At 35.0% G+C, this 57,671-nt stretch carries 37 protein-coding genes and 2 tRNA genes (1 of these 39 running past the window's edge); 8 read left to right on the forward strand and 31 right to left on the reverse strand.

All coding sequences use genetic code 11. The annotated features are described in order from the left end of the window. The 4 genes from ruvA to NCC77_RS01925 all read right to left on the reverse strand — a co-directional run. On the reverse strand, nt 1-488 hold the 5' portion of the coding sequence (gene ruvA / locus NCC77_RS01910) for a Holliday junction branch migration protein RuvA (protein WP_250834130.1). The gene continues 94 nt to the left of window position 1, outside the view; the window shows 488 of its 582 coding nt (coding positions 1-488); it begins with the start codon at nt 486-488; the stop codon falls past the left edge of the window. A gap of 78 nt (nt 489-566) precedes the next feature. Next, nucleotides 567-2,858 carry an NADP-dependent malic enzyme gene (locus NCC77_RS01915; RefSeq protein WP_250834131.1) on the reverse strand — a complete coding sequence of 764 codons (2,292 nt, stop codon included), beginning with the start codon at nt 2,856-2,858 and terminating at the stop codon, nt 567-569. 153 nt (nt 2,859-3,011) lie between these two features. Next, nucleotides 3,012-3,437, reverse strand: a complete 426-nt coding sequence (locus NCC77_RS01920) for a CBS domain-containing protein (protein ID WP_250834132.1) — start codon at nt 3,435-3,437, stop codon at nt 3,012-3,014. 452 nt (nt 3,438-3,889) lie between these two features. Continuing rightward, on the reverse strand, nt 3,890-4,105 hold the full coding sequence (locus tag NCC77_RS01925; RefSeq protein ID WP_008467378.1) for a helix-turn-helix domain-containing protein: 216 nt from the start codon (nt 4,103-4,105) through the stop codon (nt 3,890-3,892). An 82-nt stretch (nt 4,106-4,187) separates the two neighbouring features. Between NCC77_RS01925 and NCC77_RS01930 the strand changes: the two genes are divergently transcribed. After that, entirely contained in the window at nt 4,188-4,544 is a 357-nt protein-coding gene (locus tag NCC77_RS01930; protein WP_349306032.1) for a hypothetical protein, read from the forward strand. Nucleotides 4,545-4,609: 65 nt separating this feature from the next. On the opposite strand, the gene NCC77_RS01935 is transcribed toward NCC77_RS01930, so the two are convergent. The 14 genes from NCC77_RS01935 to NCC77_RS02000 form a co-directional block, all read right to left on the reverse strand. Beyond that, a complete protein-coding gene (locus tag NCC77_RS01935) occupies nt 4,610-6,622 on the reverse strand; it encodes an OmpA family protein (RefSeq protein WP_250834133.1) in 2,013 nt (670 codons plus the stop codon). Between the two features lie 8 nt (nt 6,623-6,630). Next, nucleotides 6,631-7,542: a PorP/SprF family type IX secretion system membrane protein gene (locus tag NCC77_RS01940; RefSeq protein ID WP_250834134.1), complete on the reverse strand. Its 912-nt coding sequence runs from the start codon at nt 7,540-7,542 to the stop codon at nt 6,631-6,633. Between the two features lie 47 nt (nt 7,543-7,589). Continuing rightward, nucleotides 7,590-19,151 carry an Ig-like domain-containing protein gene (locus NCC77_RS01945; RefSeq protein WP_284705074.1) on the reverse strand — a complete coding sequence of 3,854 codons (11,562 nt, stop codon included), beginning with the start codon at nt 19,149-19,151 and terminating at the stop codon, nt 7,590-7,592. 650 nt (nt 19,152-19,801) lie between these two features. Continuing rightward, the gene (gene queG, locus NCC77_RS01950; RefSeq protein ID WP_250834135.1) at nt 19,802-20,728 is read right to left on the reverse strand and encodes a tRNA epoxyqueuosine(34) reductase QueG; all 927 of its coding nucleotides are present in this window, start codon (nt 20,726-20,728) and stop codon (nt 19,802-19,804) included. Continuing rightward, complete coding sequence (locus NCC77_RS01955; protein ID WP_250834136.1) at nt 20,725-22,071, reverse strand: cytochrome P450; 1,347 nt, start codon at nt 22,069-22,071, stop codon at nt 20,725-20,727. The genes queG and NCC77_RS01955 overlap by 4 nt, the downstream gene beginning before the upstream one ends. Nucleotides 22,072-22,075: 4 nt before the next feature. After that, nucleotides 22,076-23,098, reverse strand: coding sequence for a Holliday junction branch migration DNA helicase RuvB (gene ruvB / locus NCC77_RS01960; protein WP_095927926.1), 1,023 nt, complete (start codon nt 23,096-23,098; stop codon nt 22,076-22,078). Between the two features lie 106 nt (nt 23,099-23,204). Beyond that, entirely contained in the window at nt 23,205-25,007 is a 1,803-nt protein-coding gene (locus NCC77_RS01965; RefSeq protein ID WP_250834137.1) for a cytochrome c oxidase subunit I, read from the reverse strand. Nucleotides 25,008-25,037: 30 nt separating this feature from the next. After that, nucleotides 25,038-26,228, reverse strand: a complete 1,191-nt coding sequence (locus NCC77_RS01970; protein WP_250834138.1) for a cytochrome c oxidase subunit II — start codon at nt 26,226-26,228, stop codon at nt 25,038-25,040. Between the two features lie 19 nt (nt 26,229-26,247). Further along, entirely contained in the window at nt 26,248-27,642 is a 1,395-nt protein-coding gene (locus tag NCC77_RS01975; RefSeq protein WP_250834139.1) for a quinol:cytochrome C oxidoreductase, read from the reverse strand. 27 nt (nt 27,643-27,669) lie between these two features. Then, complete coding sequence (locus NCC77_RS01980; RefSeq protein WP_248729362.1) at nt 27,670-28,215, reverse strand: c-type cytochrome; 546 nt, start codon at nt 28,213-28,215, stop codon at nt 27,670-27,672. An 8-nt stretch (nt 28,216-28,223) separates the two neighbouring features. Further along, nucleotides 28,224-28,748: a DUF3341 domain-containing protein gene (locus NCC77_RS01985; RefSeq protein WP_008466841.1), complete on the reverse strand. Its 525-nt coding sequence runs from the start codon at nt 28,746-28,748 to the stop codon at nt 28,224-28,226. Continuing rightward, a complete protein-coding gene (nrfD, locus tag NCC77_RS01990) occupies nt 28,741-30,144 on the reverse strand; it encodes an NrfD/PsrC family molybdoenzyme membrane anchor subunit (protein ID WP_008466839.1) in 1,404 nt (467 codons plus the stop codon). The genes NCC77_RS01985 and nrfD overlap by 8 nt, the downstream gene beginning before the upstream one ends. Before the next feature lie 34 nt (nt 30,145-30,178). After that, nucleotides 30,179-33,229: a TAT-variant-translocated molybdopterin oxidoreductase gene (locus tag NCC77_RS01995; protein WP_250834140.1), complete on the reverse strand. Its 3,051-nt coding sequence runs from the start codon at nt 33,227-33,229 to the stop codon at nt 30,179-30,181. A 32-nt stretch (nt 33,230-33,261) separates the two neighbouring features. Further along, nucleotides 33,262-34,596 carry a c-type cytochrome gene (locus tag NCC77_RS02000; RefSeq protein WP_250834141.1) on the reverse strand — a complete coding sequence of 445 codons (1,335 nt, stop codon included), beginning with the start codon at nt 34,594-34,596 and terminating at the stop codon, nt 33,262-33,264. 220 nt (nt 34,597-34,816) lie between these two features. On the opposite strand from NCC77_RS02000, the gene NCC77_RS02005 reads away from it, so the two are divergent. Next, the gene (locus tag NCC77_RS02005; protein ID WP_095927933.1) at nt 34,817-35,206 is read left to right on the forward strand and encodes an SPOR domain-containing protein; all 390 of its coding nucleotides are present in this window, start codon (nt 34,817-34,819) and stop codon (nt 35,204-35,206) included. 131 nt (nt 35,207-35,337) lie between these two features. Here NCC77_RS02005 and NCC77_RS02010 read toward each other — a convergent pair whose 3' ends face one another. The 4 genes from NCC77_RS02010 to rimP form a co-directional block, all read right to left on the reverse strand. Beyond that, on the reverse strand, nt 35,338-35,847 hold the full coding sequence (locus tag NCC77_RS02010; RefSeq protein ID WP_250834142.1) for a DUF4920 domain-containing protein: 510 nt from the start codon (nt 35,845-35,847) through the stop codon (nt 35,338-35,340). Nucleotides 35,848-35,996: 149 nt separating this feature from the next. Further along, nucleotides 35,997-38,873 carry a translation initiation factor IF-2 gene (gene infB, locus NCC77_RS02015; RefSeq protein WP_250834143.1) on the reverse strand — a complete coding sequence of 959 codons (2,877 nt, stop codon included), beginning with the start codon at nt 38,871-38,873 and terminating at the stop codon, nt 35,997-35,999. Nucleotides 38,874-38,931: 58 nt separating this feature from the next. Continuing rightward, complete coding sequence (gene nusA, locus NCC77_RS02020; RefSeq protein WP_095927936.1) at nt 38,932-40,185, reverse strand: transcription termination factor NusA; 1,254 nt, start codon at nt 40,183-40,185, stop codon at nt 38,932-38,934. Nucleotides 40,186-40,204: 19 nt separating this feature from the next. Next, on the reverse strand, nt 40,205-40,669 hold the full coding sequence (gene rimP / locus NCC77_RS02025) for a ribosome assembly cofactor RimP (RefSeq protein ID WP_172426838.1): 465 nt from the start codon (nt 40,667-40,669) through the stop codon (nt 40,205-40,207). Between the two features lie 172 nt (nt 40,670-40,841). On the opposite strand from rimP, the gene NCC77_RS02030 reads away from it, so the two are divergent. The 3 genes from NCC77_RS02030 to NCC77_RS02040 all read left to right on the forward strand — a co-directional run bounded on the left by NCC77_RS02030 (nt 40,842) and on the right by NCC77_RS02040 (nt 44,115). After that, complete coding sequence (locus NCC77_RS02030; RefSeq protein ID WP_250834144.1) at nt 40,842-41,666, forward strand: universal stress protein; 825 nt, start codon at nt 40,842-40,844, stop codon at nt 41,664-41,666. A 158-nt stretch (nt 41,667-41,824) separates the two neighbouring features. Next, complete coding sequence (locus NCC77_RS02035; protein WP_250834145.1) at nt 41,825-43,246, forward strand: aldehyde dehydrogenase family protein; 1,422 nt, start codon at nt 41,825-41,827, stop codon at nt 43,244-43,246. Between the two features lie 62 nt (nt 43,247-43,308). Next, a complete protein-coding gene (locus NCC77_RS02040; RefSeq protein ID WP_250834146.1) occupies nt 43,309-44,115 on the forward strand; it encodes a helix-turn-helix domain-containing protein in 807 nt (268 codons plus the stop codon). Nucleotides 44,116-44,214: 99 nt separating this feature from the next. Here the strand turns inward: NCC77_RS02040 and NCC77_RS02045 are convergent. Both NCC77_RS02045 and NCC77_RS02050 read right to left on the reverse strand, forming a co-directional pair. Then, nucleotides 44,215-44,285: transfer RNA gene (locus NCC77_RS02045), tRNA-Gln, on the reverse strand. 109 nt (nt 44,286-44,394) lie between these two features. Beyond that, nucleotides 44,395-44,465, reverse strand: a tRNA-Gln gene (locus NCC77_RS02050). Nucleotides 44,466-44,710: 245 nt separating this feature from the next. Between NCC77_RS02050 and NCC77_RS02055 the strand changes: the two genes are divergently transcribed. Next, nucleotides 44,711-47,992, forward strand: a complete 3,282-nt coding sequence (locus NCC77_RS02055) for a glycosyltransferase family 117 protein (protein WP_250834147.1) — start codon at nt 44,711-44,713, stop codon at nt 47,990-47,992. A gap of 97 nt (nt 47,993-48,089) precedes the next feature. Then, nucleotides 48,090-48,731, forward strand: a complete 642-nt coding sequence (locus NCC77_RS02060; protein WP_250834148.1) for a polysaccharide deacetylase family protein — start codon at nt 48,090-48,092, stop codon at nt 48,729-48,731. A gap of 23 nt (nt 48,732-48,754) precedes the next feature. Here the strand turns inward: NCC77_RS02060 and NCC77_RS02065 are convergent, their stop codons facing one another. The 6 genes from NCC77_RS02065 to NCC77_RS02090 form a co-directional block, all read right to left on the reverse strand. Beyond that, complete coding sequence (locus tag NCC77_RS02065) at nt 48,755-49,057, reverse strand: thioredoxin family protein (RefSeq protein WP_008466807.1); 303 nt, start codon at nt 49,055-49,057, stop codon at nt 48,755-48,757. 73 nt (nt 49,058-49,130) lie between these two features. Further along, nucleotides 49,131-50,366, reverse strand: a complete 1,236-nt coding sequence (locus NCC77_RS02070; RefSeq protein ID WP_250834149.1) for a metallophosphoesterase — start codon at nt 50,364-50,366, stop codon at nt 49,131-49,133. A gap of 160 nt (nt 50,367-50,526) precedes the next feature. Beyond that, nucleotides 50,527-50,727 (reverse strand): hypothetical protein, encoded by a 201-nt coding sequence (locus NCC77_RS02075; protein ID WP_250834150.1) that lies wholly within the window; start codon nt 50,725-50,727, stop codon nt 50,527-50,529. 104 nt (nt 50,728-50,831) lie between these two features. Further along, on the reverse strand, nt 50,832-52,160 hold the full coding sequence (locus NCC77_RS02080; RefSeq protein ID WP_250834151.1) for a sensor histidine kinase: 1,329 nt from the start codon (nt 52,158-52,160) through the stop codon (nt 50,832-50,834). Nucleotides 52,161-52,170: 10 nt separating this feature from the next. Next, on the reverse strand, nt 52,171-52,845 hold the full coding sequence (locus NCC77_RS02085) for a response regulator transcription factor (protein WP_250834152.1): 675 nt from the start codon (nt 52,843-52,845) through the stop codon (nt 52,171-52,173). Between the two features lie 185 nt (nt 52,846-53,030). Further along, entirely contained in the window at nt 53,031-53,258 is a 228-nt protein-coding gene (locus NCC77_RS02090; protein WP_095927947.1) for a hypothetical protein, read from the reverse strand. Between the two features lie 326 nt (nt 53,259-53,584). Between NCC77_RS02090 and polA the strand changes: the two genes are divergently transcribed. Beyond that, nucleotides 53,585-56,425, forward strand: coding sequence for a DNA polymerase I (gene polA, locus NCC77_RS02095; RefSeq protein ID WP_250834153.1), 2,841 nt, complete (start codon nt 53,585-53,587; stop codon nt 56,423-56,425). A gap of 124 nt (nt 56,426-56,549) precedes the next feature. Here polA and NCC77_RS02100 read toward each other — a convergent pair whose 3' ends face one another. Next, nucleotides 56,550-57,575, reverse strand: a complete 1,026-nt coding sequence (locus tag NCC77_RS02100) for a LacI family DNA-binding transcriptional regulator (protein ID WP_250834154.1) — start codon at nt 57,573-57,575, stop codon at nt 56,550-56,552. Nucleotides 57,576-57,671 lie beyond the last annotated feature (96 nt).

The raw sequence follows: 57,671 nt of genomic DNA on the forward strand, positions 1-57,671 counted from the left end.
CGGACAAAACCTAACACTTCTAGAGCAGATAACGCTTCATCTCGATTTCTATTGTTTTGAGCAGCAAAAACTTCGTCAATATCGTACAATTTAACAACTTTTTCCTTTAAATCAAGTATAACTCTTTGTGCTGTTTTGTTTCCAATCCCTTTGATAGACTGGATTACGCCAACATCTCCTGATGCAATAGCGTTTATAATTTGCTTTGGTTCTATAGACGAAAGCATTGTTCTCGCGATTCCAGCACCGATTCCTGAAACAGAAAGCAGCATTCTAAAAATTTCCCGTTCTGATTTTTCGGCAAAACCATATAAAGTATGCGCATCTTCTTTAATTTGAAGATGCGTATACAATTTTATATTTTCAGAATTTGGAATTAAGGAGAAGGTATGTAGCGATATATTTACCTGATAACCAACCCCTCCACAATCAATTACAACCTCTGTAGGATTCTTTTCTACTAATCTTCCCTGCAAATGTGCTATCATAAATGTAATTTATTAGTATCAAATATAACAAAAATGCCATAAAACTACGACAAATTTGTTCAATCCTTGTTAGAACGTTTATTGTGTTATTTTATTCTTTTTACTTTCTTTTTCCTGTGCATCAATAACAGCAATAGCTGCCATATTTACCATTTCTTCAACGCTAGCACCCAATTGGAAAATGTGAACTGGTTTGCCCATACCCATCATAATTGGTCCAATTGAATTCACTTTATACAATTCTTTTAATAATTTGTAAGTGATATTTGCTGACTCTAAGTTAGGGAAAACCAATGTATTCACTTTTTTTCCTGCTAATTTAGAGAATGGGAATTTCTCTTGAAGCATTTCTGGATTTAATGCAAAATCTGCTTGAATTTCTCCATCAACAATTAATTCTGGATGATTTTTATGCAAGTAAGCTACAGCTTCTCTAACTTTTGAAGCGCTTTCGCTAGTTGAAGAACCAAAGTTTGAGAATGAAACCATTGCTATAACTGGCTCAATGCCAAACATTTTTGCAGTTTTTGCAGTCATGATGGCAATATTAATCAAATCTTGTGCAGATGGATTAATGTTTATTGCAGTATCTGATAAGAACATTGGCCCACGAGAAGTAAGCATCATATTTGCAGTTGCTACCAAAGAAGCATTAGGCGCTTTTTCGATTAACTGAAGCATTGGTTTAACTACTGAAGGATAGCTTCTAGAATGCCCTGTTACCACTGCATCTGCCTCTCCTTCATTAACCATCATAGCTGCAAAGTAGTTTCTTTCTCGCATGAATTTTTCAGCATCTAATTTAGAAACACCTCTTCTTCCTCTAGTTTCCCAGAATGATTTTGCAAACTTATTACGTCTTACGGCTTCCTCATCTGTTTTTGGATCGATAATTTCTAAATCGGCATCAAAACCTAATTCTGCTTTTAATTCCAAAATCTGCTCTTTGTTTCCTAATAAGATTGGGAATCCGATTCCGTCTTCGTAAACAATTTGAGCTGCTTTTAAAACGTTTAATTGATCTGCTTCAGCAAAAACAATTTTCTTTGGGTTTAATTTTGCACGGTTTGTAATCAAACGCACCATTTTGTTATCGTTACCCATACGTTCGCGAAGAACATCTTCGTAAGCTGCCCAGTCTGTAATAGGATTTTTTGCCACTCCAGATTCCATTGCTGCTTTTGCAACCGCTGGAGCTACAACTGTAATCAATCTAGGATCGAATGGTTTAGGAATGATATATTCTTGACCAAAACCAAGTTTTGTTGCACCGTATGCTACGTTAACCTGTTCTGGAACTGGTTCTTTTGCCAAAATAGCTAAAGCTTTTACAGCCGCCATTTTCATTTCTTCATTAATTTTTGTCGCTCTTACGTCTAGCGCTCCTCTAAAAATATAAGGGAAACCTAAAACGTTATTTACCTGATTAGGAAAATCTGAACGTCCAGTAGCCATAATAACATCTTTACGAGTTTCTGTAGCTAAATTATAATCGATTTCCGGGTTCGGGTTTGCCATTGCAAAAACGATCGGATTTTTAGACATTGTCAATAACATTTCTGGCGAAAGAATATCTCCAGAAGATAATCCGATGAAAACGTCAGCGCCTTTTACCGCTTCTGCCAAAGGAATCTGAGGTCCGTCAATCGCATATTTTAATTGTAAATCTGAAAGCGCAGGATTGTCTTTGGTTAAAAGTCCTTTACTGTTGTACATTAAAACATTTTCAACTTTTACTCCAAGTAAAACATATAAATCTGTACACGCAATCGCCGCAGATCCTGCTCCAGAAACTACTACTTTTACGTCTTCTGCTTTTTTACCTGCCAATTCAAGTGCATTGATTAAGGCTGCAGAAGAGATAATTGCTGTTCCGTGCTGGTCGTCGTGCATTACCGGAATATCCAATTCTTCGATCAATCTTCTTTCTATTTCAAAAGATTCTGGAGCTTTAATATCTTCCAAATTGATACCTCCAAAAGTTGGAGCAATATTTTTTACAGTTTGAATAAATTCTTCCACATTTTCAGTATCGATTTCGATATCAAAAACGTCTATATCAGAAAATATTTTAAACAATAAACCTTTTCCTTCCATTACAGGTTTTCCTGCTTCTGGACCAATATTTCCAAGACCTAAAACAGCTGTACCGTTTGAGATTACGGCTACTAAATTTCCTTTTGCTGTATATTTATAAACGTCTTCTTTGTTTGCTGCGATTTCTAAACATGGTTCTGCAACTCCTGGCGAATAAGCCAATGATAAGTCTCTCTGGGTTGCATATTTTTTTGTTGGAACTACCTGAATTTTTCCTGGAGTTGGTTCTGCATGGTACAGTAACGCCTCTCTTCTTTTACTCTCTTTGTTCATTTTTTTAGCATTTATTCTAGCTTACAAAGATATAAGTCTTGTTTTAAAATGGCGTCTTTTTAGCGTTTTCTTTTCTTAAAATCTATTCGAATAAATAAAAAAAGTCCAATAGAAATTGGACTCGTTTGAATTTTTATCGTTTTTAGTTACTGTTTATTGAGAAATATAAGAATTCAAATGATTGATTGTATCTTTTTGAATTTCTATAATTGCCTTCACTACATCGCTGATTGAAATTACTCCAACCACTGTTCCTTCTTCTAAAACAGGCAGGTGTCTTATTCTTTTTTCGCTCATAAGTTCCATACAATCTTCAAGATTATCTGAAAGTTTTACTGTAAAAACATGACTTTCCATAATCTCATGAACAAAAGTTTCTTTAGAAGATTTATCCTTCAGAACAATTTTTCTGGCATAATCTCTTTCCGATAATATTCCTTTTAAAATATTATCATCCATAACTAAAATTGCTCCAATGTTTTTTTCTCCCATAACTTTTAACGCATCATAAACCGTTAAATTGGAGAAAATAGAATACACGTTCCTTCCTTTTGCCTTAAGTATTTGATCTACAGTCATAATGAAAAATTTTTAGGATTATAAAGTTAAAACAAAAACCAACACGATCTACAGCGAAATCGATTTTTTAAAAACATAAACAATTCATTTTAAACATAATACATCAAAATTTATATTTTCAAAATTATACTGTAAAGAATGAATTTGTTTAGAATTGTTTTTTGAAGAAAATTAGATTTTTTAACGTTTACCGACCAGAAACTCCTAGCGGAGTTTTTTCATTTTTTTTGACCATTAACAATGCTCCAGCGGAACATAATATTAATTAGGTAAAAATTATAGTAAAGAAAAAGGCTCCAGCGGAGCATAATATTTATAGCCAAAAAATTTATTGTAAAAGAAAAAAGCTCCAGAGGAGCGACATATCACCCCGCTGGGGCTTTTAGGTAGGTGTTTAATATATTTTCTATAAATATTTCGTCCCGCTGGGACTTAGGAAATAATATTTTAGATTAAAAATCAAGCAATTCACTTATTGAAATTTCTAATCCTTTAGCCAGTGCAAGTAAATAAATATAAGTAGGATTAAATTCACCTGCTTCAACTTTATGTATAGATTGCTGATCTTTCAATATCAACAATCCTAGTTTAGCTTGTGATAATCCTTTGGCATTTCTAAGCTCTTTAATTCGAGCTCCTAAACGCTTTAATTCTTCTGACTGCTCCACTTCTTTTAATTTCAGACAATTTGCGTTTTCTATTTATTATTTTTAACATACTATAGTATGTTATTTAAAGTTTTTCGTACATTTGAATTTCATCATAGAAATACTAAACATTATTATGGAAGCGACTGAAATCAAAAATTTAGATCATCTAAAAAAATTAACCTCTTTATATTTTCATACTCTAAAACCAGCAAATGATAAAACCGACTCAAACGTTGCTCAGATTAAATTTCAAAATTATTCTGAAATGGGTTATTTCATTTCCGACATGCTGAAAATGTGCATTTTGGCTTTAGATCAAAACGCTCATGATTTTTTAGAGAATAATAAAAAACAGTCTATAAATGTGAGTTTAATATTAGAAACTATATTGCAATTAATTCCTTTGGATGAATTTGAATTTTTAAGTGAGATTAATGAAATAGTTATGGCAGATTAATTCATAAACAAAAACCCTTTTCTAGAATTCAGAAAAGGGTTTTTAAATTTTATGTGAAGATTCTTTTACATCGATACAATAATAAACTCGCTTCGTCTATTTTGCATGTGCTGTTTTTCTGTACATTTTACTCCGTCTGCACATTTGTTTACTAATTGCGTTTCGCCATAACCTTTTGCAGTTAATCGATCTTCGCTGATTCCTTTTTGAATTAACCAGTTTTTTGTCGATTGCGCTCTTTTTTCTGAAAGAATCTGATTGCTTTCTGAAGAAGAACGGCTGTCGGTATGCGAACGAATATCTAGTCTCATGTTTGGATAATCATTTAAAAGATTTACCACTTTCATTAATTGTGGTTCTGATGTCTTTTTAATAGTTGCTTTACCCAAATCAAAGAAGTTCATAGGAAGGTTTAACAGTTTTGCAATGTCTACACCTACACGCATAGAACTCAATTTTACTGGACTAATTGCCACTTTTTTTATCGCTACTGTTTTTGCTGCAAGTGGTTTAAAGACTTTATTTAATGCAATCATTTCTGTAGTTTCTCCTTTTTCTTTAAGGATTGTTACTACAACTTCTTTGGCATTATAATCGTTTTTAGCAGTTCTAATGGTATATTTTTTACCACATCTTAGATCAGGAAAGATGTAATTTCCTTTTTCGTCTGTGGTGATTGTTCCAACTGGATCAAATTTTTCATTAAACAAAGTCAGAGAAGTATTGGACAATATTTCGTTTGTTTCTGCATCTGTTACTGTTCCTGATAAGTTTTGTTCGCAGATTAATCTTCTTGTTTCTGTAAATCTGTAAATATCATCCATCCCTAGTCCGTTTTCTCTGTTTGAAGAAAAGTAACCGCTTCTGCTTTTGCTGTCAATACTGAAGGCAAAATCGTCTTGTTTACTATTTACAGGTTCTCCAACATTTAGGACGTCATCATAAGTTCCGTTTGCTTTAATACGAGAAGCAAAAATGTCTAATCCTCCTAAACCTGGACGTCCGTCTGTAGCAAAATACAATTCGTTTTCTCCAGAAATAAAAGGAAAAGTTTCTCTTCCTTCTGTATTAATAGTTGGACCTAAGTTTTCGGGTGTACCAAAAGTTCCATCATTATTAATTGCAACTTTATAAATATCAGATTGTCCTAATGTTCCCGGCATATCTGATGCAAAATAAAGTGTTTTTTCGTCTACGCTTAAAGCGGGATGCGCCGTACTGTATTGATCACTATTGAACGGAAGTTCTGCAACATTTTTCCATTCGTTATCTATAAATTCTGCTTTGTACAATTTTAATAGCGTTACGTTTTTGTCATTGCTGCGTCTTTTACCATCTGTAAAATTATTTCGAGTAAAATACATTGTTCGTCCATCTTTTGTAAAAATCGGACTTGACTCATTGAAATTATCTTTTTTTCTTTTTACTAAAAGTTCTGGTTTTCCAACGCTTCCGTCTGGAAGTAGATCAGCTGTATATAATCTAGAGAAAGATCTGTTTGTCCATTGAAAATTAGCTTTAACAACTCCGCCAGTATCTCGTGCAGAAGTAAAGACTATTTTATTATTGTAAACAACGCTTCCGTAATCCGAATATCTAGAATTAACGCCAGCATCGGCAATTTGGAATCGCCCTGAGTTTTCTTTTATATCTTCTAAATAATTTTTGTCACTTCTAATAAGATCTGCTCTCTTTTCTGCAGTTGCTTTTTGATTGAATTTCTGCAAAATCTCATCAGATCTACGATAGTCTCCTCCCGATTTTAATGATTGTGCGTATCGATACAAATATTCAGCCTCTTGGTTTTCGTTTATCACAAATAACTGTTCGTACCATTTTAAGGCTTTCTTTAATTCACCATTAAAATAGTATGAATTTGCCAAACGCTGAATTACACCTTCGTTGGCAGTTTCAGCATTTACTAAAGTCTCGTATACTTTTATGGCATCCGCGTAAGCATACTCTTCGTATTTTTTATCTGCATATTTTATATTCATCGTAGTAAATGGATTTTGTGCATTTACATTTGAAAAAAAACAAAACAGTAAAATAATCAATATTAAATTTCTAGCTTTCATAGGTTGTATTAAAAGAATCTTGGGGATATCATTTTATTGTAATTATTAAAGAATTCGAATCTTAGGAAAACCTCATGAGATCCAGAATTGTATTTTCTTAATCGTGTCGTTTCATGATCGTAACCATAACCTATGTACATTCCTTTTGTAACTTGAAATCCTGCCATTGCACTAACAGATGCGCTCCAGCGATAAGCAAGTCCTAGAACAAATTTGTCATTAAACATAAAGTTTCCTGAAACATCAACCTGCAAAGGAGCTCCTTCTACCATTTTGGTCATTAATGCTGGTTTGAATTTTATATACTCTAAACGATCTAGATTAAATACATAACCTGCTATTAAATAATAATTGATTTTTTCTTTGAAAATAGCTACATCATCTGAGTCATAACGATTTGTTTCTATAAAATTAGGAACCGATAACCCGATATATGCTCTGTCTGAATGAAAATAAAGTCCCGCTCCAACATTGGGCGAAAATTTATTCTTCAGGTTCTGAAACTGCGGATCATCTTGATCTTCATAACTCAATTTATTGATATCGATGTTAAAAAGATTAGCTGTACCTTTTATTCCGAAAGACAAATTCCATGTATCTGAAGTTGGAATTGTATAAGACAAATCTGCCGATAAAGTGTTCTCTACCGTTGGTCCGATTTTATCATTTACCAAAGAAACTCCAAGTCCTAAATCAGTATTATTCAAAGGTGCATTAACAGAAAATGTACTCGTTTCTGGCGCTCCATCTAATCCAATCCATTGTGTACGATATAAACCAAAAACGCTTAATGCTCCACGTGAGCCTGCATAGGCTGGATTGACTTCGATTGTGTTATACATGTATTGTGTATATTGCGCATCTTGCTGCGCATTTGACACAATCGAAAAAAACATAAAAACTAAAATTAATTTTTTCATTTATTAAGTTTTAGAACGGCCTAGGGTTAACTAAGCCGTAATCCATTTTATTTATTAAGGTATAAGTAACCAGATTCTTGGTGAGATTTCTGAGCACTGTCTTTGTATTTTAAGATATAGAAATACGTTCCAACCGGAAGACCGTCTGTTTGTTTAATTGTAGAACGTCCGTTAGAATATCCTTCAAAAACTCGATCGTTATTATTGTACTGATCTATACTGAAAACCAAAACTCCCCAACGGTTATAAATTTCAACCGTGTTATCCGGATAACATTCAATTCCTCTAATGTAGAATCTTGCATTCTTACTGTCTCCGTTTGGAGAGAAAGCATTCATTACTTTAATAGAACATCCGTTTAGGTCTAAGACTGTTGGACTATCTCCGCTATTGCTTGCATCGTCTGACTGATCTTCAACTACAACTCCTCTTACACTGCTTCCTTTAACTGTTGCCTGATTACTCACACTGCCACGGTTAATATCTTCTTGAGTGATTTTGTAAACCGCTGTAAAATTAGTTTCGTTAGATTCGTTGACACCCAAATTAATTGCTGGCCCAGAAACTACTACTCCTGGCAACGGATCGTTAATAGTGATTCCAACAAGTGGTACATTTCCTGTATTAGTTACAGTAAATTTGTACGTAATTGTTTCTCCTGCATTTGCAAAACCGCTCTTGTTTTCGTCATTGAAAACTGCTGTTTTGATCACAGAAATAGCTGGCACTTCTACAAAAACATTTAATGTCGCAGTAGAACAATTTGACGAATTTGCTTTTTCGCAAACCTGATAAGTCAACGGATAATTTCCTCCTGGCGTGTTTGGCTTAACATTTACCGTTCCGTCAGCATTCCATTCAAAATATGGACTTTCTGTTAAAGGCTTAATTGTAACATCTGCAGGATTTATTGGTTTTCCGTTTATTAAATCATTTTCTAAAACATTTACAAATTCTAATGAACCATTAATTCCATCTGCACTAACATCATTATCATTATTTAAAGTAATTTGATTTTCTGTTGGCGGAGCTGGATCTGCAACATTATCAACTGTAATTTTAATAACCGCTTGACTGCAATTTGATGTATTCGCAACTTCACAGATCTGATAAGTCAATTCGTAAATTCCATCTGGCGTATTTGCAGCAATATTGACCGAACCATTTTCATTTAATGAGAAGTTTGGATTTACTACAGGTATTGATAAAATAACATCTGAAGGCTTAATTTGCGCTCCATTCAATAAGTCATTTAGAAAAATATTAACCGTAGCGTTTGCTCCTTTTTTCACATTTACAGGTCCCGTTTCATCATTATTTGCTTTTATTGAGAATGTTGGACGTGCATTACAATCTGGCGTAGCTGGCGGATAAGCAACAGAAACTGTAACCGTTGGATTTAATGAAAATTCAATTTTCACTCCATTTCTGGTAGCTTCAAATCCGTCGGCACCTTCTGACCATATTCCGTTATTTAAAATCCATCCTGGCCAATCTGTTCCATTTTTGTTGTTGTCAACCTCTGCTCCAGGCCATAAAATATTTCCGCTTAATGGCAGATTGGTTTGAGTTGCCACTACATTATTATTACTATCAATCCATTTTACTGTTAATAGATTATTTGTCGTGAAATTTTCTGGTGAAACCGAATAGTTAACATAAGGAACATTGTTTGAACAATAACTATTTGCAGTTACTGCCATTTTTGGTTCTGTTACCGTAACTTTTACAACATTTGAATCACAGTTATTCGGATTTAATTTCTCACATATTGTGTATGTCAATTCATATTCTCCCGCAGGTGCATTAGGAGCTAGTATAACATTTCCGTCTGCATCCACCGTTAAATATCCTTTTGGATCCCCTTGCGTTACTTTAAGATCTACCTCTGATGGCACTAATTTATTTCCATCTTTAGTATCGTTCTCAAAAATGTTGATTACTTTCTGCGGAATGTTTACTCCAACTGCTGACGGCATAACATCTTCATTTGCTACAAGATTTCCTCCTGTAACTTTTACTACTGTAATTACCGAATCACAATTTAATGGATTTGTATTTTCACAGATTTTATATTCGACATTATAATCTGCGGCCGGCGTGTTTGGCGCAACTGTAATCGTATAGTCTGAATTTAATGTAAGTCCTGATGGAAGCGTTCCGATAATTTCAAACTTAACTTCTCCTGCTGCTGTTCCAACTGTAATTGGATTTCCGTTCAATTTATCATTTGCTGTTAATGAAATGGTTGTTCCGCCGATATTTCCATTTATTGGACTTACCGTATCTTCAACTGCATCAATTACTGGCAGTCCAACTGTTACCTTCACAGTGTTTGAACTGCAGTTGTCTTGATTTAATTTCTCACAGATTTCATAAGTCAGCTCATAATCTCCCGCTGGAGGGTTTGCGCCCAAGATAATTTTTCCGTCTGCATCTACAGTCAGATATCCTTTTGGATCTGCCGCTGTAGTTTTCAGCGTAACATCTGAAGGATCTAATGGCTGCGCGTTTTTAGTGTCATTGTCAAATACATTTTTTCCTAATGTCTGAGGAGCATCTGATCCTAAAACTGATGGAATTTCATCAGCATTTGCCACAAGATTTCCTGCTGTAACTGGTACGGTAATAGTAACCGAGTCGCAGTTTAGTGGATTCGTGTTTTCGCAGATTTTATATTCTACCTTATAATCTCCTTTTGGAGTATTTGGCGCAACACTTATGGTGTAATCTGAATTAAGGGTTAATCCTGATGGAAGCGTTCCGATAATTTCAAACTTAACTTCTCCTGCTGCCGTTCCAACTGTGATTGGATTTCCGTTCAATTTATCGTTTGCAGTTAATGAAATTGTTTTTCCGCCGATATTTCCGTTTATCGAACCGATCACGTCTTCAACTGCATCAATTACAGGCAGTCCAACCGTTACCTTCACAGTATTTGAACTGCAGTTGTCTGGATTTAATTTCTCGCAGATTTCATACGTCAGCTCATAATCTCCTGCTGGAGGATTTGCGCCCAAGATAATTTTTCCGTCTGCATCCACAGTCAGATATCCTTTTGGATCTGCCGCTGTAGTTTTCAGCGTAACATCTGAAGGATCTAATGGCTGTGCATTTTTAGTGTCATTGTCAAATACATTTTTCCCTAATGTCTGAGGAGCATCCGATCCTAAAACTGATGGAATTTCATCAGCATTTGCCACAAGGTTTCCTGCCGTTACCGGTACGGTAATAGTAACCGAGTCGCAGTTTAGTGGATTCGTGTTTTCGCAGATTTTATATTCTACTTTGTAATCTCCTTTTGGAGTATTTGGCGCAACACTTATGGTGTAATCTGAATTAAGGGTTAATCCTGATGGAAGCGTTCCGATAATTTCAAACTTAACTTCTCCTGCTGCCGTTCCAACTGTAATTGGATTTCCGTTCAATTTATCATTTGCAGTTAATGAAATCGTTTTTCCGCCGATATTTCCATTTATTGGACTCACCGTATCTTCAACTGCATCAATTACAGGCAGTCCAACCGTTACCTTCACAGTATTTGAACTGCAGTTGTCTGGATTTAATTTCTCGCAGATTTCATACGTCAGCTCATAATCTCCTGCTGGAGGATTTGCTCCTAAAATAATTTTTCCGTCTGCATCCACAGTCAGATATCCTTTTGGATCTGCCGCTGTAGTTTTCAGCGTAACATCTGAAGGATCTAATGGCTGTGCGTTTTTAGTGTCATTGTCAAATACATTTTTCCCTAATGTCTGAGGAGCATCTGACCCTAAAACTGATGGAATTTCGTCTGCATTTGCCACAAGGTTTCCTGCTGTAACTGGTACGGTAATAGTAACCGAGTCGCAGTTTGTTGGAACTGCACCTACTTCACATATTGTATATTCTATCTTATAATCTCCTTTTGGCGTATTTGGAGCTACTGTAATAGTTCCATTTGTATTTAATGTTAATCCAGATGGTAAAGTGCCAACAATATTTATCGTCACTTCTCCTGAATTAGTTCCAATTACTGCTTTATTTCCGTTTAATGTATCGTTTCCTATTAAAGATACTGTTGTTCCACCAATGTTTCCATTAATTGGAGTAATAGTATCGAGTACTGCATCTATTGTATTCACAACTTTAACCTCTGCTGTCGCTGTCTTGCAATTCGATGGATTAGCAGATTTCTCGCAGATTTCGTATGTAATGCTGTAGCTTCCGCTTGGCGTGTTGGCTGCCAGAGTAACATCTCCGTTGGCATCAACGCTTAATGGTCCGTCGCTTCCAACTGTAACCACTGTATTTGCAGACGTAACAGATGCTCCGTCTAAAGTGTCGTTTGATTTTACGTTTCCGACAATTGCCGATGCTGATCCTGAAGTTTTTGTTCCGAAGTCATCTTTAACCGCAACTAGGCCGTTTTCAACTTTAACCTCTGCTGTAGCTGTCTTGCAGTTTGATGGATTCGCACCCTTCTCGCAGATTTCGTATGTAATGCTGTAGCTTCCGCTTGGCGTGTTTGCTGCCAGAGTAACGTCTCCGTTTGCATCAACGCTTAATGGCCCGTCGCTTCCAGCTGTAACAGCAGTATTTGCAGACGTAACAGATGCCCCGTCTAAAGTGTCGTTTGATTTTACGTTTCCGACAATTGCCGATGCTGATCCAGAAGTTTTTGTTCCGAAATCATCTTTAACCGCAATTAAACCATTCACAACTTTAACTTCTGCTGTTGCTGTCTTGCAGTTTGAAGGATTCGCATCTTTCTCGCAGATTTCGTATGTAATGCTGTACGTTCCGCTTGGCGTGTTGGCTGCCAGAGTAACGTCTCCGTTGGCGTCAACGCTTAATGGCCCGTCGCTTCCAGCTGTAACAGCCGTATTTGCAGACGTAACAGATGCCCCGTCTAAAGTGTCGTTTGATTTTACGTTTCCGATATTTGATGCTGCTGATCCAGAAGTTTTTGTTCCGAAATCATCTTTAACCGCAACTAAGCCATTTTCAACTTTAACCTCTGCTGTAGCTGTCTTGCAGTTTGATGGATTCGCACCCTTCTCGCAGATTTCGTATGTAATGCTGTAGCTTCCGCTTGGCGTGTTGGCTGCCAGAGTAACATCTCCGTCTGCATCAACGCTTAATGGTCCGTCGCTTCCAGCTGTAACAGCCGTATTTGCAGACGTAACAGATGCCCCGTCTAAAGTGTCGTTTGATTTTACGTTTCCGATATTTGATGCTGCCGATCCAGAAGTTTTTGTTCCGAAATCATCTTTAACCGCAACTAAATCATTTACAATTTCAACTTTAACCGTAGCTGTATTGCAATTTCCACTATTAGCAATTTCACAAATTGAATAATCAAAAGTATAAGTGCCTGTTGGAGTATTTGGTTTTACTGACACAGCACCATTTGTAGCATTAAAAATTAACACTGAAGGTACATTACCATTTACTGTAACATCAATATCTGCTCTATTAACTTTATTACAATTTAAAATATCATTATCAAAAATATTAGTAATAACTACTCCTCCAGCTACTCCATTTGATGAAGAAACACTATCATCATTTGCTGTAATTTCACCAATTACTTTAACGATTTGTGTGCAAGTCTCTATATTTCCTCCTGCATCTGTTGCTGTCCATGTCACAGTAGTGTTTCCGATTGGGAAACTTGAAGGTGCATTATTCGTCACTGTTACAGTTCCAGAGCAATTATCCGATACTGTCGGAGCACCTAAAGCAACTCCAGTTGCAGTGCATGAATTCGCATCTGTCGAAACTGAAACTGCCAACGGACAAGTGATTGACGGTTTCTGAGTATCTTTAATAATAACTTTTTGAGTAGCAGTTTCCACGTTTCCATTTCCGTCGCTAAAACTCCAGTTAATGGTATAAGTTCCCTGAGCATTATAGGTCAATGGATCTGTTGTTGTTCCAGTCACCGTTCCTTTACAATTATCTGTAGTTGTCGGAGCAGTTGCTGTTGCAGAGCATTCTCCTGTAATATCTGCCAATGTTGGTTTTACAGGTTTCTGAGTGTCTTTAATAATTACTTTCTGAGTCGCAGTTTCTACGTTTCCGTTTCCGTCGCTAAAACTCCAGTTAATCGTGTAAGTTCCTTGAGTGTTATATGTCAATGGATCTGCCGTTGTTCCAGTCACCGTTCCTTTACAATTATCTGTCGTCGTCGGAGCTGTTGCTGTTGCAGAGCATTCTCCCGTAATGTCAGCCAATGTTGGTTTTACAGGTTTCTGAGTATCTTTAATAATAACTTTTTGAGTCGCTGTTTCCGTATTTCCGTTCCCGTCGCTAAAACTCCAGTTAATGGTATAAGTTCCCTGAGCATTATATGTCAATGGATCTGCCGTTATTCCCGTAACTGTTCCTTTGCAGTTATCAGTTGTTGTAGGAGCTGTTGCTGTTGCTGAACATTCTCCCGTAATGTCAGCCAATGTTGGTTTTACAGGTTTCTGAGTGTCTTTAATAATAACTTTTTGAGTCGCAGTTTCTACGTTTCCATTTCCGTCGCTAAAACTCCAGTTAATGGCATAAGTTCCCTGAGCATTATATGTCAATGGATCTGTTGTTGTTCCAGTCACCGTTCCTTTACAATTATCTGTCGTAGTCGGAGCTGTTGCTGTCACTGAACATTCTGCTGTAATATCTGCTAAAACAGGTTTTACAGGTTTCTGTGTGTCTTTAACAATTACTTTTTGAGTTGCTGTTTCCGTATTTCCGTTCCCGTCGCTAAAACTCCAGTTAATGGTATAAGTTCCCTGAGTGTTATAGGTCAATGGATCCGTTGTTGTTCCAGTCACCGTTTCTTTACAATTATCAGTCGTTGTCGGAGCTGTTGCTGTTGCAGAGCATTCTCCTGTAATATCTGCTAAAACAGGTTTTACAGGTTTCTGAGTGTCCTTAACAATTACTTTTTGAGCTGCAGTTTCTACGTTTCCATTTCCGTCGCTAAAACTCCAGTTAATGGTATAAGTTCCCTGAGCATTATAAGTCAATGGATCCGTCGTTGTTCCAGTCACCGTTCCTTTACAATTATCCGTCGTTGTCGGAGCAGTTGCAGTTACTGAACATTCGCCCGTAATGTCAGCCAATGTTGGTTTTACAGGTTTCTGCGTGTCTTTAATAATTACTTTTTGAGTCGCAGTTTCTACGTTTCCATTTCCGTCGCTAAAACTCCAGTTAATGGTATAAGTTCCCTGAGTGCTATATGTCAATGGATCTGTTGTTGTTCCAGTCACCGTTCCTTTACAATTATCTGTCGTTGTCGGAGCAGTTGCTGTCACTGAACATTCTGCTGTAATATCTGCTAAAACAGGTTTTACAGGTTTTTCTGTATCACTAACTTTTACTGTAGAAGCAGCAGAAGTTGCTTCACATCCAGTTGAAGAATTTTTAATTTTTACTTTATAATCTCCATCAGAATTCACAACTAACGTAGAAGAAGTTTGACTAGGAATCGCAACATTATTTTTGTACCAAACATAAGTTGCTGAACTTGCATTTGAATTCGCTGTCAAAGTTGTAGTTAAACATGCTGTTAAATTTCCAGATATAGTTGCTGTAGGTAAAGTATTTGTTGTTACTGTATGAGTAGTTGTTACTGGTCCGTTACATCCCGCAGCGCTTGCTGTGATTGTAGTTGTTCCCGACCATCCAGCAACATAAGTTACTGCTCCAGTAGTTGAATTTATCGTATTTCCGCCTGTGCTACTTGCAGAATCTAGGCTATATGCAATACCTCCTGTTGAATTTGTTGCTGTTGTAGTTCTTGTTATTGTTTCAACTCCTTGGCAACGAGAAGATGTTGCAGGTGAAAATGATGCAATCGTTACATTTGGTGTTAAGGTAATCTTTCCTTGAATTGTTGTTTCTGTGCAAGGAGCAGTATGACCAACTGTAGTAATAGTATAAGTACCAGCTGTTGTTGGATTTCCAGAAATTGTTACTGTTTTTGCATTAGTATCAACTGCAGCAGACAATCCTGTTGGTAAATTAGAGACTGTAGCATTTGTAGCACTTCCTCCAAAAGTATATACTGCATTCGGAACTGATGCTCCAGAACAAACTGTTGGATTTTGAGTGCCACTTGTAAATGCAATACTAGAAGCCGTATTTATAACTGCTGCGACAGCAATTCTAGACGTTGAAGTACAACCTGATGATGTTACTGCTCCTACATAGTAAGTTGTAGTAGCTGTTAAAGTTGGAGTATTAAAAGTTGTTCCTGTTCCTAATACTGTCGAACTTGTAGGATCAGCATACCAATTAATAGTCGCTCCTGTTGATGCAGTTGCAGTTAATTTCACTGATCCAGAACCACATATTGAACCTTCTGTTGTCGAATTTATTGTTGGTACTGTATTTATTGTTGCTTTAACTTCTGTTCTTGTTGGTGTAGTACAACCATTTTCTGTTGCGTCAACATAATAAGAAGTCGATGTTGATAAACTTGGCGTCGTAAAACTCTCTCCTGTCCCTAATGATGTTCCTCCTGTTGCTGCTGCATACCAATTAATAGTTCCTACTGATGCTGTAGCCTCCAAAGTTACTTCTCCTGCACCACATCGTGAGTTAGAAGTAATTGTTGCAATTGTTGGTTTTGCATTAACAACAAAATTAACCGCTGCTCTACAATTTGAATTACCTGAACAAGCCGCATAATACGTTTTTGTTGTTGCTGTAGCGGTACTTGTCAATCCAGATCCTGTAACTCCTACTGGATTAAAAGAAGTACCCGTATAAATTGATGAACCACCTGTCGATGTGGTATACCATTCTATTTCGCCTATAGTATAACTTACAGTTATCTGAATATAATCAACAGATGCTGTAACAGTAGTATTGTTTGATCTAATACTAGCTGATAAAGCAATTCCAAAACCAGAATCATTAATATCATCACGCGTCCATGTAGTATTCCATAAATCAGATCCTCCTCCATAATCAATAGTCGACGTGCTACTTGTTGACCATTTAGTGCTTACCTTATTATCTTGAGTAAGAATTGCATTTGCTTTAATTAAACGGACAGCATTATCGGTTACATAATTATTATTACCACTTGCACTGCCATAACGTCCAATTGTCACTGCAATTCCTTTAATCTTAGCATTTACTGGAATTGAAAACTTAAAATCCTTAGCCATAAGATATTTGGTTGTCGTATTGCTACTGCTACTTGCAGAGGCAACACCTGAGCCAATTGAATTAGCGCCTGTAGGATTTGACCAATCAAAAGATCCTGATCCTGTTCCTGAGACATTACTTACGGTTCCAAATAGTGGTCCAACACTATTTGAAGTCGCACATGGCGAAGTGGCTGTCAATGATCCAGTTTCACCTTGACAAATAGTTACTCCTGTTGTTGTTGGCGCACCATCAACTGCATTAATAACAATACCAGTGTTTGCAGCAGAAGTACATCCTTGTGGATTTGTTGTAGTTACCGAATAGGTACCGGGTACCAATCCAGAAAAAATACCAGTTGTACTATTTACTGAAGCAGAAACAGGATTTGTTCCCGTTAATGTATAACTTATTCCAGAACCGTTTGCAGGTGTATTAACCGTTATTGTACCTGTTGGAGCAGTACAAGTTGTTTGCGTTACACTCACTGTTGGAGCTGCAGGCAAAGCTAAAATTGATATATCATCAACGGCAGTACTTGTTCCATTAAAATTTACACCTGGAACATTTGATTGGCCTGTACCTTCGTACGTTTTATTCGCACTACCATAAGCATTTGTAAATGCCGTTATTCTTCTAGTAGAATTGGCTGTTGTACGCGTTGGGTCAAGATATAATGCTTGCGCATTTGCACTATAAGTTCCTGCCGCCATAGAAGCCGCTACTTTTCCAAATAAAGTTATGGTAACAATACCATTTTGTGCAATGTTAAATCCTCCAAAAACAGGATTATTGGCCGTAGCTGTAGCCGAATTAGCTAGAGTTCCTGCTGGTCCTGAAGCTCCAGTAGAGTAAGTTGCTGTAGCTGAATCAAATTCGATACCTGTTGGAAAACTAAAATCCAACATTACACCAGCAGCATTTCCTGCTCCCGTATTTTTTATTTCAATTTCATAAGAAACTTTTTCATCAATAGCATTACAAATTGCAGTAGTAGATAATGTTTTGGCTTTTGTCTCAAGAACGGGGAAACAATTCGCATTAACTTGTAGATTTGCAGGTACGTCTGCAACTGTAAAAGTTGATACATAACCATCTGTTCCAGCAATAGCTCCATGATTAATTCCGTTTCCTGCATTAGATTTACCAGCTGCTCCACCAATTACATTTGTTGTAATGGTTACTGAACTTGAAACATTATGACAGATTATTCCACCACCACCACCACCACCTGGTCCGTGCTCGTTATTATTATCGTTTTCAGTGTTTCCACCTACTCCTCCCTTAGCTTGAATTTGAATGGTAGCAGTACTATTGTTAGAAACATTCAGCAAAACTGTTCCACCTGCTCCTCCACCTCCAGCACCATCAGGTGAGTTAGCGTAGGTTCCAGGCGCTCCTTTTCCTCCATTTGCATAAATAGTACCATTCCCTAAAACATTCCCTGCGTTTATAAGAATAATTGCTCCACCAACACCACCTTTTACACCAGAAGAAGCATCATTTGCATCACCTGCGCCTCCTCCACCGCCCATAATAAGCCTTGGAAATTTTTCAATCACAGTATACGATTTTGATCCTGGTCTTCCTGCTCCTGTAAGGTTATTGGAGAATAAATCTCCACCACCACCTTGCCATCCAGCGCCACCAAGTCCACCAAATCCACCATTTCCACCGCCTCCACCGCCAGTATTATGGTCGTTACCACCACCTCCTGCATTCGCTGGAGCTCCTCTTCCTGAAGAACCTCCTGGCATTCCTTCCACTGTATTTGCTACCTGATTAAAACCATCCCACATATACTTAGGCGTACCAGCTATTCCTTCTCCTTTTCCTGAAATTTTGCTATTTGATGAATCACCAACATAAGTTTTTGAGTCATTAGCATCCGAACCTGCTTTTGGGCTATATCCTCCTCTAAAACCTCTTGCACTTCCATCAATACTAAAACCGTTAAAGTTAAAGGTTCCAGAAACATTAAATGCAATAATACCACCCGCAACTCCATTAAAAGGAGGAGTAGTAATATTGGCTGTAAGAGTTAAATTAGAATATTGAGGCACTCTAACTACCTGAAATGTCCTCTTTCCTCTTGAAGTAGTTGGATCTGCATTATAAAAACTATTCAAGACACCATTATTAGCACCTGTACCTTTAAACGTTAAATTTCCTCCTGTCAAGGGTACATTATTTGTTGCAATTACATACTCAAAAACCCCGGTATTACCGAGAGCTGTAAATCCTGTTCCTCCTAGATTATCTGGACCGCTGTTCGTCGTACCAGAACCATAACTAGTTGTATTTGTATAATTTATTGAGGCATCTTGCATTTGAATAATTAAAATCAAATCTCCAGCAGAGATTGGAGTTGTGCCAAAATTATTCGAGTATTGATCCGTTGCTGGCACACCTGCTAGATATATAGATTGTGCTCCTGCATTCAGTGTTACATTTCCTGTGATCGGATAATATGTATTCACTGAACTTGACACCGCAACAGGTCCGTCAACTCCAGGGGTGCCACATACTTGTGAGTATGAGAATATTGGTAATGTAATAAATAAAATAAGAAAAATTAGCCTGTAAAATCCAGACTTACAAAAAGTAGAGTTACGCATAGACAACTTGAGTTTGTGGAACAGAAATTTCGGATGCTAAAAAACAGATGATTGTTTTTAGCATATTGATGAGATACGAGAAAAAATATAAAATGGATTTAAAAAAACTTAGAACAGCTTTTTCAAGACATACATATAAAAAAGACATTATGCAGACCATTGTCATATAGTAATTTAAGACTATAAAAGTCTCACTGGTTTTAAATTAAGTAGATTTGGAAAGTGCGAAAGTATATCTAGGAATAAAATCAATCCTCATTATTCCGACAAAGTGCACATAAAGTCGTTAAACAACATTTTTTAACAATTGTTTACCTATTGAAAATCTAATTTCTGTAAATATTTAACAATAAAACAGCCGAATTTTCTTAAAAATTTAAAGAGATATTCAATTCCTACAGAATTTATTGATAAATAAGTAAAAAACGTAGGAAAAAAAATAGCGCAAAGGGAGAAAGATCCTTTTAATATAAAAAACTAAGAATCAGAAAGATAAAACAAACATCAGCTTGTTACTGTAAAAACTTAATATTACGTTTTAAACCATCGAATTTGGTTCTTTTAATAGGAGAGTTTTTAAAAACTAGCTTAAAGGTTTCTTCTGTAATCTCTATCCAGTCTTTTTTAGCAAAAGAAAGCAGCTCTGGATTAGGATTAAATAAAGGTTCTGAGTGGGGTTTAGAAAATCGGTTCCATGGACAAACATCTTGGCAGGTATCACAGCCAAACATCCATTCATCGAATTTCCCTTTCATTTCTTCAGGAAGATTTTCTTTTAATTCGATGGTATAATAAGAAATGCATTTGCTACCATCAACAATATATGGTGCTACAATTGCCTGTGTAGGACAGGCATCAATACAGGCGGTACAAGACCCACAATGGTCTGTAACTGCATAATCGTATTCTAATTCTAAATCAATAATAAGTTCGGCAATGAAGTAAAAAGAGCCAACCTTTTGAGTAATCAGGTTACTGTTTTTTCCAATCCAACCCAAACCGCTCTTTGCCGCCCAAGCTTTATCTAAAACAGGTGCCGAATCGACAAAAGCACGTCCTGATACCTCTCCAATATTTTCTTGGATTGAGTGCAAAAACTCCTTTAATTTATCCTTAATTACAAAATGATAATCTTGACCGTAAGCATATTTAGAAATCTTAAAACTCTCATCGTTTTGCTTAGAATCTGGGAAATAATTAAGCAAAAGCGATACGACACTTTTACCATCATCAACCAACAAAGTTGGATCGAGACGCTTATCAAAATGGTTTTCCATATAGGCCATTTGACCATTACGATTGTTCTTTAACCAATTTTCAAGTCGAGGAGCTTCTTGTTCTAAAAAACCAGCCTTAGAAATTCCGCAAGAAATAAACCCAAGTCTTTTGGCTTCTTCTTTTATAAATTTTGAATATGTTTCTTTTGAATTGATACTCATCGTTTAGAAAATGAAACTTCAACGTTAATAGGTTTTAAAGTAATTAATGGATTAAACTGAACGGTATCATTATCAGATTTAATAGTATACTTTTTAACAATCTGAGATATCGTTAAACACATTTCATAAATGGCAAATCCAGTTCCAATACACATTCTAGGACCAGCCCCAAAAGGATAAAAATATTGCATTGATTCCTTTTTTTGCTCTCCAAGAAATCGCTCTGGAATAAATTCATCAGGATTATTCCAATATTTTGGATTACGATGCAATTCGTAAAAAGAAACTCCAATCAAAGTGTCTTTTTTAATTTTAAATTCAGCCAAAGCATCATCCTCGAGATTTTGCCTGTCAGTAATCCAAGCTGGTGGATATAAACGCATAGACTCGTTCAAAACCGCATTTGTATAGACCATTTTTTGAAGCTGTTCTATAGTGTTGCTTGTTTGAGATTCAACCTCAATGATTTCCTCAAAAACCTTCTGTTGAACTTCGGGATTTCTTCCTAAAAGATAAAGTGTAAAAGTTAACGCGTTTGCCGTGGTTTCATGTCCTGCAATAAAGAGAACTTTAATTTCATCAATCAATTGTTCAATAGACATGCTTTCGCCCGTATCTTCATATCTGGTTTCCAGAAGCATGTTCAATAAATCATTAATTTCTTCATTCGAAGTTTTTCTTTCCTCGATGATTTCCTTAATAATAGCATTATTTTCCTCTGCTAACTTAAGATGTTTCTTGACCTGGCCACTCATTGCAAACCACCAAGCTTTATGCGGAAGTCTGATTTCCTTAATCAAGAAGTTTTGCACTTCTTCTATAATAAATTTAATGCGATGAAATTTATCCTCAGCATTTGAAAGCTGGAATAAAGATTTTGCGACAACATTAAACGCAAGATTACTCATAACTGGAAAAAGATCTATTGGCCTTTCTTCAACTAAATTATTTACTTCTGAAGCAATAGTCTCATTCATATTATCAACTAGCTGATTCATTTTTTGTTTATGAAATGCTGGCTGAATAAGTCGTCTCTGTTTTAACCAAAAATCACCATCACTAGTTAAAAGTCCCTTTCCTAAATATTTGGAAAGATAAACCGATTGAAATTTAGATTTATTATAATTCTTTTGATTCTTAACTAAAATATGCTGTGCAATTTCATTATCTCGTGACAAGATTATATACTTGGAAAAACCAATTCGTATAGAAAAAGAATCTCCGAATTTCTCAAAATATCTTTTATGAAAAGGAATCGGATTTCTACGAACACCTTCAGCATCCTTGAAAAATCTAAGTAAAGATAAATTCTGAGGATAAGTATATTTAAACTTGTCTGACATATAATTAAAATAAACCTCCCTGTATATTTGTGTTTATTTTTCCAAGATGCTTATACGCTTTATCTGTAACTTCTCTTCCTCGAGGCGTTCGCATGATAAATCCTTCTTGAATCAAGAAAGGCTCATAAACTTCTTCTATCGTTTCACTGCTTTCACTAACAGCTGTAGCTAAAGTTGAAAGTCCTACCGGACCGCCTTTAAATTTATTAATAATAGTTAATAGTATTTTATTATCCATTTCATCTAGACCATGAGCGTCTACATTTAAGGCTTTTAAAGCATATCTTGAAATTTCTATATCAATTCTTCCATTTCCTTTAATTTGAGCAAAATCACGAACACGTCTTAATAATGCATTTGCAATACGAGGAGTTCCGCGGCTTCTTCCAGCAATTTCAATTGCAGCTTCTAGATCAATAGGCATTTTTAGAATAGAGGCACTTCTTTCAACAATTGTTGTCAAAAGTTCTGTAGTATAATATTGTAAACGCGAAGATATTCCGAAACGAGCACGCATTGGAGCCGTTAATAATCCCGATCGAGTTGTTGCTCCAATCAAAGTAAAGGGATTCAAATTGATTTGCACTGTTCTCGCATTTGGACCAGATTCAATCATAATATCAATTTTGAAGTCCTCCATAGCAGAATACAAATATTCTTCCACTACAGGACTTAATCGATGAATTTCATCAATGAACAAAACGTCTCTTTCGTCTAAGTTTGTCAGCAAACCAGCCAAATCACCAGGTTTATCCAACACAGGACCAGAAGTAATTTTGATTCCGACTTGCAGTTCGTTAGCCAATATATTTGCCAAAGTCGTTTTCCCTAAACCAGGAGGTCCATGAAAAAGTGCATGATCGAGTGCTTCACCACGCTGATTAGCGGCGGCAACAAACACTTTTAAATTTTCCAAAACTTGATCTTGTCCAGCAAAATCATCAAATGATAGCGGACGCAATCTTTTTTCGAGATCTAACTCTTCTGAGTTATATCCTTTAGTAGTAGGATCTAGATTTTCATTCATCCTACAAAGATATATAAACTAATCAGTTTGTAAAATAGCAAGACTGAACGATTAAAACTTTAACTAAACAAAAAAGGCTATCATTTCTGATAGCCTTTGATTATTTTTAGTGGTGTAAAACTTCTTCACCTTCTTTCATCGGTACATTTTGAGGAACAAAATCTACATCATGATTTGGGTTACTATAGTCATACGGCCAACGATATACGTGAGGAATTTCTCCTGGCCAGTTTCCGTGAATATGTTCAACTGGTGTAGTCCACTCTAAAGTTGTAGATCTCCATGGATTTTGAACTGCTTTTTTACCGTAGAAAATACTGCTAAAGAAGTTATATAAGAATACCAACTGGAATGCACCTCCTACAAGAGCAAATGTTGTAATTAAAACATTCACATTTTGTAAATCATCAAATAATGGGAAGTTAGTGTTAGTATAGTAACGTCTTGGTAAACCAGCTAATCCGATAAAGTGCATTGGGAAGAAAACTCCGTAAGCACAAACTGCAGTTACCCAGAAGTGGATATAACCTAAGTTTTTATTTAACATTCTTCCATACATTTTAGGGAACCAGTGGTAAATACCAGCAAACATTCCGTAAAGTGCAGAGATACCCATTACTAAGTGAAAGTGAGCAATTACGAAGTAAGTATCGTGAACGTTAATATCTAAAGTACTATCTCCTAAAATGATTCCTGTTAAACCTCCAGTGATGAAAGTAGAAACCATTCCGATAGAGAATAACATTGCTGGATTAAATTGTAAGTTACCTTTCCATAAAGTTGTAATCCAGTTAAATGCTTTTACAGCAGAAGGAATTGCAATCAATAAAGTTGTAAAGGTAAATACAGATCCTAAGAAAGGATTCATACCTGAAATAAACATGTGGTGACCCCAAACAATAGTAGATAAGAATGCAATTGCAAGAACTGACATAATCATCGCTCTGTATCCGAAGATCGGTTTACGAGAGTTCGTAGCCATAATTTCAGAAACAAGACCCATTGCTGGTAAGATTACGATGTAAACCTCAGGGTGACCTAAGAACCAGAATAAGTGCTCAAACAATACTGGAGAACCTCCTTGGTAATGTAAAACCTCTCCTGCAATATAGATATCAGATAAGAAGAATGAAGTACCAAAACTTCTATCAAAAATCAATAATAAAGCTGCTGATAATAAAACTGGGAATGAAATAACACCAATAATAGCTGTTACGAAAAATGTCCAGATTGTAAGAGGAAGTCTAGTCATAGACATTCCTTTAGTTCTTAAGTTAAGTACAGTAACAATGTAATTTAAAGATCCCATCAAAGAAGATGCGATGAAAATAGCCATAGATACTAACCATAATGTCATACCTGTTCCTGATCCTGGAATTGCTTGTGGCAATGCACTCAAAGGAGGATAAATTGTCCATCCTGCAGATGCTGGTCCAGCTTCAACGAATAAAGAAGACAACATTACAACAGCTGATAAGAAAAACAACCAGTATGAAATCATATTCATAAACCCAGACGCCATATCTCTTGCTCCAATTTGAAGCGGAATAAGTAAATTACTAAAAGTTCCACTTAAACCTGCCGTCAGTACAAAGAATACCATAATGGTACCGTGAATTGTTACTAAAGCTAAATAAATATCATTTGCCATTACACCATCAGGTGCAAATTTATCTCCTAATAAAACATTAAATATCTTAAAAGACTCTTCTGGCCACGCCAATTGCATTCTAAAAAGCAAGGACATTGCAATACCAATGATTCCCATAATAATACCAGTAATCAAGTATTGTTTAGCAATCATTTTGTGATCAATACTAAAAATATATTTAGTAATGAACGTGTCTTTATGATGATGTTCGTGCTCGTGATCGTGTCCGTGATCGTGATCGTGCGCTTCTGCTGACATATATGTGTACTTTAAATTTTCTAAATAATATTATTTCAATGCAACTTTAGCTACAGCTGCTTTAACAGTATCGACAACAGCTTTAACAGTGTCAATTACTTTTGCAGTAGAATCTGCAGTTGGAGCAGTTCCTTCAGCTGGTTTCTCAGCCGCTTTTGCAGCAGCAATATCCTGAGCCAAAGTAGTTTTCTCACTTAACCATTTTTTATAGTCTTCTGGAGAATCTACAACCACTTTCATTTGCATATTATAGTGAGACGCTCCACAGATTTTATTACACAATAATAGGTAATCAAAAGTATAAGGATCTAAAGCTGTGCCTCCTTTTGCAACTAACTCAATGCTTTTTTCAGCTCTAAGTTTGTTAATGTTAGCAACTTTTTCAACCATAAATGGTAACTCTCTATATTCCGAAGTAGTATATGTTGGAACGAAAGCAAATTCAGTTACCATACCTGGAACACAGTTCATTTGTGCTCTAAAGTGAGGAAAGTAAGCAGAGTGCAATACATCCTGAGAACGCATTTTAAAGTGAACTTTTTTACCTTTAGGAATGTGCAATTCCGAAACTACGATATCATCTTGAGCATTTGGATCTGACATATCAACTCCTAATGTATTTATTCCTTGGATTAAACGCACGTTAGCTTTTCCTAAAACATTATCTTGTCCAGCATATCTTGCAGTCCATTTAAACTGCTGAGCATATAATTCGATTTCGATTACATCTTCATCTTTATCAACAAACATAATGTTATTCCAAGCATACAATCCATAAAGGATTAAACAAGCTAAAACAACAGAAGGAATGATACTCCAAATTGCCTCTAATTTATTACTATCAGCAAAGAATAACGCTTTTTTATCTTTGTTACCTTTATATTTAAAAGAAAACCAATATAATAAACCCTGTGTAATTACTTGAACTGTAAAGATCAATACCCAAGTAATGTTCATTAAATTATCTACTAAACCACCATGCTCTGAAGCAGGGGTATGAAGTGCCAAATTACCCCATTTTAGTAAACCATAAATAGTAAATATATAAATGAAAGCTAAAAAGCCAAACATGATATATCCCTGAACGTTATTGTCATTATCTGATGCAACTTGAGAATCGTCCGAAGAAGCTCCTACCTGAGTAAGATCAAATATCTTCGTCAATTGCCATAATGCAACTGCTAATAAAACTAAAACTATAATTACCAACAAACTTGTCATCTGTTTACTTCTTTAAATATTAATAATGAAAATGTTTACTTTCTTCGATGAAAGGATTTCTTTTTGCAAGCAAAGGAGATTTAGTTAATGCAGTAAATACAACAAATATAAATAAACCTAAGAAGAAAAGAATCGATGCAATTTCAGGAACTCCAATAAACCATTTGTCTCCTACAGTACCAGGCATAATCATATTAAAGAAATCAACATAATGACCTAATAATATCACAATACCAGCCATAACAACAACCCAGTTAAGACGTTTGAAGTCAGTATTGATTAATATTAATAATGGGAAAACAAAGTTCATAACAACCGCTCCAAAGAAAGGAAGGTTATATAACTGAATTCTTGTTACAAAATAAGTTACCTCTTCTGGAATGTTAGCGTACCAAATCAACATAAATTGAGAGAACCATAAATAAGTCCAGAATACACTAATACCAAACATGAACTTAGCTAAATCATGGATATGACTTGTATTTACATACTCTAAATATCCTTTAGATTTTAAATAGATAGTTACTAATGCAATAGCTGTAATACCACTTACAAAGAAAGAAGCAAATACATACCATCCAAATAAAGTACTAAACCAGTGTGGATCAAAAGACATAATCCAATCCCAAGACATAATAGACTCAGAAACGATAAAGAATACTAAGAATCCTGCAGATGCTTTGAAATTCTTTTTGTAGTAAAGATCATCATTTGCTTCATCTTGTGCTAAACAGTTTTTTCTAGAAAAATGACGGTAGATATTCCATCCTAATAAAAAGATAAAAGCTCTTGCAATCCAGAAAGGAAAATTTAAATATCCAGATTTTCCTGCGATGATAGCATCATAATTTGGACTTTTCGGATCTGTAACTCCTTCTCCTAACCATACAAAAATGTGATTAAAATGTAATCCACATAATACTAAAAGTATAAAGAAGATTATAGAACCAGCTGGCAAATAAGCTGTTATACCTTGCATAACTCTAAACAAAACTGGAGACCAACCTGCTTGAGCAACTTGTTGAATTGCATAGAAAGCTAAAACTCCCATTGAAAGAAGTAAAAAGAAAATACAAGCTACATATACAGCAGACCAAGGCTTATTTTGCAATTGGTGCAATACGTGCTCTAAATGTTTTTCGTGCTCATTTGCACCAGAAACTTCTGCATGCTCAGCTCCTTTATGAGAGTCATGTGCAACTTCAGCAGCCTCATGATGACCTGCTTCTTTGTGAGATGCCTCCGCTTTTTCTTCATGCGCAGCGCCATGAGAACCATGTTCATCTGCAGCAAGTATTTTTTCAACTTCTTGAATATCTTTTGGTGCACTTAAAAAACCATACCCAATTCCTAATAGACCAACGGCCATTAAGATGATAGAAAAAGTTTTTAATTTACTTGAAAATGTATACATATCTATTACGATCAGTTTGTTCAACAATTATAATTGGCTTTTTAGTTTCAGAACATAGTCAGCAACTAACCAACGTTCGTGAGCACTTAATTGATTTGCATGTGAACCCATTGCATTTAAACCATAAGTCTCAACATGAAAGATACTTCCTTCAGTGATCTCTCTGTCTTTATAGCTAGGTACTCCAAGAAATTTCTCTCTTTCAACCAATTTACCTTTACCGTTACCAGTTGCACCATGGCAGCTGATACAATAAATATCAAAAAGCTCTTTACCTTTTCCAGAGTTTTTCTCTTCTTCTGTCAAAGGTGATTTTAAATTAGCTTTTGCTAATTCATAACCAGCAGTTGAGTTTTCATATTCATAAGGTTCAAAACCTCTATTGATAGTTCCTTCAACAGGAAGCTGTCCTTCTTTTCCTCCCTTAAATATTTTTGCTTCTGAATATGGCTCGTAAGCAACAGATTCATACATATTAGGGAAATACTGATAGTTCGGTGCCGAATTATTGTGGCAAGATGAAACTAAAATAGTTATACCAACTAAAAGTGTTATTTTATATATCCTTTTCATAGCTACAATTAATTCTTTTCTATTACTTTAACTTCAACAGCTCCAGTTCCTTCAAAGAAAGAAACTAATTCAGCTTCGTTATCATTTACAGCAACCTCCATTAAAAAGTGGTCATCAGTTGTTCTTACATCTGGGTTTTCAGCTTCTTTAAAAGGCCATAATCTACTTCTCATGTAAAAAGTAATAACCATTAAGTGAGCTGCAAAGAATACAGTCATCTCAAACATAATTGGCACAAAAGATGGCATATTTTGGATAAAACTAAAACTTGGTTTACCTCCAATATCCTGTGGCCAGTCATGAATCATGATGTAACCCATCATAGTTGTTGCAACAGAAATACCAACACATCCATATAAAAAAGCACATATTGCTAATCTTGTTGGTGCTAATCCCATGGCTTTATCCAATCCGTGAACCGGGAATGGAGTAAAAACCTCTTCAATATGATGATGAGCAGCTCTAGTTTTCTTTACTGCATTCATCAAAACGTCATCGTCATTATAAATGGCGTATATAACTTTATTACTCATGATGTGAATCTTTACTGTTTGCTCTTTCTCTAATATAATTATCTCCTGTTCCTTTCAAAATTGTTTTAACCTCTGCCTGAGCAATTACAGGGAATGTTCTAGAGTATAACAAAAACAATACAAAGAAGAAACCAATTGTTCCAATGAAAATTCCAATATCAACAAATGTTGGTGAGAACATTGTCCAAGAAGATGGAAGGTAATCTCTATGTAAAGAAGTAACAATAATTACGAATCTTTCAAACCACATACCGATGTTTACTACAATCGAAATGATGAATGAGAACATGATACTAGTTCTTAATTTTTTGAACCACATAAACTGAGGAGAGAACACGTTACATGTCATCATTGACCAATATGCCCACCAGTAAGGTCCAGTAGCTCTGTTTAAGAATGCATATTGCTCATATTCTACACCTGAATACCAAGCTACGAATAACTCAGTGATGTAAGCTACACCTACAATAGATCCAGTAATCATGATAATGATGTTCATTAACTCGATATGTTGTAATGTGATGTAAGCTTCAAGATTAGATACTTTTCTCATAACGATCAACAATGTATTTACCATCGCGAATCCAGAGAAAACCGCTCCAGCAACGAAATATGGAGGGAAAATTGTTGTATGCCATCCAGGGATTACAGAAGTAGCAAAGTCCATAGATACAATCGTGTGTACAGAAAGTACAAGTGGAGTAGCTAAACCAGCTAATACTAAAGATACTTCTTCAAAACGCTGCCAGTCTTTAGCTCTACCGCTCCATCCAAAACTTAAGATAGAATAAACTCTTTTGTTAAAAGGAGTAATAGCTCTATCACGAAGCATTGCAAAGTCAGGTAACAAACCAGTCCACCAGAAAACTAATGATACTGAAAGATACGTTGAAATCGCGAATACGTCCCAAAGTAAAGGTGAGTTAAAGTTTACCCATAAAGATCCAAATTGGTTTGGAATAGGTAATACCCAGTATGCTAACCATGGACGTCCCATGTGAATAATTGGAAATAAACCTGCTTGAACTACAGAGAAAATAGTCATAGCTTCAGCAGAACGGTTGATGGCCATTCTCCAACGTTGACGGAAAAGTAATAATACCGCAGAAATTAATGTTCCAGCGTGACCAATACCAACCCACCAAACGAAGTTAGTAATATCCCAAGCCCAGCCAACTGTTTTATTTAATCCCCATGTTCCGATACCGGTAGATACGGTGTAAATTATACAACCTAACCCCCAAAGGAAGGCTATTAATGCGATTGAAAATACAATCCACCATTGCTTGTTTGCAGGCCCCTCAACAGGTGCAGCTACATCTACAGTTACATCGTGATAAGATTTATCACCAATAACTAAAGGTTTTCTAATGGGTGCTTCGTAGTGAGACGACATAATCCTTTATATTGTTTCTTAATTAATAATTTTACTAAGTATTTCTAACTTTAACATGGTAAACCACATTAGGTTTTGTACCTACATGCTCTAATAAGTGGTATGATCTTTCGTCAGCAGCTAATTTAGCAACTTTACTTTCTTTATCATTTACATCACCAAATATCATCGCTCCTGAAGAACAAGCACTAGAACAAGCTGTTTGGAATTCACCATCTCTAACTGGACGGCCTTCGTTTTTAGCTTTTAATTTAGTAGCTTGTGTCATTTGGATACACATAGAACATTTCTCCATAACACCACGAGAACGTACGTTAACGTCAGGATTTAATACCATACGGCCTAAATCATCGTTCATATGATAATCGAACTCGCTGTTTTTGTTGTATAAGAACCAGTTAAAACGACGTACTTTATATGGACAGTTGTTAGCACAGTAACGAGTACCAACACATCTGTTGTAAGCCATATGGTTTTGACCTTCACGACCGTGAGAAGTTGCAGCAACTGGACAAACTGTTTCACAAGGTGCGTGGTTACAGTGTTGACACATTACAGGCTGGAATGCAACTTGAGGATTATCTCCTGCTTTTTCCATTTCATTAAATGTAGATAATGAACTAGACAAACCAGCAATTCCTTCTTTTCTTTCATTATCACCTTCAAAAGTGCTTTCAGAAGAATAATATCTATCGATACGTAACCAGTGCATATCACGGCTTCTTCTTACCTCTGCTTTACCTACAACTGGAACGTTGTTTTCTGCGTGACAAGCGATAACACAAGCTCCACATCCAGTACAAGCATTTAAGTCAATTGAAAGGTTGAAGTGGTGCCCAGTTGTACGATCGAATGATTCCCAAAGATCTACAGTAGTAGCCTCAACTTCTTGGTGATCTAAAGATACCATTGGTTTTTCATTCCAATGTTCAGCATCTTTAGTATTAAATATTTCTAAAGTAGTTTCTTTAATAATATCTCCTCTACCCATTAAAGTTTTCTGACCTTGAACACAAGCAAACTCATGTACACCACCAGCTTTAGCAATAGATACTGATTGAACATTATTGAAACCTTTATATAAAGCGTAAGCATTTAAACCTACTTGCATTTCTTCTTTTAGAGCAGCTTTACGTCCGTATCCAAGAGCTAGACCTAAAGTACCAACTGCTTGACCTGGCTGAACGATAACTGGAACATTTTCCAATTTAACGCCATCAACAGTAATAGTAGCATAACTACCATTTAAACCTCCGTTTGCAACAATTTCATTTGATAAACCAAGTTTTTTAGCATCTGCATTAGAAACTGTAACATAGTTATCCCAAGAAACTCTTGTAATTGGATCTGGAAACTCTTGTAACCATGGGTTATTAGCGTGTTGTCCATCTCCTAATCCTGTTTTAGTGTATAATACTAATTCAAAATCACCAGCAGATTTAGATCTTGCAACAGCATTTGCAGCAGTAGCAGCATCAATAGCACCTCCAGACAAAGCTGAAGTTCCAAGAACAGCTACACCATCATGCAATACTTTATTCCAAGAAGCTCCTGCAGTGTAAGCTCCAGAATTTGTTTTTAAGTAGTCATAAAAAGTACCAGTAGTACCATTTACTGACAATAAAACATCTTGAAATTGTTTTGTATTAAAGATTGGGCGAATTGTAGGCTGAGTTAAGCTATATGTTCCGCTTGTAAGTTCAAGATCTCCCCAAGATTCTAAGTAGTGAGGAGCTGGCGCAGCAATTGAAACAATTGATGCAGTTTCGTCTTCTTTTAATGAAAAAGCAACAGACGTTTTAACTTTTTTCAATCCAGATACAAAAGAAGCTGAATCAGCTAAAGTGTAAACAGGATTAACTCCACTCATAATTAAAGTATGAACACTTCCAGCATTCAAATCTTTAATCAACTGTGCAACTGCAACATTAGAACCTTTTCTAATTTGTCTAGCTCCAGCAGTATTAAAAGCTTCACTAGCCAATACTTGATTGATAGCTAAAACTAATAATTGAGCATTTTTATCTTCAATTCCAGATACTAAAACTCCTTTTGAACCAGCAGCTTTAAGCTGTTGTGCAGCTTTTACTACTTCAGTTTTAAAGTTTCCTTCTAAAGCCACAGGAATAGAAGCACCTACAACAATATTATAAATTTGAACTAAAGCTTGCTTTTGAGCAGCTACAGTCATTGGAACACGCTTATCAGCAGCAGCTCCAGATAATGTCATGTTTGATTCAAACTGAAAATGACGAGACATTTTTCCGTTTTGAGGAATACGTCCTTGTGCATATCCTGTATCATATCCTCCACCTTGCCAGTCTCCTAAGAAATCAGCACCAACAGAAACGATTAAAGAAGCTTTTGAAAAATCATAATCAACTAAAGCTCTTTGACCATAAGCAGATTCAAAAGCATCTAAAGCCTCAGATGAAGAAACCGCATCATACACAACGTGCTTAGCGTTTGGATTTTTTGCAATAAACTCAGCAATTAATTTTTCTGTAGATGGACTAGCTAAAGTATTCGTTAACAATACCACTTGACCACCTTTTGCTTTTGCATCTGCCAAACTTGATTTAATTTTTAAATCAACAGCTGACCAAGAAGAATTTTTACCATCTACTTTTGGCTCTTTCAAACGAGCACTATCATACAATCCTAAGATAGATGCATGAATTCTAGCATTCGCAGAAAATTTAGCTCCTGCAATTGTATTGTTTTCAATTTTAATTGGACGACCCTCACGAGTTTTCACCAAAAGATTAGCAAAATCAAATCCGTCAAAAACTGTAGTTGCATAATAATCTGCAACACCAGGAATGATTTGTTCTGGTTGTAATACATAAGGGATAGACTTGTGAACAGGACCTTCGCAAGCAGCTAATGTTACAGCCGCTGTACTAAACCCTACGTACTTTAAAAAGTCACGACGTGAAGTTCCAGATGTAGATAAAGCCTCAGCGTTACCCAAAAACTCATCAGTAGGAATCTCTTCAACAAATTCGTTATTTCTAAGCGCCTCAACAATAGAGCTATTTTCTAGCTCTTCAACACTTTTCCAGTATTTTTTGTTTGATGACATTGTATATATATATTAAAATCTTAATAAATCGATTAATAGTGGCATTTACCACACTCTAAACCTCCCATTTGCGCTGCAGTTAATTTCTCTACACCGTATTTTTTAGAAAGTTCAGCATGAATTTTGTCATAGTAAGCATTGCCTTCCATCTTAACATCAGTTTTTCTATGGCAATCAACACACCATCCCATTGTTAATTTAGAGTACTGCTTCATGATTTCAAATTCTTGTACTGGTCCGTGACAAGTTTGACATTCAATACCTGCAACAGAAACGTGTTGAGAGTGGTTGAAGTAAACAAAGTCAGGCAAGTTATGAATACGAACCCATTTTACAGGCTGTGTTTTTCCAGTATAAGCTTGTTTAGTCTTATCCCATCCAACAGCATCATATAATTTTTGGATTTGAGCATCGTAGAATGCTTTACTGTACTCAGGAGTCGCAGTTGTTTCAGCAACCTCAGAAATATTTTTATGACAGTTCATACAAACATTTAATGAAGGTATACCAGCAGTTTTACTTACACGAGCAGCAGAGTGGCAATATTTACAATTGATTTCGTTATCACCAGCGTGAATCTTGTGAGAGTAGTGAATTGGCTGAATTGGCTCATAATTCTGATCTACACCTACTTGCATTAAGTATCCATAAACAAAATAACCACTTGCCAAAAGCAAAAAGATAGAAGTTACTAAAACCAAGAATTGGTTTTTAACGAAAGCTTTCCAAATTGGAGTTCTAGCTTCTTTTGGAGCAACTTCAATTCCATTTTTGTTTGCAACTTTAGTTAAAACCTTGTTTACCATAAACAACATCACAACTAAAATAGCCATTACAAGAGCAAGAGCTCCTAAAATAATGTTATTTGAAATAGCACCATCCTGAACACTTGTCCCAGGAGGAGTTGCTGCACCTCCTGGAGCTGCAGCTGGTTCAGCTTTCGGCTCAGAAGTATAAGCTATAATATTATCAATATCACCTTCAGATAATTGAGGAAAAGAAGTCATTACTGCTTTATTATTTTCCTCGAAAAGTTTAACAGCAACAGGATCACCTGACTTAATCATGTCAGAACTGTTATGCACCCACTTATAAAGCCAAGCTTTATCATGTCTATCAGCAACTCCTCGTAAAGCCGGACCTGTTGATTTAGCATCTAATTTGTGACATGCAGCGCAATTTGCATTAAAAAGTTCTTTCCCTTTTACTGGATCACCGCCTCCTGCAGCTGGAGCAGCCGCAGCAGCCTCAGGCGCCGCCGGAGCAGCAGCATCTTGAGCAAATGAAGTTAGGGAGAAAATTAACGTTAGCGATAAGCCAAACAGCAATTTTCTTGAGATCGAATTATGGTTACCCACCTTTTTCATATAGTATAAATAATTGTCTACTAATTTTTGGTATGATTTTTTCTGTACTAAATCCAGTAAAAACCTATACCCTCTTTTAAAACTTGCACAAAAATACGACTTATGAACTATTCTCAAAACCTTAAAATAGTCTTAATTATCAATTTATATCAATTCTAAATAATATTAAAATTTCACACTCAAACTTTAAATAGTATTTTTGCATAAAAACCATCACATTATGAGAATTTTAAGTCCTTCAAAAAACCTTTTCTTAACAATTACAACGATTGCTTTCGCACACAATATTAATGCTCAAGATCAAAATTTAACACTGAACCAAGACCCTAAATTTGAGCAGCTACTTAACGAAAAGCGCAAAATTAACACGTCAATAAATACAAACGATACTTATAGAATTCAAATCTTTAGCGGTAAAAGCGACGAGGCAAAAAAAACGTTATCGGATTTTAAAAGAGAAAATTCGAATATCGACGGAACCATTATTTTCAGCACTCCAAACTACAAAGTAATTGTTGGAAATTTTAAAACCAGAATAGAAGCAGAAAGAAACCTGGCAGAAATCAAAAAAAGATACAAAAGCGTTTTCTTACTTAAACCCGGAAAATAATCCATTCAAAAAAAACAAAAAAAGGCGAGATAAAAATCTCGCCTTTTTTTGTTTCATTAACATATCTTAAACACTTATCCTCTAAAAAATAAAACCATTTCACTCATTAGAAACCGTCGCGTTTTTATTTTTTAATTTACCACTTTTATTCCACTAGCCAAGAAACGAATTTCCTCTTTAGGCGCGTTAATAGCATCTATTTCTGCCTTTGTTTTTTTAGCATCTTTTGCATAATGCTTCAACTCTTCAACTGATGTTACTTTTCTCTCTACACTTCCTTCTAAAACAACATTCTTACCTTTTACTGCCGTTGGTACAAAAAAAGCATAATCTTTCATTTTAACGAAGAAAGATGCCCCGTCATTCGTTTTAACACTTATCCAACAACCTCTTTTCGGACAAACATTTGTCACTTCTCCCCTAACCGCAACGCTTTCTATTTTACTTGTAGCTTTTAAATCTTTCTGTAATTCCCCTACAGAAATTGCTTTACTCATCAAAGCATCTGAAACATTTTCACCATAATAATCTCCAACGGAAGCATTACCTGCTGGCGGAGCTGGTTTTTCTACAGCTTCTTGAGCAAAAGACGAAGTAAAAAAACACACAAACAAAATGATCGAGTAAAATACTTTTTTCATATTTCATTATTTTTAATTCAATACATCAAAACTTGAATAAACTAAAATACACATTTATCTCAAATTATTACGAATCAATTTCGGCTCAAAATTTCACAAATAAAAAAAGTCCCAATTCGCATTGGGACTTTTAATTATATAATTGAATATTATTTCAATTTCTTTTTGATTGCTACTTCATGGTAAGCTTCGATAACATCATTAATTTCGATATCATTAAATCCTTTTATCTGGATACCACAATCGTAACCTTTAGTTACTTCTTTCACATCGTCTTTGAAACGTTTCAAGGCAACTAACTCACCTGTATGAACCACAACTCCATCTCTAATAACTCTAATTTTAGAAGTTCTTAAGATTTTACCATCTGTCACCATACATCCAGCGATCGAACCAACTTTAGAAATTTTGAAAATCTCACGAATTTCAGCATTTCCTAAAATTTCTTCTTTCATCTCTGGAGCAAGCATTCCTTCCATCGCATCTTTCAAGTCATCGATAGCAGCATAGATAATAGAATAGTAACGGATATCGATTTCTTCCTTATCAGCAAGCTGTCTCGCATTTCCAGCAGGACGAACGTTAAATCCGATAATGATTGCATCTGATGCAGAAGCCAAGTTAACATCGGTTTCTGTAATTGCACCAACACCTTTATGGATAATATTGATCTGAACTTCTTCTGTAGAAAGTTTAGAGAACGAATCTGATAATGCCTCAACAGAACCATCCACGTCTCCTTTAAGAATCACGTTCAATTCTTTAAACTGACCAAGAGCAATACGACGTCCAATTTCGTCAAGTGTAATATGTCTTTGAGTACGAACAGATTGTTCACGCATTAATTGAGAACGTTTAGATGCAATTTGTTTTGCTTCTTTTTCATCTTCAAATACATTAAACTTATCACCCGCCGTTGGAGCTCCATCTAAACCTAAAACAGATACTGGAGTCGAAGGACCTGCACTTAAAATAGTATGCCCTCTTTCATCATGCATTGCTTTAACTTTACCATGGTGTTTACCAGCAAGCATATAATCTCCAATTTTCAAAGTACCTTGTTGTACTAAAATCGTAGACACATATCCTTTTCCTTTATCCAAGAAAGCCTCAACAACAGTTCCTTGAGCTGCTTTATTTGGATTTGCTTTTAGATCTAAAATCTCAGCTTCCAATAAAACTTTTTCTAATAATTCTTTAACACCTGTTCCGACTTTTGCAGAAATATCATGTGACTGAATTTTTCCACCCCAATCTTCAACAAGTAAATTCATACCAGCCAAACGCTCTTTAATTTTTTCAACATTAGCATTTGGTTTATCAATTTTATTGATTGCAAATATAATTGGCACTCCCGCAGCCTGCGCGTGAGAAATTGCCTCTTTTGTTTGTGGCATGATATCATCATCCGCCGCCACTACGATAATAGCAATATCGGTAACCTGAGCTCCACGCGCACGCATCGCGGTAAACGCCTCGTGACCTGGAGTATCTAAGAATGCAATTTTTTGTCCATTATCCAAAGTAACTCCATATGCCCCAATGTGCTGTGTAATACCTCCAGACTCACCAGCGATAACATTCTCTTTACGGATATAATCCAGTAAAGATGTTTTACCGTGGTCAACGTGACCCATTACTGTCACAATTGGCGCTCGTGTTACTAAATCTTCTTCTCTATCTTCTACAACCTCGATTGCTTCTTCAATATCTACCGTAATAAACTCAACATCATAACCAAATTCATCTGCTACAATAGTTAATGTTTCAGCATCTAGACGCTGGTTCATGGTTACCATGATACCAAGAGACATACAAGTTCCAATTACTTTAGTAATCGGCACATCCATCATGATAGCAATTTCACCTACAGTAACGAACTCTGTAACTTTAATCGTTTTACTTCCTTCGTCAAGAGCTCTTTGCTCATCATCAGATTTCTGACGGTGCGTTTCTCTTTTATCTCTTCTATATTTTGCCGCTTTAGATTTTCCTCCTTTACCTTGAAGTTTTTCAAGAGTTTCTCTAATTTGGTTTTTTACTTCTTCTTCAGTAGGCTCAACTTTTGCTACAATTGCAGGACGATTTCCTTTTACAAAACCTGGTCTCTGACTTCTGTTAGCATTAAATCCTCCTCCACTATTTTGAGCTGGTTTATTATTCGGATTTGGCGTTCCACCTGCATTACCTGTAGCAGGCTTTGGCGCACCAGGCGTACCCGGTTTTGGACCAATTCTTTTACGCTTATTTTTATTATTTGCGTTGTTATTATTACCAACACCAGGAGCTCCAGGTTTATTCTGAGCCGCTTTAGGATCTTCTTTCTTCTTCTTAGGCTTATTAAATTGAGATAAATCAATTGTCTGACCTGTAAGAGTTGTTCCTGTAAGTTTTTGGTATTGAGTAGTAATAGTTTCCTCTGAAGTTGTTGGATCAGTAGACACGATTGGCTCCTGAGCAACTTTAGATTCTGCCTTAACTTCTTTTTTCTCAGTAATAATAGGTTCTTCTTTTTTTGTTTCAGAAACAGGAGTTGAAACAACTGGTTCAGATTTTACTGTTTCATTTTGAACAGGTTTTTCTGGTTGCACAGGTGCAACAACAGCTTTTGGCTCTTCAGCCTTAACCGTTTCCTCAGAAGGAGTAATCGCAGGTTTTTTTGGATTCAAGTCAATTTTACCCACTTGTACAGGTCCCGAAACAATTGCTCTCGCTTTAATTATTTCTTGCTGTTTTTGACGCTCTTCTTCTTGTCTGCGTTTGTCTTCAATTTCTTTCTCACGCTCTACACGTAATGCTTCTTTTTCTTTTCTTTTTTCTTCTCCAACCTCTTTAGAAGCCTCCTTGTTCCCCTTATCGCCCGCAAATTGGCTTTGAAGGATATTAAATTCGCTATCAGAAATTTTTGCATTTGGATTTGCATCAATAGCAATTCCTTTATCTTTTAGATAATCTACAGCTCTTTCTAACGAAATATTTAATTCCCTTAAAACCTTGTTTATTCTTATTACTCTCTCTTCAGACATATAACCTTTTTATTATTACCTTTTTCGTTGTGTTGTTAGAGCAGATCTAAGCCATTGCTTAATTATCAAACTCTTCTTTTAGTATCTTCATAACATCTAGAATCGTTTCCTCTTCTAAGTCTGTTCTTCTTACTAAATCTTCTACGTCGTGTTTCAAGATACTTTTTGCTGTATCCAAACCGATCTTTGCAAACTCTTCAATTACCCACTCTTCGATCTCATCTGAAAACTCTGTTAATTCAACATCGTCTTCATCTGCAACAGTACCGGCAACGTCTCCTTCACGAATAACATCTAGCTCATAACCTGTCAATTGACCTGCTAATTTGATATTGTGACCACCTCTACCAATTGCTTTAGAAACCTCTTCTAGTTTCAAGAACACTTCAGCTCTTTTGTTATCTTCATCAATTTTGATAGAAGAAACTTTAGCAGGGCTTAAAGCTCTTGTAATAAATAATTGAATATTGTTTGTATAATTGATTACATCAATATTTTCATTTCCTAATTCGCGAACAATTCCGTGAATACGAGAACCTTTCATTCCCACACAAGCCCCAACTGGATCAATTCTATCATCATAAGAATCAACAGCTACTTTTGCTTTTTCACCAGGAATACGAACTACATTTTTAACTGTAATTAATCCGTCGAAAACTTCTGGAATTTCTTGTTCAAATAATTTTTCTAAAAACTTCTCTGAAGTTCTAGACATAATAATCTGAGGTTTGTTTCCTTTTAATTCAACGCTTTCAATAATTCCACGCACATTATCTCCTTTACGGAAGAAATCTGACGGAATTTGTTTTTCTTTTGGAAGTACAATTTCATTTCCTTCGTCATCCACTAAGATCACTACTCTTGGACGTACGTGATGTACTTCGGCTGTATAAATATCACCGATAATATCTTTAAATTGCTTATAAAGATTTGTATTATCGTGTTCGTGAATTTTAGATATTAAATTCTGACGAAGCGCTAAGATAGCTCTTCTTCCTAAATCAATCAATTTTACTTCTTCAGAAACTTCTTCACCAATTTCAAAATCCGCTTCAATTTTTCTTGCTTCAGTCAATGTAATTTCTTCATTTTCAAAATCAAGATCCTCATCAGCAACAATTACTCTTCTTCTCCAAATTTCCATATCCCCTTTATCAGGATTTATAATGATATCAAAATTTTCATCTGACCCGTATTTTTTCTTTAATGCATTTCTAAATACGTCCTCTAAAATTGCCATAAGCGTTACACGATCAATAAGTTTATTATCTTTAAACTCTGAGAATGAATCGATTAATGCTAAATTTTCCATGCGAATTTTTTAATTAAAATTAAAATGTTACCGTAACAACTGCCTCTTTAATTTCTGTATAAGGTATTTGTTGCTCTTTTTGAACTGTTTCTTTTCCTTTTCCTACTTTTTTCGGTTCTCTTGCTTTCCAAGACAAAATTATAAAAACATCATTAGCTTCTACTAATTCTGCCTCTATTTTTTCCGTATTTGTGGTAACAATCAACGTTCTACCAACATTTTTCTTGTATTGTCTTACCATTTTTAATGGCGTTCCTACTCCAACTGATGCTACTTCAAGAGAAAAATCTTGCTCTTCACGATCTAGATTATTCTCGATTGCACGACTAATGTCGATACAGTCTTGCAACGCCACTCCATTATCACCGTCTAAACCAACACTAATTTTAAAAGAATCCGAAACTGCCAAATCAACCAAAAAGACTGATGGTTTTTCCAGAAGAGCTTCTGTAATTAATCCGTTTACTTTTTCTTTAAATGTCATAATTTTATAAAAAGAGGGGACACTTAGTCCCCTCATTATTTAGATTTTAATAAATAACAGTGCAAATATAGTGTTTTTTTTATAAATCAAATAAATTGATTGCTCTAAAATAATTCCGTATCTTTATAATAGCATTAAAAACACAGAATTATTCATATTTAACCCTCAAATCATGAAACGAATTTTAGTACCTACCGACTTCTCCGAACACGCAGAAGACGCTTTAAGAGTTGCCTCCCAAATCGCAAAAAAGAACAATTCTGAAATCATTCTACTCCATATGCTTGAATTGCCCCAGCAATCAAATGATGCAATAGTAGGCGGAACAAGCATTCCTGAAACGATGCTTTTTATGAAGAAAGCAAACGAAACACTAGATGAAGTCGCTTCAAAAGAATATCTCGAAGGAATACCGGTGACTGAAATTGTAAAAATGGACAAACCTATACATGGAATAACACAGATAAGCAAAGATTATGATGTCGACTTAATAATCATGGGATCTCATGGATCTTCTGGCGTTGAAGAATTATTAATAGGTTCTAATACAGAAAAAGTAGTTAGAAATTCAGAAATCCCTGTTTTGGTCATCAAGAAAAACATTCCAAATTTTAATGCCCAAAACATTGTTTTCGCTTCTGATTTTTCTGAAGAAGCAAAAAAACCATTTGAAAAACTTTTAAATTTCACGAAACTATTTGATTCAAAATTACACTTAGTCACCATTTGTACACCTAACAGCTTTAAACCAACCCATGTTAGCGAAAAAGCAATGAGCGATTTTGTAACAGAATTCGATATTACCAATTATACAACCCAAATTTACAACGACACCAATATCGAAAAAGGAATTATTAATTTCTCTAACAGAATAGATGCTGATGTAATTGGAATGTGCACGCATGGAAGAACAGGTTTTGCACATTTCTTCAACGGAAGCATAAGCGAAGGCTTAGTTAATCACGCCGTAAAACCTGTTATAACATTAAAAATCTAACATAAATATCTTTCCCTTTTAAAAGCTTCTCCGACGAGAAGCTTTTTTTCTGTAAAAAAACGAGCTTTTCAACAAAGTTTAAATGAGCTTTTCAACAAAACGGCAAACCCATTCAATGCAGAATTTTGTCAAATAAAAATTCATTAAAAAGCAACAAAATGAAAACAATAGACAAAATTTACATTAACGGAGAATTTATCACCCCACAAGGAACAGAATATTTTGACCTTATTAGCCCTACAACAAACAAAAATCTAGGAAAAGTACTTTTAGGAAACACAGAAGATACCAAAAAAGCAATTGAAGCTGCTCAAAATGCTTTCAAAACTTTTTCAAAAACAACAACCTCCGAAAGAATCCAATATCTCAAAAACATTAAATCTTCTATTGAAAAAAGAAAAGATGATTTTATAAATGTAATGATAGAAGAATACGGAGGAACATTTCAATTTGCAAGCGTAAGCTATGAATACATGTTAAAAGGTTTTGATTCTGCAATTAACCTTCTTAATTCATACAATTTTATCAAAACAATGGGAGAATCTGAGGTTCAAATGGCTCCAATTGGCGTTGTGGGAATTATAATTCCATGGAACTCAAGCAACGGATTTATTTGCAGCAAACTTTCTACCGCAATTGCAGCGGGATGTACAACCGTAATTAAACCAAGCGAGATGAGTGCGCAGCAAACACAACTAATCACCGAATGCATTCACGAAGCAAATCTTCCAAAAGGTGTTTTCAATATTGTAAATGGACTAGGAGAAGTTGTTGGCGCTGAAATAAGCAGAAATCCAAATATTGCCAAAATATCATTTACAGGCTCTACAAACGTTGGGAAAATAATCGCAAAAGAAGCTGTCAATACCATGAAAAGAGTCACTCTCGAGCTTGGCGGAAAATCCCCAAACATCATTCTAGACGATGCCGATTTCTCGAAAGCCATTCCGCTTGCCATTGGCGCCGCTTTTATGAATAGCGGACAAGCTTGTATTGCAGGAACGAGATTACTGATTCCAGAAAACAAACTAGAAGAAACAAAACTTTTAATTAAAGAAACCATTTCACACCTTATAGTTGGCGATCCTAAAAATCCAAATACCGCAGTCGGACCAATGGTTAGCACAAAACAATTCAATCGTGTTCAAGATTATATTCAAACAGGAATTAATGAAGGAGCAGAAATATTGACTGGCGGACTTGGAAAACCACAGGGATTAGAAAATGGAAATTTTGTTAAACCAACAGTCTTTATTAAAGTAAATAATCAGATGCGAATTGCAAGAGAAGAAATATTCGGACCCGTTTTATCTGTCATTACCTATAAAACAGAAGAAGAAGCTATTGAAATCGCCAACGACACCACTTACGGATTACAAGCTTATGTAAGTTCGTCAGATTCAAAAAGAGCCCATAATGTCGCTTCGCAAATTAATGCCGGCCGTGTTCAAATAAACGGAATCAGCCATGACCCAATGGCTCCTTTCGGCGGATTTAAACAATCTGGAATTGGGCGCGAATTTGGAATACTTGGTCTAGAAGCTTATTTGGAACCAAGAGCACTAATTCAACAAAAATAATCTTGACTAATCTGGAAATCTTCTAGCCAAAGATTTCCAGATCTTTTAGTATTTTTACAATCATGAGCATTAAACTAAACACAAAGCCTAAAATTCTTTACTCGTGCTATTACTCACGCAGTCGCGAGGGAGAGCATTTTATTCCCGAACACGTTTTCAGCTATCAGATTTCTGGCGAAATGATTGCTTCAGACAGCAAAAACACCTTTCATTCTAAACCAGGAGATTTCCGCTTTAGCAGAAGAAATCATTTAGCAAAATTTACTAAAATTCCGCCAGAAGGAGGAGAATTCAAAACTATTTCCCTTTTTCTTGATCAGGAAATTTTAAGAGAAGTCAGCAAAGAATACAATTTAAAATCTGACAAAAAAGCCGATACAGAAGCTATGTTCTCATTAGCTCCTAACCCACTCTATAAATCGTTCATGGAATCACTGTTGTCTTATCTTGAAGTCGAAGAAGAGAACAACGAAACTTTATTCAACTTAAAAATAAAGGAAGCTATTCATCTTTTATTAAAAGTAAATCCAGAATTAAAAGATATTTTATTCGATTTTAATGAGCCCGGAAAAATTGACCTGGAAGCATTTATGAATAAAAACTTCCACTTTAATGTTCAAATGCAACGATTTGCTTATCTAACCGGAAGAAGCTTAGCTACATTTAAAAGAGATTTTCAAAAAGTATTTGAGCAAACACCAGGAAAATGGCTATTGAACAAAAGACTTCAAGAAGCTTATTATTTAATCAGCCAAGGAAATCCGCCATCTGAAGTATACATTGGTGTTGGCTTTGAAGATCTTTCGCATTTTTCATTTTCATTTAAAAAGAAATTCGGAATAGTTCCTTCTTCTTTAAATCACAAATAAAAACATCGAAGTAATTAAAAATCAATATTCAAGCAAAGCAAACACCGATCTAAAATTTACAGCATAAAAAAAGCCTCTCATTTCTGAGAGGCTTTTCTGTTGGTCTACTAGGACTCGAACCTAGAAAGACGGCACCAAAAACCGTAGTGTTACCATTACACCATAGACCAGCAGTGCGGTTAAGCGGGTGCAAAATTAAAACTTTATTTAATTTATGCAAATTTTAAACAAAACTTTTTTAAATAAAAAAAAGCCTCTCATTTCTGAGAGGCTTTTCTGTTGGTCTACTAGGACTCGAACCTAGAAAGACGGCACCAAAAACCGTAGTGTTACCATTACACCATAGACCAGCAGTGCTATTAGCGAGTGCAAATTTAAGTCTTTATTTAGTTTGTGCAAACTTTTTGATAAAAAAAAATCATTTTTTTTGATTTTTTTTACATTAAAACCTGCGCCAACACCAAAACCACCTCATAGCCAATACATTACTTTTCACTTAAGCTTTTGTAGAATTTTTTGTTAATGCTCGTTTCTTTAAGTAAAAAAACATTTTCTTTGTAGGATAGAAAAACATTCAAATTTTTAACACCTAAATATGGCACAATTCAATTTCAATAAATGGAATACAATTATTGGTTGGTTTGCATTTGCAATCGCTTTAATAACTTATACATTAACAGTAGAACCTACAATGAGCTTTTGGGATTGCGGAGAATATATTGCTACCGCAGCTAAACTTGAAGTAGGTCACCCACCGGGAGCTCCACTTTTCCAGATGATGGGTGCATTTTTTGCAATGTTTGCAATAGATGCTCAACATGTAGCTCTAATGGTCAACATGATGTCTGTTTTCTCTAGCGCATTTACCATATTATTTATGTTCTGGTCATCTTCTATGATTTTGAAAAAGATTGTGGCTCGTTTTACAGAAATTGACCAAAATAATTCGATTGTTATTTTAGGAAGCTCTTTTGTTGGAGCTTTGGCTTATACGTTTTCTGATAGTTTTTGGTTTAACGCAGTAGAAGCCGAAGTTTATGCAATGGCATCTTTATTAATCGCATTGCTTTTCTGGCTTGGTTTACGTTGGGAGCAAGACATGGACAAACCAAAAGGAAACAAATGGCTTTTAATTATTTCTTTGGTTATTGGTCTTTCGTTTGGAGTTCACTTCATGGCTCTTTTGACTATTCCTTCTATTGGATTCTTATATTATTTCAAACACTACGAAAAAGTTACCATAAAAAACTTCCTTATTGCCAATGTAGTTGTTATCGGAATCTTGTTATTTATTTTTAAATTACTTCTTCCATTGACTATGGCATTTTTCGGAAAAACCGAAATCTTCATGGTGAATAGCATGGGACTTCCATTCAATTCAGGGACTATCTTTGTTGCATTAGTATTTATTGCGTTTTTCTATTTTGGATTAAAATACACGAGACAAAAAGGTTTGATATTCTATAACACTATTATATTATGTGTTTTATTCATCCTGATTGGTTTCTCAACTTGGTTAATGCTTCCTGTTCGTGCAAATGCGAATACTGTTATTAACGAAAACAAACCATCAGATGCTACTGAGGTTTTAGCTTATTACAATCGTGAGCAATATGGTGTAAATCCTTTGTTTTACGGACCTCAATACACGGAACTTTTTGCTGGACTTGATGCTAAAACTCCTTATTTAGACAAAAAACCAAACTACGAAAGAGATTATAAAACTGGTAAATATATTATTACCAACAATTATAAAAATGCAGAACAAAATTCTGACGACAACCAGAAAGCCATTCTGCCAAGAATGTGGAGCACAGAAACAGGCCACATTCAAAACTATATCAACTTTACAAATCCTCCGAAGTTCCGAATCAATCCTAATTACAATTATGATGAAGATTTGGCAAAATACGGAATCGATGCTAGCCAATTAAGCGAAGATGAATACAATAAAGCTACGGCTCAATTGCGTAATGAAGTTGAAAAAACAGTTTCTGAGTTTAGAAAAGCTTACGCTCAAAAACAAATTGACAACGAAGGTTACGTAAAATTCTTAAGAAGCTACGGCGAGTATTTACTTATCGAAAAACCTTCTACAGCAGACAACTTCAGTTTTATGTTTGAATACCAATTTGGATATATGTACTGGAGATATTTAATGTGGAATTTTGTTGGACGCCAAAACGATGTTCAAGGTAAATACGATAATCTTGACGGAAACTGGATTAGCGGAATCAAAGCTTTAGATTCTGTTCATTTAGGTTCTCAAGACAATTTACCTTCTGATGTATTAAATAACAAAGGGCGTAATGTTTATTATTTCCTTCCGTTTATTTTAGGATTAATTGGTATTATGTACCATGCCAACAAAGACTTGAAGAGTTTCTATGTTCTTCTGGCTTTGTTTTTATTTACAGGAATTGCACTAAAAATATATTTAAATGAAAGACCTTTTGAACCTCGTGAAAGAGATTATGCTCTTGTAGGTTCCTTCTATGTCTTTGCCATCTGGATCGGATTTGGTGTTTATTCACTTTATGAAAGTTTGCAGAAATACTTGGCTCCAAAAATTGCAGGTCCAGTAATTATCGCTGGAAGTTTATTGGCAGCTCCTGTTTTAATGGCTTCTCAAAACTGGGATGATCATGATAGATCTGGAAGATATACAGCAGTTGCTATGGCAAAAGCTTATTTAAGTTCTTGCGATAAAGATGCTATTTTATTTACCATTGGAGACAATGACACCTTCCCTCTTTGGTACGCGCAGGAAATTGAGCATTTTAGAACCGATGTGAAGATTGTAAATACAAGTTTATTTATGACAGATTGGTACATTGATCAAATGAAAGCGAAGTCTTACGAGTCAAATCCGTTGCCAATTTCTTTTGTACATAGCCAATATGTGGGAGATAATTTGGATTACACAGCTTACATCCAGAAAATTGATACACGCTGGAATATTAAAGATTTTATCGACTTCATCAAAAACCCTAAATCGACTGTTGGTTTACAAAACGGACAAACTATCCATTTCTACCCAACAAACAAGATTAGAGTGAATGTTGACAAAAACACTATTATCCAAAATAAAGTAGTTAACCCTAAATATTACGATTCTATTGTTCCTTATTTAGACATTGATATCAAAGGAAGCGCATTATACAAAAACCGTTTAATGATGCTTGATATCTTAGCAAATAACAACTGGAAAAGACCAATCTATTTTAGTGGTGGTGCTTTTGATGATGAAGATTATTTATGGTTAAAAGATTATCTGCAATTGGACGGAATGGTTTATAAATTAGTTCCGGTTAAAAACACTCCTTCTAAAGATGGCGGACCATTAGATATGGGACAAATTGATGCAGATAAAATGTACGATATTGTAATGAAATGGGATTGGGGTAATAGCGAAAGCGAAAAAATCTATCACGATCCTGAAACTAGAAGAAACAGTATTACATACCGTACCAATCTTTCGAGATTAATGAATCAGCTTATTGCTGAAGGGAAAATTGACAAAGCTAAAAATGTAATCAATTTAGCAATGACCAAAATGCCTTTGGACAAATATGGTTATTATTCACTAGTTGAAGCTTTTGGAGACGGCTATTATAAAGTTGGCGAAAAAGCTAAGGCGCAAGATCTTTTAAATAAATTAGTTCAGAAATATAAAGAGAATCTAAACTATTACAGCACATTGCCTCCTTCTGACCAAACTTCTTTAGCAGTAGACATTATTACTGATATTGAACGTTACAGAAGCTTGCTACACGTAATGGATGATAATAAAGACACTGCTTTTTACAACCAGCACAAAACTACGTTTAACACTTATGTAAATGTTTTTGAGCGTTTTGGACGTGAAAAAGAATAAATAATATACGTAAATCTTACTTATTAAAAAAATGCAGCGCTGTTTGATAAATAGCGCTGCATTTTTTAATTTTATACTATTATAATTTTAATTCAAAATGGGCTTCTATTGGGTAAAAACTAACGCATTTATCAAAAAGGTATTTTCTAAATATTGCTGGGATATTCCTAACAACGAAAAGAAAATTTACCTCACTTTTGATGATGGGCCTACTCCAGAAATTACAGACTGGGTTTTATCTGAATTAAAAAAATTTGATGCTAAAGCTACTTTCTTCTGTATCGGAAAAAACATCAAAGCTAATCTGGCTTTGTTTGACAAGTTAATTACCGACGGACATTCAATTGGAAACCATACCATGAATCATGTTAATGGATGGAAAAGCCACACGAATGAATATATTGAAAATGTACAAAACTGCGCCGCTATTTTAGACGAGCAAGAGAAAACCCCTCATCGTTTATTATTCCGTCCTCCTTACGGAAAAATCAAAAAAGCGCAATCTAAAATCCTTAGAAGTTTAGGATATAAAATAGTAATGTGGGATGTTTTAAGTGCCGATTTTGATCAAAGCATTACGCCAGAAAAATGTCTTGAAAACGTAACAAAAAATGTAAAATCAGGTAGCGTAATTGTTTTTCATGACAGTATTAAGGCTTCTCCAAATTTAAGATTTGCCCTGCCTAGAACACTGCATTTTTTAAAAGAAAACGGATATAAGTTTGATATTATTCACTAAATAACATCAATTAAAGAAGTTATTTAGACATTAAATTGTTCCTGAACAATTCCGATAATAGTATTAGCATCAAGCTCTCCAGATTGTCTCCAGATCATTTGTCCTTCTTTGTAAATCATTAAGGTTGGAAGTCCTTTAATACGAAGTGCTTCTGCGAGTTCCTGATTTTTATCTACATCAATTTTGATTACTTTGGCTTTATCGCCAAGCGCAGCCGCTACGTCCTTAATAACAGGATGCATAGAAACCGAAGATTCATTCCAATCTGTGTAAAAATCAATTAACACTGGAACTTGGGCATTTATTAGTTCTCCAAATTTTGACATAAAACCAAAAATTTAAGTTTTTTAAATCTCTTAAAAGAAATAAATATTATACAAATGTAGCATTTTTAACGAATTAAGCGACATTACGGCCTTTTTTTAGTTCAATTACTGTTATTTCAGGCATAATTCCAACTCGTCCTGGATAAGCGTGAAAACCAAATCCGCGGTTAACATAAACGTATTTTCCGACGTTTTCGTACAAACCTGCCCACTGTTTATAAATGTATTGTGCCAAACTCCATTTAAAATAACCTGGAATTTCAATTCCAAACTGCATACCATGGGTATGGCCAGCAAAAGTCAGATGAAAATTCTTTGGATGGTCTTTAATTTCAGCATCCCAATGGCTCGGATCATGGCTCATTAAAACTTTAAAATCGTCTTGATGCACATTTTCTGAAGCTTTATTTAAATCACCTGCTTTTTTAAAATTCACTCCCCAATTCTCTACTCCAATCAAAGCGATTTTATCATTTCCTTTTTGAATATAAGTATGCTCATTCAACATTAATTTAAAACCAATCTGACCATAAAGGTCTTTAATCGCCTTAAAATTTTCGTCTTTTTCTTTTTCAGAAGGCCATGTTACGTATTCGCCATAATCATGATTTCCTAAAACCGCAAACTTACCGTATTTATACTCTTTAATGCGATTAAAAGTTTCCAGCCAAGGATGCATTTCTTTAGCGTGCGTATTTACAATATCTCCTGTAAACAAAATCAAATCTGATTCTTGTGTATTGATCAAATCAATAGCATAATTAATTTTTTCTGGATTATCAAAACTTCCGCTGTGAACATCAGAAATCTGCGTGATTTTAAACCCGTCAAAAGCATCTGGAAGATCTGGAAAAAATATGGTTTGTTTGATTACTTTGAAATTATATTTCCCTTCAAAAATTCCGTAAATAATAGAAAGAAATGGAATTGCAGCCAAACCTAAAGCGATCTGACTTACAAATTTTCTTCTGTCGGGCATCATCTCCTTTCGCGGAGTATTGTAAACAAAATAATTCAGTATACTGGCCCCTACTCTAATAATATCCTCGCCAAACATTATTAATGTCAGTACAATTTTTGGCACATATACGACAAGCATCAAACCTGTAGTAAACATAAATTGCCTAGTCTGACCAACTGATCGGTCTACCTGCGAAAAAGAATAGATAATAAAAATTAAAACCAGCAAGCTTATAACTTGATAGCCAATCAAAACCCAACGTGCTTTGATTAAAGTTCGAAAAGCCTGATAAGAATAGAACTCAATAAATAATAAAAGAGCGCATAGAATTATAAAACGAAAGATCATTTAATTTATAGTTTTAAACAAAGTAACAAAGAATGAAAATTCTATTTCTTTTTATTATAAAAAATTTAACGCTGTTAAAATAAAAAAGCTGAAAGATGGCTCTTTCAGCTTTAACCTACCAACCTTTAAAACTATTTACTCTAAGACCTAAAGTCTTGTTTTATTTTGCTTTTGGAGCTTCTGTTTTTGCAGCTTCTGCTTTTTTCTCCCCTTTAGCTTTTTTGTCTGCTTTCTTTTCTGCTTTTTTATCGTGTTTAGCAGCTTTCACTTCTTTCGTTTGCGTTGGCGCTGGAGTTGTTTGTGCGTTTACCATTGAGAATGTTCCTAAAACTGCTACTGCTAAAATTGCTAATTTTTTCATGACTTTAATTTTTTATGATTGTTTATTTTCATTTTTACAAGTCAAAGATATAATCGCAAAATGAAGACAAAATGAAGAAAAAGTCTTACAGAAAATTTTAACTTTTAATTGGCTTTTTCAAACAACAACGTAAAAGTTGTCCCTTGGCTTAAAGCCGATTTAACTTTGATTTGAATATGATGAAAAGAAGCAATACTTTGTGCAATTGCAAGTCCTAGCCCCTGCCCTTCTTGATCTGAATTAATTCTCGCAAAACGACTAAATATTTTCTCAAGTTGCGATTCGTCCATTCCTATTCCTGAATCTTTTACCGAAATAAAATAATGCTCCTCTACAAAACCGTCTTCTATAATTATTTTTCCTTCGGGCTTATTGTATTTTATAGCATTGGTTACGAGATTATAGATAAGAATATGGACTAAGGTTTTATTTCCTATAAAAACAAAATTATTTTCCATTTCGTTCATAAACTGAATATCTTTATCCTCAATTCGATCCTGAAGATCTTCCTGCAAATCAGCAACAATCTCTCTAAGATTGATTTCTTCATTTGCTTCATATTGATTATTATCTATTCTAGAAATCAACAGTAAATTATTAATGATTTTTTTCAGCATATCTAATGTCTTCAACGAACCTGCAATCTTATCAATTGCATGATCATCCAAAGATTCATTCTGCAACAAGTTTTCAAGTTTGTTTTTAAGCAGTGCAATTGGCGTAAGAAGTTCATGTGAAACATTCGAAATAAACTGTTTTTCCTTTTTAAAAACCTCCGTGATTCTATCCATCATTTGATTTAAAACAAAATCCAATTCTCTAAAATCTCTTGAAGTTGCTTTTATTGGAGTATGATCAAATGTTTCTGGCTCGTTTACACGCCTGATTTTGGTATCGATAATTTTGTAAAATGGCTTTAAAAGATATTCGATATAAAAAGTATCGGCCAAAAAAGTAATCAGAAGAATTACCACAAAAACAATGATAATGAAAAGTTTAATTGCAAAAGTCAGATCATTAACCTCGCTCAAACTACTTCCTATTTCAAGCTGATAATCTTCGCCTTCATATGTAAAATGATGCTGCAGGATTCGATACTCGCTTTCTTCTCCTTCTATTTTTCTATATTCGTTACTGAAAGTTGTTTTTTTCTGATGTGGTTTTATAGAAACTCTGGATAAAACCAAAAATTCACTGTGAAGTGTCGAAAACTCAGAAAAAGCATCGGTTGAATCGTCTGGATTTTCTATAAAATCATTTATTTCTTCCTTATTCAGATGTTCAATAAATTTTTTCTTTTTCTCTAGCAGTGTATTATTAATGTGATGGTACACCACATTTTCTACCAAAATTGGAAGCATTAGCCATAAAACCAAAATGACCAGCAATCTGGTCAAGGCGTTAAAAATAGCTAATTGATGTTTTATTTTCACAAGAATCGATTTATTCGTTTATACGATAACCAACATTTCGAACCGTTTCAAACCAATCTATAGCAGTATGCTTATCCAGTTTTTTTCGAAGGTTACGAACATGCACATCTATAAAATTAGAGTCAGAATTAACTTCTAGAATATCGCCCCAAATATGCTCTGTTAATTGCAATCTGGTAATAACACGATTTTTATTGAGAACCAAATACTGAAAGATATCAAATTCTTTTTTGGTAAGACTAATTGGCTGATCGCTAAAGCTCACCTTATAATCCTGAAGCTGCAATAGAAAACCATGAATGCTTAAATTGTTTAAAGTAAAACCATGAATTCTGCGAACTACGGCAAACATTCTTGCTGCCAATTCTGTCAAAGCAAAAGGTTTGGTCAAATAATCATCAGCACCCAAATGCAGTCCATTTATTCTATCATCCAATTCTCCGCGGGCAGTAAGAACAATTACCGCAATTTTCGATTTTGTTTTTCTAATTGCCTGCAAAACCTCAAAACCATCACCATCGGGCAACCCAAGATCTAAAAGCATAACATCGTAATCATTGCTTCCAAATTCTTCAAGAGCTTCGGCACAATTATTTGCAATTTTGCAAATATATCCTGCGTTACATAAAAAATCGTAGACCTCTACGGCAAGTTCCTTATTATCTTCAACAATTAAAACATTCATAAGCACAACATTTAAGCGCAATTAAAATTAATCAATTATAAAAAATTGAGTAGCATATTATTAAAAAATTAACGAATGAAAAAAGCTGATAAATTTCTTCATCAGCTCCTTCAATCGCATTCTCATAATCATTATTCCTGTTTTGCCTTCGTTACAAAGCTTCGAAAACAAAACGAGAGCAATTTTTATTTTTTAGCCTTTGCTGTTTCTGGTTTTACAGCTTCTGGTTTCGCAGTTTCTGTTTTTGTAGCTTCAGTTTTTACTGATTTTGCTTTTTTATCAGATTTGTGTTTAGGGTGTTTGGTTGCTTTTACTTCTTTAGCTGGAGCTTCTTTTCCATCTTTTGCAGGAAATGCGTGAACCATTGCACTTGTTCCTAAAACTGCTACTAGTAACATTAATAAATTTCTCATGATTTCTAAGATTTAAGAATTAATAACCTTTTATTTTATACCTCAAAATTACCTTCGCAACATGAAGAGAAAATGAAGAAATGCCTGAATAAAAATTTTTAACTTGATATTAACGCTTTGCGGTTTTTTACCATATAAGTTATATAAGTTCACTTGAAACATTCACTACAATAACATTAACGATAAAATAGGAGACGCATTGCGGTGCATCTCTACAGGCGCATCTCAGCTAAAATGAACTTATATAACTTATATGGTAAAAATTTTCTTTTTTGATTAATTTTTGCAATCTCAATTGTTTATTTTTACAGACTAATATTTTTAATATGTCAACTCAAAAACGTCTTTTTCTTCTAGATGCTTATGCACTAATTTTTCGTGGTTATTATGCTTTTATAAAAAACCCGAGAATCAACTCAAAAGGAATGGATACATCTGCAATTATGGGTTTTATGAACTCACTTTTGGATGTTATTAAAAGAGAAAAACCAGATCATTTAGCCGTTGCTTTTGATAAAGGAGGTAGCCACGTAAGAAGCGAAATGTTTGTAGAATATAAAGCCAATCGTGATGCAACACCAGAGGCTATTAAAATTGCCATTCCGTATATTCAGGAATTATTACGAGCAATGCATATTCCTATTATTGAAATCGAGGGCTGCGAAGCCGATGACTTAATTGGAACAATCGCTAAACAAGCAGAAAAACAAAACTACAAAGTCTACATGGTAACTCCAGATAAGGATTTTGCCCAACTAGTTTCTGAAAACATTTTTATGTATAAACCTGCTCGAATGGGTAACGGAATCGAAATCTGGGGTGTTCCTGAGGTTTTGGCAAAATTTGAAATTGAAAGGCCAGAACAAGTAATTGATTTTCTTGGAATGATGGGCGACGCCGTGGATAATATTCCTGGATTGCCTGGAGTTGGTGAAGTTACAGCCAAAAAGTTCCTAAAAGAATTTGGAACAATGGAAAACCTTTTAGAAAACACACATTTACTAAAAGGAAAAATGAAAGAGAACATCGAAGCCAACAAAGAAAAAGGGATTCTTTCTAAAAAATTAGCCGCGATTATTACCGATTGTAATGTTACTTTTAATGAAGAAGATTACGAACTTTCTCGTCCTGATATCGAAAAAACAGATGCTATTTTTCAAGAACTAGAGTTTAGAAGAATGGCAGAACAGTTTGACAATTTATTTAAAAAGGATGGCACTCAAACTGCTGCTCCAGCTTCTGATGCCAAATTATACAAAAAAGCACAGCCTAAAAACGAAGACCAATTTGATCTTTTTGGAGGCGGAAATACGAATGGAGAAAACGCTGAAATCGAAAGAACTTCGTTTTATAATACTTTAGAAAACACCGAGCATTTTTACCAAACCATTCAAGGTGATTTAGGCATTAAAATGCTTTTACAAAATTTACAAAAACAGACTTCGGTTTGTTTTGATACTGAAACCACAGGAATCGATGCTTTGCACGCAGAACTTGTTGGAATGTCTTTCTCTTACGAAAAAGGAAAAGCATTTTATGTTCCGTTTCCAGAAAGTCAGGAAGAAGCAAAAGCTTTAGTAGATAAATTTGTTCCGTTTTTTGAAAATGAAAATATTGAGAAAATCGGACAGAATTTAAAATACGATCTAAAAATCCTTTCTAATTATGGTGTAACTGTAAAAGGAAAACTTTTTGATACGATGATTGCGCATTATCTGATTAATCCGGATATGCGTCATAATATGGATATTTTGGCAGAAACATACTTGAAATATTCACCAAAATCTATTGAAACTTTAATTGGTAAAAAAGGAAAAAACCAGCTTAATATGCGCGATGTTCCTTTAGAAAACATTAAAGAATATGCAGCTGAAGATGCCGATGTTACTTTACAATTAAAAGAAATCTTCACAACCGAATTAGATAAAACCGAAACTAAAAAGTTATTTGACGAAATCGAAATTCCATTAGTAAGCGTATTGGCCGACATGGAAACGGAAGGAATTCGTTTGGATGTAGATTTCTTAAAAGCAATGTCTTCTGAAATGGAAGTCGAAATAAAATCGTTAGAAGAAAAAATATATGAAACTGCTGGAGAGAAATTCAACTTAGCTTCTCCAAAACAATTAGGAGATATTTTATTTGACAAACTAAAAATTGGTGGTGCAAAGCAAAAGAAAACCAAAACGGGACAGTACGCAACTGGCGAAGAAGTTTTGACTTATTTGGCCAATGACAACCCAATTGTAAAACAGATTTTAGATTGGCGTCAGATGGTAAAACTGCAAAGTACTTATATCTTAGCTTTACCAGAACAAGTTGATAAAAAAACGTTACGCGTTCATACCGATTATATGCAGACGGTTGCTGCAACGGGACGTTTGAGCTCTAACAATCCAAACTTGCAGAACATTCCAATTCGTACCGAAAGAGGCCGTCAGATTCGTAAAGCTTTTGTGGCACGTGATGAAAATTACACTTTAATCTCTGCCGATTACTCGCAAATTGAATTAAGAATTATTGCTGCTTTGAGTGGTGAAGAAAATATGATTGCAGCTTTCCAAAACGGAGAAGACATTCACAGAGCAACTGCAGCAAAAGTTTTTGATGTGGCGCTGGAAGAAGTTTCCCGCGAGCAAAGAAGCAATGCCAAAACAGTAAACTTTGGAATCATATACGGTGTTTCTGCTTTTGGTTTGAGTAATCAGACTTCGCTATCAAGAAGCGAAAGCGCTGCATTGATTGATGCTTATTATAAAACGTATCCAAGATTGAAATCATACATTTCTGAGCAAATCGAATTTGCACGAGAAAAAGGATACGTACAAACCATTTTAGGACGTCGCAGATACTTAAAAGATATTAATTCTGCCAATGCCGTTGTGAGAAGTGCCGCTGAACGAAATGCTGTAAATGCTCCAATTCAAGGAAGCGCTGCTGATGTGATTAAAATTGCCATGATCAACATTCATAAAAAACTCCGTGACGAAAACTGGAAATCTAAAATGTTGCTTCAGGTACATGATGAGCTTGTATTCGATGTTCATAACGACGAACTCGAAAAAATCCAGCCGATGATTAAACATGAAATGGAAAATGCATTTAAAATGTCGGTTCCTTTAGAAGTTGAATTAGGAATGGGTAAAGATTGGTTAGAAGCGCATTAATAATTTTAGATTTCAGATTGTTGATTTCAGATATCTAAATAAAAAATCAACCCAATCTTGTCATTTCTGACATAAATATATATATAAAAAAATCCATTCTTTCGAATGGATTTTTTTGTTTTTATTATTTTTTTCGAGTGGATTCTCTTTCTTTCAATTTTGTTTTGATGACGATTGTTTCGTATTCAGAAATTGTTCCTTCTGGCTCTTCCAATCTTTCAATTAATCTTTTTGCAGCAACTTCTCCAATTTCAACTCCATGCTGACTTACAGTAGTCAAACTTGGTGACAAACGTCTTGAAGCCAAAATTCCGTCAGCAAAACCAATGATTGAAATATCTTCTGGGACTCTGTAACCCTTTTTCAAACTTACTCTTAAAGCCGCAACAGAATCATTTTCGTCTAAAGCAAAAATTCCGTCAATTTTATGATCAAAAAGCCCTTCGATTTTAGCTTTCATATCTTCTTCAGAATCGGTACGAAGAATGATTTTTTCATTAACTGGAATATTATTGTCTTTCAAGGCTTTTAAATATCCTTCAGTTCTAAGCTTTCCAACACTAATATTATCTACAGAAGATATCAGAGCAATATTTTTACAACCTAAATTAATTAAATGCTGTGTCGAATTGATAGCCGAATCATAATCATCTACTACTACTTTATCACAATCAACTTCATCAGCAATACGATCAAACATAACGATTGGCGTTCCGTCATTGATTATTTCAGAGAAATGATTGTAATCTTGAAGCTTTTGAGCTTCTTGTGAAACCGACAAAATAAATCCATCTATAGTTCCATTGCTCAGCATTTCCAGCGTATGAACTTCTTTTTCTAGAGATTCATTAGAAATACAGGTAATTACATTATATCCTTTTTTATCGGCAACTTTCTCAATACCGCTAAAAACTTTCGCAAAGAAAGAATTTAAAATATTAGGAATAATTACGCCAATCGTTTTTGTCTTACGATTCTTAAGATTCAAACCAATAACATTCGGCTTATAATTTTTGAGTTTGGCATACTCTTTAATCTTCACCTTGGTTTGTTCACTAATTTCTGGACTGTCATTCAATGCTTTAGACACAGTCGAAACAGAAACTCCCAGTTCCTTCGCAATTTGTTTTAGAGTTGCTTTAGCTTTCATCCAATTGAATTTTATGTAATTAATACAAATATAGTAGAATTACCTAAAATAAAACAAAAACAAGCCATTAGTATTTAAAAATATAAGTCATTTCGA

Source organism: Flavobacterium tyrosinilyticum, assembly GCF_023656565.1.
Lineage (GTDB): Bacteria > Bacteroidota > Bacteroidia > Flavobacteriales > Flavobacteriaceae > Flavobacterium > Flavobacterium tyrosinilyticum.

Coding starts and splice junctions, on each gene's coding strand:
- NCC77_RS01915 (WP_250834131.1), bottom strand. CDS start 2,858: ATGAACAAAGAGAGTAAAAGAAGAGAGGCGTTACTGTACCATGCAGAA.
- NCC77_RS01920 (WP_250834132.1), bottom strand. CDS start 3,437: ATGACTGTAGATCAAATACTTAAGGCAAAAGGAAGGAACGTGTATTCT.
- NCC77_RS01935 (WP_250834133.1), bottom strand. CDS start 6,622: ATGAAAGCTAGAAATTTAATATTGATTATTTTACTGTTTTGTTTTTTT.
- NCC77_RS01940 (WP_250834134.1), bottom strand. CDS start 7,542: ATGAAAAAATTAATTTTAGTTTTTATGTTTTTTTCGATTGTGTCAAAT.
- queG (WP_250834135.1), bottom strand. CDS start 20,728: ATGAGTATCAATTCAAAAGAAACATATTCAAAATTTATAAAAGAAGAA.
- NCC77_RS01955 (WP_250834136.1), bottom strand. CDS start 22,071: ATGTCAGACAAGTTTAAATATACTTATCCTCAGAATTTATCTTTACTT.
- ruvB (WP_095927926.1), bottom strand. CDS start 23,098: ATGAATGAAAATCTAGATCCTACTACTAAAGGATATAACTCAGAAGAG.
- NCC77_RS01965 (WP_250834137.1), bottom strand. CDS start 25,007: ATGTCAGCAGAAGCGCACGATCACGATCACGGACACGATCACGAGCAC.
- NCC77_RS01970 (WP_250834138.1), bottom strand. CDS start 26,228: ATGACAAGTTTGTTGGTAATTATAGTTTTAGTTTTATTAGCAGTTGCA.
- NCC77_RS01975 (WP_250834139.1), bottom strand. CDS start 27,642: ATGTATACATTTTCAAGTAAATTAAAAACTTTTTCTATCATCTTAATG.
- NCC77_RS01980 (WP_248729362.1), bottom strand. CDS start 28,215: ATGAAAAGGATATATAAAATAACACTTTTAGTTGGTATAACTATTTTA.
- NCC77_RS01985 (WP_008466841.1), bottom strand. CDS start 28,748: ATGAGTAATAAAGTTATATACGCCATTTATAATGACGATGACGTTTTG.
- nrfD (WP_008466839.1), bottom strand. CDS start 30,144: ATGTCGTCTCACTACGAAGCACCCATTAGAAAACCTTTAGTTATTGGT.
- NCC77_RS01995 (WP_250834140.1), bottom strand. CDS start 33,229: ATGTCATCAAACAAAAAATACTGGAAAAGTGTTGAAGAGCTAGAAAAT.
- NCC77_RS02000 (WP_250834141.1), bottom strand. CDS start 34,596: ATGAAAAAGGTGGGTAACCATAATTCGATCTCAAGAAAATTGCTGTTT.
- NCC77_RS02005 (WP_095927933.1), top strand. CDS start 34,817: ATGAGAATTTTAAGTCCTTCAAAAAACCTTTTCTTAACAATTACAACG.
- NCC77_RS02010 (WP_250834142.1), bottom strand. CDS start 35,847: ATGAAAAAAGTATTTTACTCGATCATTTTGTTTGTGTGTTTTTTTACT.
- infB (WP_250834143.1), bottom strand. CDS start 38,873: ATGTCTGAAGAGAGAGTAATAAGAATAAACAAGGTTTTAAGGGAATTA.
- nusA (WP_095927936.1), bottom strand. CDS start 40,185: ATGGAAAATTTAGCATTAATCGATTCATTCTCAGAGTTTAAAGATAAT.
- rimP (WP_172426838.1), bottom strand. CDS start 40,669: ATGACATTTAAAGAAAAAGTAAACGGATTAATTACAGAAGCTCTTCTG.
- NCC77_RS02030 (WP_250834144.1), top strand. CDS start 40,842: ATGAAACGAATTTTAGTACCTACCGACTTCTCCGAACACGCAGAAGAC.
- NCC77_RS02035 (WP_250834145.1), top strand. CDS start 41,825: ATGAAAACAATAGACAAAATTTACATTAACGGAGAATTTATCACCCCA.
- NCC77_RS02040 (WP_250834146.1), top strand. CDS start 43,309: ATGAGCATTAAACTAAACACAAAGCCTAAAATTCTTTACTCGTGCTAT.
- NCC77_RS02055 (WP_250834147.1), top strand. CDS start 44,711: ATGGCACAATTCAATTTCAATAAATGGAATACAATTATTGGTTGGTTT.
- NCC77_RS02060 (WP_250834148.1), top strand. CDS start 48,090: ATGGGCTTCTATTGGGTAAAAACTAACGCATTTATCAAAAAGGTATTT.
- NCC77_RS02065 (WP_008466807.1), bottom strand. CDS start 49,057: ATGTCAAAATTTGGAGAACTAATAAATGCCCAAGTTCCAGTGTTAATT.
- NCC77_RS02070 (WP_250834149.1), bottom strand. CDS start 50,366: ATGATCTTTCGTTTTATAATTCTATGCGCTCTTTTATTATTTATTGAG.
- NCC77_RS02075 (WP_250834150.1), bottom strand. CDS start 50,727: ATGAAAAAATTAGCAATTTTAGCAGTAGCAGTTTTAGGAACATTCTCA.
- NCC77_RS02085 (WP_250834152.1), bottom strand. CDS start 52,845: ATGAATGTTTTAATTGTTGAAGATAATAAGGAACTTGCCGTAGAGGTC.
- NCC77_RS02090 (WP_095927947.1), bottom strand. CDS start 53,258: ATGAGAAATTTATTAATGTTACTAGTAGCAGTTTTAGGAACAAGTGCA.
- polA (WP_250834153.1), top strand. CDS start 53,585: ATGTCAACTCAAAAACGTCTTTTTCTTCTAGATGCTTATGCACTAATT.
- NCC77_RS02100 (WP_250834154.1), bottom strand. CDS start 57,575: ATGAAAGCTAAAGCAACTCTAAAACAAATTGCGAAGGAACTGGGAGTT.